Annotated in this window: 58 protein-coding genes (1 of these 58 running past the window's edge); 46 read left to right on the top strand and 12 right to left on the bottom strand. The window is 62.1% G+C overall.

Annotated features, from left to right (window positions below; genetic code table 11):
- The 19 genes from CKW24_RS20510 to flhB all read left to right on the top strand — a co-directional run.
- A protein-coding gene (locus CKW24_RS20510; RefSeq protein ID WP_095169988.1) for a sigma-54 dependent transcriptional regulator crosses the window boundary here: on the top strand, positions 1-1257 show its 3' portion. It extends 144 nt beyond the left edge of the window; 1257 of the gene's 1401 nt are visible here — the last part of the coding sequence; the start codon falls outside the window, past its left edge; the stop codon is at positions 1255-1257.
- Between the two features lie 133 nt (positions 1258-1390).
- Complete coding sequence (gene fliE / locus CKW24_RS20505; protein WP_095169987.1) at positions 1391-1717, top strand: flagellar hook-basal body complex protein FliE; 327 nt, start codon at positions 1391-1393, stop codon at positions 1715-1717.
- Between the two features lie 14 nt (positions 1718-1731).
- Positions 1732-3519, top strand: coding sequence for a flagellar basal-body MS-ring/collar protein FliF (gene fliF, locus CKW24_RS20500; protein WP_095169986.1), 1788 nt, complete (start codon positions 1732-1734; stop codon positions 3517-3519).
- Positions 3512-4531, top strand: coding sequence for a flagellar motor switch protein FliG (gene fliG / locus CKW24_RS20495; protein WP_095169985.1), 1020 nt, complete (start codon positions 3512-3514; stop codon positions 4529-4531). The genes fliF and fliG overlap by 8 nt, the downstream gene beginning before the upstream one ends.
- A 4-nt stretch (positions 4532-4535) precedes the next feature.
- Positions 4536-5318, top strand: a complete 783-nt coding sequence (gene fliH / locus CKW24_RS20490) for a flagellar assembly protein FliH (RefSeq protein ID WP_095169984.1) — start codon at positions 4536-4538, stop codon at positions 5316-5318.
- Complete coding sequence (gene fliI, locus CKW24_RS20485; protein ID WP_095169983.1) at positions 5308-6666, top strand: flagellar protein export ATPase FliI; 1359 nt, start codon at positions 5308-5310, stop codon at positions 6664-6666. The genes fliH and fliI overlap by 11 nt, the downstream gene beginning before the upstream one ends.
- A gap of 6 nt (positions 6667-6672) precedes the next feature.
- Positions 6673-7125, top strand: a complete 453-nt coding sequence (gene fliJ, locus CKW24_RS20480) for a flagellar export protein FliJ (RefSeq protein WP_095169982.1) — start codon at positions 6673-6675, stop codon at positions 7123-7125.
- Positions 7126-7779: 654 nt separating this feature from the next.
- On the top strand, positions 7780-8088 hold the full coding sequence (locus CKW24_RS20475; protein ID WP_095169981.1) for an STAS domain-containing protein: 309 nt from the start codon (positions 7780-7782) through the stop codon (positions 8086-8088).
- An 8-nt stretch (positions 8089-8096) separates the two neighbouring features.
- A complete protein-coding gene (locus tag CKW24_RS20470; protein WP_095170026.1) occupies positions 8097-9800 on the top strand; it encodes a fused response regulator/phosphatase in 1704 nt (567 codons plus the stop codon).
- Positions 9801-9831: 31 nt separating this feature from the next.
- Positions 9832-10200: an Hpt domain-containing protein gene (locus CKW24_RS20465; RefSeq protein WP_095169980.1), complete on the top strand. Its 369-nt coding sequence runs from the start codon at positions 9832-9834 to the stop codon at positions 10198-10200.
- 80 nt (positions 10201-10280) lie between these two features.
- Positions 10281-11546 carry a flagellar hook-length control protein FliK gene (locus CKW24_RS20460; protein WP_095169979.1) on the top strand — a complete coding sequence of 422 codons (1266 nt, stop codon included), beginning with the start codon at positions 10281-10283 and terminating at the stop codon, positions 11544-11546.
- A gap of 243 nt (positions 11547-11789) precedes the next feature.
- The gene (fliL, locus tag CKW24_RS20455; RefSeq protein ID WP_095169978.1) at positions 11790-12290 is read left to right on the top strand and encodes a flagellar basal body-associated protein FliL; all 501 of its coding nucleotides are present in this window, start codon (positions 11790-11792) and stop codon (positions 12288-12290) included.
- Positions 12291-12299: 9 nt separating this feature from the next.
- The gene (gene fliM, locus CKW24_RS20450) at positions 12300-13268 is read left to right on the top strand and encodes a flagellar motor switch protein FliM (RefSeq protein WP_095169977.1); all 969 of its coding nucleotides are present in this window, start codon (positions 12300-12302) and stop codon (positions 13266-13268) included.
- A gap of 54 nt (positions 13269-13322) precedes the next feature.
- Positions 13323-13781 (top strand): flagellar motor switch protein FliN, encoded by a 459-nt coding sequence (gene fliN, locus CKW24_RS20445; protein WP_095169976.1) that lies wholly within the window; start codon positions 13323-13325, stop codon positions 13779-13781.
- Positions 13782-13826: 45 nt separating this feature from the next.
- The gene (fliO, locus tag CKW24_RS20440) at positions 13827-14213 is read left to right on the top strand and encodes a flagellar biosynthetic protein FliO (protein ID WP_095170025.1); all 387 of its coding nucleotides are present in this window, start codon (positions 13827-13829) and stop codon (positions 14211-14213) included.
- Entirely contained in the window at positions 14213-14962 is a 750-nt protein-coding gene (gene fliP, locus CKW24_RS20435) for a flagellar type III secretion system pore protein FliP (protein WP_095169975.1), read from the top strand. Before fliO ends, fliP begins: the two co-directional genes overlap by 1 nt.
- A 24-nt stretch (positions 14963-14986) precedes the next feature.
- The gene (fliQ, locus tag CKW24_RS20430) at positions 14987-15256 is read left to right on the top strand and encodes a flagellar biosynthesis protein FliQ (protein ID WP_027621022.1); all 270 of its coding nucleotides are present in this window, start codon (positions 14987-14989) and stop codon (positions 15254-15256) included.
- Positions 15257-15259: 3 nt separating this feature from the next.
- Positions 15260-16042 (top strand): flagellar biosynthetic protein FliR, encoded by a 783-nt coding sequence (gene fliR, locus CKW24_RS20425; RefSeq protein WP_095169974.1) that lies wholly within the window; start codon positions 15260-15262, stop codon positions 16040-16042.
- A gap of 3 nt (positions 16043-16045) precedes the next feature.
- On the top strand, positions 16046-17185 hold the full coding sequence (flhB, locus tag CKW24_RS20420) for a flagellar biosynthesis protein FlhB (RefSeq protein ID WP_095169973.1): 1140 nt from the start codon (positions 16046-16048) through the stop codon (positions 17183-17185).
- A gap of 84 nt (positions 17186-17269) precedes the next feature.
- Here the strand turns inward: flhB and CKW24_RS20415 are convergent, their stop codons facing one another.
- Both CKW24_RS20415 and CKW24_RS20410 read right to left on the bottom strand, forming a co-directional pair.
- A complete protein-coding gene (locus CKW24_RS20415; RefSeq protein ID WP_256585515.1) occupies positions 17270-17848 on the bottom strand; it encodes a cytochrome b in 579 nt (192 codons plus the stop codon).
- A 288-nt stretch (positions 17849-18136) separates the two neighbouring features.
- Positions 18137-19186 (bottom strand): RHS repeat-associated core domain-containing protein, encoded by a 1050-nt coding sequence (locus tag CKW24_RS20410; protein WP_095169971.1) that lies wholly within the window; start codon positions 19184-19186, stop codon positions 18137-18139.
- Positions 19187-19546: 360 nt separating this feature from the next.
- Between CKW24_RS20410 and flhA the strand changes: the two genes are divergently transcribed.
- The 14 genes from flhA (at position 19547) to CKW24_RS20340 (ending at position 33730) form a co-directional block, all read left to right on the top strand.
- Positions 19547-21676 (top strand): flagellar biosynthesis protein FlhA, encoded by a 2130-nt coding sequence (gene flhA / locus CKW24_RS20405; protein WP_095169970.1) that lies wholly within the window; start codon positions 19547-19549, stop codon positions 21674-21676.
- A gap of 11 nt (positions 21677-21687) precedes the next feature.
- Positions 21688-23013 (top strand): flagellar biosynthesis protein FlhF, encoded by a 1326-nt coding sequence (gene flhF / locus CKW24_RS20400; protein ID WP_095169969.1) that lies wholly within the window; start codon positions 21688-21690, stop codon positions 23011-23013.
- Between the two features lie 114 nt (positions 23014-23127).
- Positions 23128-23958: a flagellar synthesis regulator FleN gene (gene fleN, locus CKW24_RS20395; RefSeq protein WP_027621027.1), complete on the top strand. Its 831-nt coding sequence runs from the start codon at positions 23128-23130 to the stop codon at positions 23956-23958.
- A complete protein-coding gene (fliA, locus tag CKW24_RS20390) occupies positions 23955-24695 on the top strand; it encodes an RNA polymerase sigma factor FliA (protein ID WP_018925059.1) in 741 nt (246 codons plus the stop codon). The genes fleN and fliA overlap by 4 nt, the downstream gene beginning before the upstream one ends.
- A gap of 165 nt (positions 24696-24860) precedes the next feature.
- Entirely contained in the window at positions 24861-25232 is a 372-nt protein-coding gene (locus tag CKW24_RS20385) for a chemotaxis response regulator CheY (RefSeq protein WP_162530195.1), read from the top strand.
- Positions 25233-25254: 22 nt separating this feature from the next.
- Positions 25255-26043, top strand: coding sequence for a protein phosphatase CheZ (locus tag CKW24_RS20380; protein ID WP_095169968.1), 789 nt, complete (start codon positions 25255-25257; stop codon positions 26041-26043).
- A 14-nt stretch (positions 26044-26057) separates the two neighbouring features.
- Positions 26058-28268, top strand: a complete 2211-nt coding sequence (locus tag CKW24_RS20375; protein ID WP_095169967.1) for a chemotaxis protein CheA — start codon at positions 26058-26060, stop codon at positions 28266-28268.
- A 51-nt stretch (positions 28269-28319) separates the two neighbouring features.
- Positions 28320-29450 carry a chemotaxis response regulator protein-glutamate methylesterase gene (locus CKW24_RS20370; RefSeq protein ID WP_095169966.1) on the top strand — a complete coding sequence of 377 codons (1131 nt, stop codon included), beginning with the start codon at positions 28320-28322 and terminating at the stop codon, positions 29448-29450.
- The gene (locus CKW24_RS20365) at positions 29450-30190 is read left to right on the top strand and encodes a flagellar motor protein (protein ID WP_095169965.1); all 741 of its coding nucleotides are present in this window, start codon (positions 29450-29452) and stop codon (positions 30188-30190) included. The genes CKW24_RS20370 and CKW24_RS20365 overlap by 1 nt, the downstream gene beginning before the upstream one ends.
- Before the next feature lie 15 nt (positions 30191-30205).
- On the top strand, positions 30206-31099 hold the full coding sequence (motD, locus tag CKW24_RS20360; protein WP_095169964.1) for a flagellar motor protein MotD: 894 nt from the start codon (positions 30206-30208) through the stop codon (positions 31097-31099).
- Between the two features lie 43 nt (positions 31100-31142).
- On the top strand, positions 31143-31931 hold the full coding sequence (locus CKW24_RS20355; RefSeq protein WP_095169963.1) for a ParA family protein: 789 nt from the start codon (positions 31143-31145) through the stop codon (positions 31929-31931).
- Position 31932: 1 nt separating this feature from the next.
- A complete protein-coding gene (locus CKW24_RS20350; RefSeq protein ID WP_095169962.1) occupies positions 31933-32775 on the top strand; it encodes a CheW domain-containing protein in 843 nt (280 codons plus the stop codon).
- 76 nt (positions 32776-32851) lie between these two features.
- On the top strand, positions 32852-33337 hold the full coding sequence (locus CKW24_RS20345) for a chemotaxis protein CheW (RefSeq protein WP_095169961.1): 486 nt from the start codon (positions 32852-32854) through the stop codon (positions 33335-33337).
- The gene (locus CKW24_RS20340; RefSeq protein ID WP_095169960.1) at positions 33338-33730 is read left to right on the top strand and encodes a DUF2802 domain-containing protein; all 393 of its coding nucleotides are present in this window, start codon (positions 33338-33340) and stop codon (positions 33728-33730) included.
- 337 nt (positions 33731-34067) lie between these two features.
- Here the strand turns inward: CKW24_RS20340 and CKW24_RS20330 are convergent, their stop codons facing one another.
- Both CKW24_RS20330 and CKW24_RS20325 read right to left on the bottom strand, forming a co-directional pair.
- Positions 34068-34397, bottom strand: coding sequence for an EscU/YscU/HrcU family type III secretion system export apparatus switch protein (locus tag CKW24_RS20330; protein WP_095169958.1), 330 nt, complete (start codon positions 34395-34397; stop codon positions 34068-34070).
- Complete coding sequence (locus CKW24_RS20325) at positions 34394-35959, bottom strand: flagellar hook-length control protein FliK (protein ID WP_095169957.1); 1566 nt, start codon at positions 35957-35959, stop codon at positions 34394-34396. The genes CKW24_RS20330 and CKW24_RS20325 overlap by 4 nt, the downstream gene beginning before the upstream one ends.
- A gap of 261 nt (positions 35960-36220) precedes the next feature.
- Between CKW24_RS20325 and ccmA the strand changes: the two genes are divergently transcribed.
- From ccmA to CKW24_RS20270, 11 genes are all read left to right on the top strand, one after another.
- On the top strand, positions 36221-36802 hold the full coding sequence (gene ccmA / locus CKW24_RS20320) for a cytochrome c biogenesis heme-transporting ATPase CcmA (RefSeq protein ID WP_237234965.1): 582 nt from the start codon (positions 36221-36223) through the stop codon (positions 36800-36802).
- Complete coding sequence (ccmB, locus tag CKW24_RS20315) at positions 36799-37467, top strand: heme exporter protein CcmB (protein ID WP_095169955.1); 669 nt, start codon at positions 36799-36801, stop codon at positions 37465-37467. The genes ccmA and ccmB overlap by 4 nt, the downstream gene beginning before the upstream one ends.
- Positions 37468-37544: 77 nt before the next feature.
- Complete coding sequence (locus CKW24_RS20310; protein WP_095169954.1) at positions 37545-38300, top strand: heme ABC transporter permease; 756 nt, start codon at positions 37545-37547, stop codon at positions 38298-38300.
- Positions 38297-38473 (top strand): heme exporter protein CcmD, encoded by a 177-nt coding sequence (ccmD, locus tag CKW24_RS20305; protein WP_095169953.1) that lies wholly within the window; start codon positions 38297-38299, stop codon positions 38471-38473. Before CKW24_RS20310 ends, ccmD begins: the two co-directional genes overlap by 4 nt.
- Positions 38470-38925, top strand: a complete 456-nt coding sequence (gene ccmE, locus CKW24_RS20300; RefSeq protein ID WP_095169952.1) for a cytochrome c maturation protein CcmE — start codon at positions 38470-38472, stop codon at positions 38923-38925. Before ccmD ends, ccmE begins: the two co-directional genes overlap by 4 nt.
- Positions 38926-38928: 3 nt before the next feature.
- Positions 38929-40917 (top strand): heme lyase CcmF/NrfE family subunit, encoded by a 1989-nt coding sequence (locus CKW24_RS20295; protein ID WP_095169951.1) that lies wholly within the window; start codon positions 38929-38931, stop codon positions 40915-40917.
- A complete protein-coding gene (locus tag CKW24_RS20290) occupies positions 40914-41450 on the top strand; it encodes a DsbE family thiol:disulfide interchange protein (protein ID WP_095169950.1) in 537 nt (178 codons plus the stop codon). The genes CKW24_RS20295 and CKW24_RS20290 overlap by 4 nt, the downstream gene beginning before the upstream one ends.
- Positions 41447-41920: a cytochrome c-type biogenesis protein gene (locus tag CKW24_RS20285; RefSeq protein WP_095169949.1), complete on the top strand. Its 474-nt coding sequence runs from the start codon at positions 41447-41449 to the stop codon at positions 41918-41920. The genes CKW24_RS20290 and CKW24_RS20285 overlap by 4 nt, the downstream gene beginning before the upstream one ends.
- A complete protein-coding gene (ccmI, locus tag CKW24_RS20280) occupies positions 41913-43121 on the top strand; it encodes a c-type cytochrome biogenesis protein CcmI (protein ID WP_095169948.1) in 1209 nt (402 codons plus the stop codon). Before CKW24_RS20285 ends, ccmI begins: the two co-directional genes overlap by 8 nt.
- A 15-nt stretch (positions 43122-43136) precedes the next feature.
- Positions 43137-43547 carry a hypothetical protein gene (locus CKW24_RS20275; protein WP_095169947.1) on the top strand — a complete coding sequence of 137 codons (411 nt, stop codon included), beginning with the start codon at positions 43137-43139 and terminating at the stop codon, positions 43545-43547.
- A gap of 108 nt (positions 43548-43655) precedes the next feature.
- Entirely contained in the window at positions 43656-44054 is a 399-nt protein-coding gene (locus CKW24_RS20270; protein ID WP_095169946.1) for a RidA family protein, read from the top strand.
- A gap of 59 nt (positions 44055-44113) precedes the next feature.
- Here the strand turns inward: CKW24_RS20270 and CKW24_RS20265 are convergent, their stop codons facing one another.
- From CKW24_RS20265 to gcl, 8 genes are all read right to left on the bottom strand, one after another.
- Entirely contained in the window at positions 44114-45112 is a 999-nt protein-coding gene (locus tag CKW24_RS20265) for a sulfate ABC transporter substrate-binding protein (RefSeq protein WP_095169945.1), read from the bottom strand.
- A gap of 92 nt (positions 45113-45204) precedes the next feature.
- Positions 45205-46029, bottom strand: a complete 825-nt coding sequence (locus tag CKW24_RS20260) for an ion transporter (RefSeq protein WP_095169944.1) — start codon at positions 46027-46029, stop codon at positions 45205-45207.
- 21 nt (positions 46030-46050) lie between these two features.
- Positions 46051-46965: an urea transporter gene (locus CKW24_RS20255; RefSeq protein ID WP_095169943.1), complete on the bottom strand. Its 915-nt coding sequence runs from the start codon at positions 46963-46965 to the stop codon at positions 46051-46053.
- A 124-nt stretch (positions 46966-47089) separates the two neighbouring features.
- Positions 47090-48505, bottom strand: coding sequence for a pyruvate kinase (gene pyk, locus CKW24_RS20250; protein ID WP_095169942.1), 1416 nt, complete (start codon positions 48503-48505; stop codon positions 47090-47092).
- A complete protein-coding gene (locus CKW24_RS20245; RefSeq protein ID WP_095169941.1) occupies positions 48495-49775 on the bottom strand; it encodes a glycerate kinase in 1281 nt (426 codons plus the stop codon). Before CKW24_RS20245 ends, pyk begins: the two co-directional genes overlap by 11 nt.
- A gap of 173 nt (positions 49776-49948) precedes the next feature.
- Positions 49949-50839: a 2-hydroxy-3-oxopropionate reductase gene (locus CKW24_RS20240; protein ID WP_095169940.1), complete on the bottom strand. Its 891-nt coding sequence runs from the start codon at positions 50837-50839 to the stop codon at positions 49949-49951.
- Between the two features lie 165 nt (positions 50840-51004).
- The gene (hyi, locus tag CKW24_RS20235; protein ID WP_095169939.1) at positions 51005-51787 is read right to left on the bottom strand and encodes a hydroxypyruvate isomerase; all 783 of its coding nucleotides are present in this window, start codon (positions 51785-51787) and stop codon (positions 51005-51007) included.
- A 154-nt stretch (positions 51788-51941) separates the two neighbouring features.
- Positions 51942-53717 carry a glyoxylate carboligase gene (gcl, locus tag CKW24_RS20230; protein ID WP_095169938.1) on the bottom strand — a complete coding sequence of 592 codons (1776 nt, stop codon included), beginning with the start codon at positions 53715-53717 and terminating at the stop codon, positions 51942-51944.
- Between the two features lie 268 nt (positions 53718-53985).
- Here gcl and CKW24_RS20225 point away from each other — a divergent pair, with 268 nt between their 5' ends.
- Positions 53986-54426: a heme-binding protein gene (locus CKW24_RS20225; RefSeq protein ID WP_095169937.1), complete on the top strand. Its 441-nt coding sequence runs from the start codon at positions 53986-53988 to the stop codon at positions 54424-54426.
- Between the two features lie 211 nt (positions 54427-54637).
- Positions 54638-55096 (top strand): transposase, encoded by a 459-nt coding sequence (locus tag CKW24_RS20220; RefSeq protein ID WP_095169936.1) that lies wholly within the window; start codon positions 54638-54640, stop codon positions 55094-55096.
- The last annotated feature ends 235 nt before the right edge of the window (positions 55097-55331 follow it).

Genomic DNA, 55331 nt, shown 5'->3' with positions numbered 1-55331 from the left:
CTGGTGGTCAGCGACGTCAACATGCCCGGCATGGACGGTCATCAGTTGTTGAGTCTGTTGCGGGTGCGCCATCCCCAGTTACCGGTGTTGCTGATGACGGCCCACGGGGCGGTGGAGCGCGCAGTGGATGCGATGCGCCAGGGAGCGGCGGACTATCTGGTCAAGCCATTCGAGCCCAAGGCGCTGCTGGATCTGGTGGCACGCCATGCCCAGGGGTGCCTGGGCGGTGGCGAAGGTGAAGGACCGGTGGCGTTCGAACCGGCCAGTGCCCAGTTGCTGGAACTGGCGGCACGGGTGGCGCGCAGTGATTCGACGGTATTGATTTCCGGTGAGTCGGGCACCGGCAAGGAAGTGCTGGCGCGCTACATCCATCAGCACTCGCGGCGTGCCAGCCAGCCGTTCATTGCGATCAACTGCGCGGCGATCCCGGACAACATGCTCGAGGCCACGCTGTTCGGTCATGAGAAGGGCGCCTTCACTGGAGCGATCGCCGCCCAGGCGGGCAAGTTCGAGCAAGCGGATGGCGGCACCATCCTGCTCGACGAGATTTCCGAAATGCCCCTGGGGCTGCAGGCCAAGCTGCTGCGGGTGCTGCAGGAACGTGAAGTCGAGCGGGTCGGCGCACGCAAGCCGATCGTGCTGGATATCCGCGTGGTAGCCACCACCAACCGCGACCTGGCCGCAGAAGTGGCGGCGGGGCGGTTTCGCGAAGACTTGTACTATCGGCTGTCGGTATTCCCCCTGGCCTGGCGTCCGCTGCGCGAACGCACTGCCGATATTCTGCCGCTGGCCGAGCGCCTGCTGGCCAAGCACGTCAATAAAATGCACCACGCGGCTGCGCGGTTATCGCCACAGGCCCAGGCCTGTCTGGTGGGGTATCCGTGGCCGGGCAACGTGCGCGAACTGGACAACGCGATCCAGCGTGCACTGATCCTGCAGCATGGTGGGGTCATCGAGCCGCAGGACTTCTGCTTGTCGGGACCAGTGGCCTGCGCACCGCTGCCGAGCCTGGCGCCAAAGGCCCCGACGCCACGCACGGTGGAGGTCGAGGCTGCGCCCGGCGAGTCGGCCGGCGCCCTGGGTGACGACCTGCGTCGCCGGGAGTTCCAGATGATCATCGACACCCTGCGCGCCGAGCGCGGTCGCCGCAAGGAAGCCGCTGAACGCCTGGGCATCAGCCCCCGCACCCTGCGTTACAAACTGGCGCAAATGCGCGATGCCGGGATGGACGTGGAAGGGCAGCTGTTCGCCACCTGAGCAATGCTTGCTCGGCAATTGTTGCGGGGGGCTTTTATCAGTGGGCCCGGGCGGAGCTGGCACCCTTGTTGCTAACACCAGTCTATCCGCCGAGTGAGCGTCAAAAAATTGCGGGTCGTCAGAGAGAGCAGTCATGAGCCAAGGAATTGAATTTAACCGGTTGATGCTGGACATGCGCGCCATGCAAATGGACGCCATGGCCGCACCCAAGGCCGTTGCCGCGCCGCAGGAAGCCGGCAGCAGCTTTGCCGACATGCTGGGCCAGGCCGTGAACAAGGTCAACGACACCCAGCAGGCGTCGACCCAGCTGTCCACCGCGTTCGAAATCGGCAAAAGTGGAGTCGACCTGACCGACGTGATGATCGCCAAGGAAAAAGCCGGCGTCTCCTTCCAGGCACTGACCCAGGTGCGCAACAAGCTGGTTCAGGCTTACCAAGACATCATGCAGATGCCGGTTTAAGGACACATTGAGTCATGGCAGAAGCAGTCGCCAATAACGTTCCGGCCAAGGCCGCCGCTGCAGATGGCAAACCGCCGCTGTTCGGCCTGTCCTTCCTGGAAAACCTCTCCGAGATGACCATGCTGCGGCAGGTGGGCCTGCTGGTTGGCCTGGCTGCGAGTGTGGCGATTGGTTTTGCCGTGGTCCTCTGGTCGCAGCAACCGGACTACCGGCCGTTGTACGGCAGCCTGGCCGGGATGGACGCCAAGCAGGTGATGGAGACCCTGGCCACCGCCGACATTCCCTACACCGTCGAACCCAATTCCGGCGCCTTGTTGGTCAAGGCCGATGACCTGTCGCGTGCGCGGCTCAAGCTGGCCGCCGCCGGGGTAACCCCGACCGACGGCAACATCGGTTTTGAGATTCTCGACAAGGACCAGGGCCTGGGCACCAGTCAGTTCATGGAAGCGACTCGTTACCGTCGCGGCCTCGAAGGCGAGCTGGCGCGAACCATTGCCAGCCTGAACAACGTCAAGGGTGCCCGCGTGCACCTGGCCATTCCGAAAAGCTCGGTGTTCGTGCGTGACGAACGCAAGCCTAGCGCCTCGGTGCTGGTGGAGCTGTACTCCGGCCGTTCGCTGGAGCCGAGCCAGGTGGTGGCCATCGTCAACCTGGTGGCGACCAGCGTCCCGGAACTGAGCAAGTCGCAGATTACCGTGGTCGACCAGAAGGGCACCCTGCTGTCCGATCAGGCGGAGAACTCCGCACTGACCATGGCCGGCAAGCAGTTCGACTACAGCCGCCGCATGGAAAGCATGCTCACCCAGCGCGTGCACAACATCCTGCAGCCGGTGCTGGGCAATGACCGCTACAAGGCCGAAGTGTCCGCCGACGTCGACTTCAGTGCGGTCGAGTCGACCTCCGAGCAGTTCAACCCGGATCAACCGGCCCTGCGCAGCGAGCAGTCGACCTCCGAACAGCGTACCGCCAGCAATGGCCCGCAAGGCGTACCGGGGGCACTGAGCAACCAGCCGCCGGCACCGGCTTCGGCACCGCAGAGCACCGGCAATGCCACGGCCTCGGCCGGCATGGTGCAGCCCGGCCAACCTCTGCTGGATGCCAACGGCCAGCAGATCATGGACCCGGCCACCGGCCAGCCGATGCTCGCCCCATACCCGGCGGACAAGCGTCAGCAATCGACCAAGAACTTCGAACTCGACCGCTCCATCAGCCACACCAAGCAGCAGCAAGGCCGCTTGAACCGGTTGTCGGTGGCGGTGGTGGTCGATGACCAGGTCAAGGTCAATCCCGCCAATGGCGAAACCTCCCGCGCGCCGTGGACCGCCGATGAATTGGCACGCTTCACCCGCCTGGTGCAGGACGCTGTCGGCTTCGACGCCAGCCGTGGCGACAGCGTCAGCGTAATCAACGTGCCGTTCTCGGCTGAACGCGGCGAAGTGATTGCCGAGATCCCGTTCTATTCCCAGCCCTGGTTCTGGGATGTGGTGAAACAAGTGGTCGGCGTGCTGTTCATCCTGGTGCTGGTATTCGGCGTGCTGCGTCCGGTACTCAACAACATCACCGGTGGCGGCAAAGGCCGGCAACTGGCGGGGATCGGCAGCGATGCCGAGCTCGGCGGCATGGGTGGGCTGGATGGTGAGCTGGGCAATGACCGGGTCAGCCTCGGCGGCCCGCAAAGCATCCTGCTGCCAAGCCCGAGCGAAGGCTATGACGCCCAGTTGAACGCAATCAAGAGCCTGGTGGCCGAAGATCCGGGCCGTGTGGCTCAGGTCGTGAAAGAGTGGATTAACGCAGATGAGTGATAACCGAGCCTCGATCGCCAAACTCAGCCGGGTCGACAAAGCCGCGATCCTGCTGCTGTCCCTGGGCGAAACCGACGCCGCGCAAGTGCTGCGCCACATGGGGCCCAAAGAGGTCCAGCGCGTCGGCGTGGCCATGGCGCAGATGGGCAACGTGCATCGTGAGCAGGTCGAGCAGGTGATGAGCGAGTTCGTCGACATCGTCGGCGACCAGACCAGCCTGGGCGTGGGCTCCGATGGCTACATCCGCAAAATGCTCACCCAGGCCCTGGGTGAAGACAAGGCCAATGGCCTGATCGACCGGATCCTGTTGGGCGGCAACACCAGCGGCCTGGACAGCCTCAAGTGGATGGAGCCGCGCGCGGTGGCGGATGTGATCCGCTATGAGCACCCGCAGATCCAGGCCATTGTGGTGGCGTACCTGGACCCCGACCAGGCCGGTGAAGTGCTGGGCAACTTCGACCACAAGGTGCGCCTGGACATCATCCTGCGCGTGTCGTCGTTGAACACCGTGCAACCGGCGGCGCTCAAGGAACTCAACCAGATTCTCGAGAAACAGTTCTCCGGCAATTCCAACGCCTCGCGCACCACCCTGGGTGGGATCAAGCGTGCCGCCGACATCATGAACTTCCTCGACAGTTCGATCGAAGGCCAGCTCATGGACTCGATCCGCGAAGTCGACGAAGACCTGTCCGGCCAGATCGAAGACCTGATGTTCGTGTTCAACAACCTGGCCGATGTCGACGACCGCGGGATCCAGGCGTTGCTGCGCGAAGTCTCCTCCGACGTGCTGGTGCTGGCCCTCAAGGGCTCGGACGAAGGGGTCAAGGAGAAGATCTTCAAGAACATGTCCAAGCGCGCTGCCGAACTGCTGCGCGACGACCTCGAGGCCAAGGGCCCGGTGCGCGTCAGCGATGTCGAGACGGCACAAAAGGAAATCCTCACCATTGCCCGCCGTATGGCCGAAGCCGGAGAAATCGTTCTCGGCGGGAAGGGCGGCGAAGAAATGATCTGACCCTATGGCTGCCAAGAGTGATGAGTCGCCCAGCGACCTGATTCGTGCGCGTGATGTCAGCGGGCTCGACATCTGGGCGCTGCCCAGTTTTGACCCGTACGTCCCGGAACCTGAGCCTGAGCCCGAGCCAGAACCGCCGGAAATGGAAGAAGTGCCGCTGGAGGAAGTCCAGCCACTGACCCTGGAAGAACTCGAGAGCATTCGCCAGGAAGCCTGGAACGAAGGGTTTGCCACCGGTGAAAAAGAGGGCTTTCACAGCGCCACGCTCAAGGTTCGCCAGGAAGCCGAAGTGGCCCTCAATGGCAAGTTGGCCAGCCTGGAACGGCTGATGGTCAACCTGTTCGAGCCCATCGCCGAGCAGGACACGCAGATTGAAAAGAGCCTGGTAGCGCTGGTCCAGCACGTGACCCGGCAGGTGATCCAGCGCGAGCTGGCCATCGACTCGAGCCAACTCGAACACGTCATGCGCGAAGCCCTCAAGCTGCTGCCGCTGGGGGTTGCGAACGTGCGCCTGTACGTCAATCCGCAGGATTTTGCCCAGGTCAAAGCCCTGCGCGAACGCCACGAGGAAACCTGGCGCATCGTCGAGGACGAGGCGCTGCTGCCCGGTGGTTGCCGGGTCGAGACCGAACACAGCCGGATCGACGCGACGGTGGAAACCCGCATCGCCCAGGCCACGGCCCAGTTGCTCGACCAACTGCACGAGCAGGCGCTGCACCCGGCGCCAGCGGATTTGCAGTTGGACCTGTCAGTCGTTGCGCCGCCGGTCAGCCCTGATGCGCCTTGATCGCACCAGCTTTGCCAAGCGCCTGGGCAGCTACGCCGCTGCGGTGGAGTTGCCGGGCCAGCCGGTCCTCGAAGGGCGCCTGTTGCGCATGGTCGGCCTGACGCTCGAGGCCGAAGGCTTGCGCGCAGCCATGGGCAGCCGCTGTCGGGTGATCAACGACGACAGCTACCACCCGGTCGAAGTCGAAGCCGAGGTCATGGGGTTTTCCGGCAACAAAGTATTCCTGATGCCGGTGGGCAGCGTCGCCGGGATCGCTCCGGGCGCGCGGGTCGTGCCGCTGGCGGACAATGGCCGCCTGCCGATGGGCATGAGCATGCTCGGGCGGGTGCTCGACGGTGCCGGTCGGGCGCTGGACGGCAAGGGCGGGATGAAGGCCGAAGACTGGGTGCCAATGGACGGCCCGACCATCAACCCGCTCAATCGCGACCCCATCAGCGTGCCGCTGGACGTCGGCATTCGTTCGATCAACGGCTTGCTCACAGTCGGCCGCGGCCAGCGCCTGGGCCTGTTCGCCGGTACCGGGGTGGGTAAGAGTGTGCTGCTGGGCATGATGACCCGCTTTACCGAAGCCGACATCATCGTGGTTGGGCTGATCGGGGAGCGGGGCCGGGAGGTCAAGGAGTTCATCGAGCACATCCTCGGTGAAGAGGGCCTCAAGCGCTCGGTGGTGGTGGCGTCGCCGGCCGATGATGCGCCGCTGATGCGTATGCGCGCGGCAATGTACTGCACGCGCATCGCCGAATATTTTCGCGACAAGGGCAAGAATGTCCTGTTGCTGATGGACTCGCTGACCCGTTTTGCCCAGGCCCAGCGGGAAATCGCCCTGGCCATCGGCGAGCCGCCAGCGACCAAGGGTTATCCACCCTCGGTATTCGCCAAGTTGCCGAAACTGGTGGAGCGCGCGGGCAATGCCGAGGCGGGCGGCGGTTCGATCACGGCGTTCTATACCGTACTGTCGGAAGGCGACGACCAGCAGGACCCGATCGCCGACTCGGCGCGGGGTGTGCTCGACGGCCACATCGTGTTGTCCCGGCGCCTGGCCGAGGAGGGACACTATCCGGCCATCGACATCGAAGCGTCCATCAGCCGGGTCATGCCCTCGGTGGTTTCGCCGGAGCACATGCGCCGCGCCCAATACTTCAAGCAGCTCTGGTCGCGTTATCAACAGAGTCGCGACCTGATCAGCGTCGGCGCCTATGTGGCCGGGGGCGATCGCGAGACCGACACGGCCATTGCCCTGCAGCCGACCATGGTCAGCTACCTGCGCCAGGGTCTCAACGACAACATCAGCTTGGGCGAAAGCCACGCCCACCTGGAAACCATCTTCGCTCCGGCAGCCGGAGGCTAAGCGGCCATGGCCCAGAGCCGAGCAGCGCGCCTGGCGCCGGTGGTCGATATGGCCGAAAAAGCCGAGAAGACCGCCGCCCAGCGCCTGGGCTACTTCCAGGGCCAGGTGCGGCTCGCCGAAAACAAGCTGGCTGACCTTGACGGATTTCGCCTCGAATACCTGGAGCGCTGGGTCGAGCGCGGCCGCGAAGGGGTATCTGGGCAATGGCTGCTGGGTTACCAGGGCTTCCTCGCGCAACTGGGCACGGCCATCGACCAGCAGCGGCAAAGCCTGGCCTGGCATCAGAACAACCTCAACCAGGCGCGCGACGGCTGGCAACAGGCCTACGCCCGGGTCGAAGGCTTGCGCAAGCTGGTGCAGCGCTACATTGACGAGGCCCGGCAACTGGAAGACAAGCGTGAGCAGAAGCTGCTCGATGAGTTGTCCCAGCGCCTGCCCCGGGAGAGTCCGTATCGTTGATTGATGCGGGCCGATGGGCGAATGGGAGCGGCTGCAGGCTGTGATCTTTTGATCTTGGCTTTGTGGGCATATCCGTTGCTGCGGTAGCGGCGGCTTATGGTTTCGCCCTTACGGCGACTCCCTTTTGCAGACGCCCAAAAGGAAGCAAAACGCTTTGCCCCTGCGTTCGGCCCCTCGCTTAGGCTCGGGGTCCCTTCGCTACGGTATCCATCAGGGGGCATCGCCTACGGTTTGCTTCGCTGCACCTCCTCTCGATGCATGCGGCTTCGCCGCACGGCGCTACGCGCCTCCCCCCTGATGGACACCTTCGCTCAGCCTGCCGAAGGGGCAGGTGGATCAAGATCAAGAGCAAGAGCACGGCGACCTGACAGTCGGCCTGAGTGGTAAAAGCGGGCGAGGCGGCCTACCGGCCGGCCTGTTTTTTTGATGTTCTTCTCTCCCCTGTGGGAGCGAGCGCCCGCTTGCGGACTGCTCGCGATGAACTTGACGGTACCGCGTGTTCATCGGATTCACGCGTGATTGTTCACGTGCATCGCAAGCTCGCAAGGATTGGCGTTCTGAACCGGCTGGCAGTAGGCCGATGGGCTGCCTTGCTGATGCCCTGTACAGGTGCTAAACCTTGTACACGATTGCCAAAGACAAGGAAGCTCTAGCATGTCAGTCAATACGCAAGTCTCAGCGGATGGGCAAAAGCTGACGATCTCGATCAAGGGTCGCTTCGACTTTGCCAAGCACCAGGCATTTCGCGATTCCTTCGAGCAGATCGACAATCAGCGGCCCAACTCGGTGGTAGTCGATCTCAAGGAGGCCACCTACCTCGACAGTTCGGCGTTGGGCATGCTGCTGTTGCTGCGCGATCATGCCGGCGGCGACGAGTCCGATGTGCGGCTGGTCAACAGCAGTTCCGACGTGCGAAAAATCCTCGCCATCTCCAATTTCGACAAGCTGTTCGACATCAGTTGAGCGACCTGATCCCGTCGTTCGAGCCCCTGACGGTGCTGATCGCCGAAGACAGTGCGGCTGATCGCCTGCTGCTCTCGGGGATCGTCCGGCGCCAGGGCCACGCGGTGCTGCTGGCGGCGAACGGCGCCGAAGCGGTGGAGCTGTACCGTCAGGCATGCCCGCACCTGGTGTTGATGGACGCTCTGATGCCGGTGATGGACGGCTTTGACGCGGCGCGACAGATCAAGCAGTTGGCCGGGGAAACCCTGGTACCGATCATCTTCCTCACGTCCCTGAGCGAGGACGAAGGCCTGGCCCGCTGCCTGGAGGCGGGCGGTGATGACTTTCTGGCCAAGCCGTATAACCAGGTGGTGCTGGCGGCCAAGATCAAGGCCATGGATCGCCTGCGGCGTTTGCAGGCAACGGTGCTGGAGCAGCGCGACCAGATCGTCCGCCACCATCAGTACTTGCTTAACGAGCAGCGTGTGGCCAAGGCGGTGTTCGACAAGGTCGCCCACTCGGGCTGCCTGAGCGCGCCGAACATCCGCTACCGGCAATCGCCCTATGCGCTGTTCAACGGCGATCTGCTGCTGGCGGCGTTCACTCCGGCTGGCGACATGCATGTGCTGCTCGGTGACTTCACCGGTCACGGCTTGCCGGCGGCCGTGGGCGCCATGCCCCTGGCCGAGGTGTTCTACGGGATGACGGCCAAGGGGTTTGGCCTGGCGCAGATCCTGCGAGAGATGAATGCCAAGCTCAAGCGCATCCTGCCGGTGGACATGTTTTGCTGCGCGACCCTGCTGTCCCTGAGTTTCCAGCGCCGTTCGGCCGAGGTCTGGAACGGCGGGATGCCCGACGGCTACCTGCATGACATCGCCAGTGGCGAGCGCCGGCCGCTGAAGTCACGGCATTTGCCGCTGGGCGTGTTGACTGCCCAGGCGTTCGACGACCGCACGGAAGTGTTTCCGATGGCCCTGGGCGATCGGGTAATGCTGTTGACGGATGGGGTGATCGATACCTGCGACAGTGCCGAGCAGTTGTTTGGAGTCGAGCGTTTGTTGCAGGTGTTTGCCGATAACCTTGAGCCCGAGCAATTGTTCGAGGAGATCGAACAAGCGCTGCGCGATTTTGGCGGTCAGGCCCGGGATGACGTGAGCCTGCTGGAAATCAGTCTGGTGGAGCCGGCCCAGCTCACACCGCCAGCCCTGGTCTATTCCGACAGTGGCCAGTCGAGCCCGCTGGACTGGTCGTTGAGCTTCGAATTTCGCGCCGAGTCGCTCAAGCGCTTCGACCCGCTGCCCTATCTGCTGCAGTTGTTGCTGGAGGTGCATGGCCTGCGGGCGCAAAGCGCGGCGCTGCACAGTGTGCTGGCCGAGTTGTACTCCAATGCCCTGGAGCATGGCGTGCTGGGCCTGGATTCGAGCCTCAAGCGCGATGTCCGCGGATTTGCGCGCTACTATCAGTTGCGCAACGCCCGCCTGGAGCAATTGGAGGAGGGCTACCTGCGGGTGCACGTGCAGGTTGCGCCGCAAGGCTTGGGCGGTTGCCTGGTGATTGAAGTGGAAGACAGTGGGCATGGCTTTGATGCGCAGCGTGTGATGGATCGGCCGCTGGACATCGGGCGTTTATCGGGTCGCGGTGTCAGCCTGATCCGTCAATTGAGCCGTAATGCCAGTTGGTCCGACGATGGCCGACGGGCGCGCGTGGAGTTTTCCTGGGAGGCTCTGGCATAATCCCGTGCATTCTTGATCAAGGAGCGAACAAGTGACCGATACACATCTGGATCGCGACGTACTCAGTGCGTTGCAGGAAGTCATGGAAGGGGATTACCCGGTGTTGCTGGACACCTTCCTGGCGGATTCCGAAGAGCGTCTGCAAATCCTGCGCGAGGCGCACGATGCGGCGCAGCTGATCAGCGCGGCCCATAGTTTCAAGGGCAGCAGCAGCAACATGGGTGCGTTTCGCCTGGCCAGGCTGTGCCACGAGCTGGAACAGCGCGCCAAGGAAAAAGCCCCCAAGGGCCTGGCCAAGCTGGTGGGTGAAATCGATGGCGAATTTGCCTTGGTGCGCCCCCTGTACGAAGCCGAACGGCTGCGTTCGCTGGCGTCTGAATCTTCCAATCGCAGCTGTTAGCCTTCTCTCGGGCAATCTGGCTCGACCCTTGCAGTCTCTTGCTCAACTGTATCGACGATTCCAGTGCAGCGGAGACCGCTATGCCCCTTTCCCCCAACATCCTGCTTCAGGCTGGCGCGCAGGCCAAGACTCAGTCCGCGTCGGCCAATGCCCCGGCGGCGCCTGTGGACAAGGCGTCCGGCTTCGCCCGGGTGTTTGCTGGCCAGGGTGCAGGCAAGTCCTTGGCAGCGGCCGATATGGGGGCCAAGCCGTTGCGTGACAAAACCCCGGACCACCCGGTCCGTGCGGACAAACCTGCCGCCCAGGCTCCAGCGGTTGCCGCTAGCGGCAAAACCTTGCCCGCCGAAAAAGTGGCGCCTGAAGAGGTAACCGACACCGAGCCTGGCGCAGTGGCTGAAGACGCCACGGTAGATCCGGCGCAGGCTCAGGCAGCGACCCAGCCGGCGCCGGTTACCGTGGTCGAGACGCCAGCCAGCGTGGATCCGGCCATTGAGGCGGCGCTGCTGGCCACCACGCAGGCGATCAGCGATCCGGCGTTCGATCCTGAGGCCGATCCACTGGATGGCTTGCCGGCGGTGCGCCTGGCGATGGAGCAAAGTGGCCATCTGTCCGCCTCCAGTCAGGCTCAAGCCAAGACTCCGCCAGCGGCCGCCCAGGTCGACGGCGAACCGAACACGACGCAGACCTTCGCCGCGGGCATGGCCAGCATGCTCGGCCTGCAAGCGGAGCAGGACGGTGCCGGTGAGGGCGGCGAGAAGGCCTTCAGTGGCTTGATCGACGAAGGCCTCAAGGACCTCAAGGCTGCCAGCAGCGACACCCGCGTTGAAGGTTTTGCCGACCGCCTGGCCGCGCTGACCCAGGCTGCCACGGCAAAAACCGCCAATGCGCTGCCGGTCAATCAGCCGATCGCCATGCACCAGAGTGGCTGGACCGAAGAGGTGGTCAACCGGGTCATGTACCTGTCGAGCGCCAACCTCAAGGCGGCGGACATTCAGTTGCAGCCGGCTGAACTGGGGCGCCTGGATATCCGCGTCAACATGATTCCCGACCAGCAGACCCAGGTCACCTTCATGAGCGCCCACGTTGGTGTGCGCGAAGCGCTGGACGGGCAGATGCACCGCCTGCGCGAGATGTTCGCGCAGCAGGGTATGGGGCAGGTCGACGTCAATGTCTCCGACCAGTCCCGTGGCTCCCAGGAGCAGGCGCAGCAGGGGCAGGGCGCCCGCACCTCGGCCACTGGCAGCCGCCTGGAGCCGATGGCGGATGAGTCGCCGGCCGGGATCGCCGAAGTTGCCGCCAGCGCTACCCGCGTGATTGGTTCGAGCGTGGTCGACTATTACGCCTGATTGAACGCGGTGGCGATCTGCGCCACCTCAAGATCACGAGCTGCAGGCGAGCTAACGCTTTGCCGGTTTTTTCCTGGTGTATGAATTTCCCCTGTGGGAGCGCTGTCATCGCGAGCAAGCCGCAAGCGGGCGCTCGCTCCCACGGGATCTATGCAAACCGGGGTGCCCCGACACTTCTGGCATAACACTTGCTCTTGCCTTGCCGTGCGACTGTGAAAACCCGAATAGTGACGGATTATTGGCATGGCGAAGAGCGACGCAGCAGTAAAAGATCCCGCCGGCAAAGGCAAACTCAAGCTGATCCTGGTGATTGCCGCGGCCTTGTTGCTGGCGATCGGCTTGTCCGTGGGGGCGACTTGGTACTTCATGCACAGTGCCCAGAGCAAGCCTGAGCCTGCGGCCGATGCGGCTGGCAATGCCAAGCCTGCGGCCATCTACGAAGCCATGGCCCCGGCCTTTATCGCCAATTACAACCAGAACGGCCGCCAGCGCTACATGCAGGTGAGCATTACCCTGCAGGCCCGCAACCAGGCCGATCTGGACGCTCTGAAAGTGCACATGCCGGTGATCCGCAACAACCTGGTGATGCTGTTCTCCGGGCAGACTTTCGACAACCTGGCCACCCCGGTCGGCCAGGAAATGCTGCGCCAGAAAGCCACTGCCAGCGTGCAGGAAGTAGCGCAGAAAGAAGTCGGCAAAGTTGTAGTCGAGCAGTTGCTCTTTACTAATTTCGTACTGCAGTAGGAACACGACATGGCCGTGCAGGACCTGCTGTCCCAGGATGAGATCGATGCGCTGCTGCATGGCGTCGACGATGGTCTGGTACAGACCGACACCGCTGCCGAACCGGGCAGCGTCAAAAGCTATGACCTGACCAGTCAGGACCGGATTGTCCGGGGGCGCATGCCGACCCTGGAAATGATCAACGAGCGTTTCGCCCGCTACACCCGCATCAGCATGTTCAACATGCTTAGGCGTTCGGCCGATGTGGCCGTGGGCGGGGTGCAGGTGATGAAGTTCGGCGAGTACGTGCATTCGCTGTACGTGCCTACCAGCCTCAATCTGGTCAAGATCAAACCCCTGCGCGGCACCGCCCTGTTCATTCTCGACGCCAAGCTGGTGTTCAAGCTGGTGGATAACTTCTTCGGCGGCGACGGACGTCACGCCAAGATCGAAGGGCGTGAATTCACCCCTACCGAATTGCGCGTGGTGCGCATGGTGCTGGAGCAGGCCTTCACTGACTTGAAGGAAGCCTGGCAGGCGATCATGGAAGTCAATTTCGAGTACATCAATTCGGAAGTGAACCCGGCCATGGCCAACATCGTTGGCCCCAGTGAGGCGGTGGTGGTGTCCACTTTCCACATCGAACTCGACGGTGGCGGCGGCGATCTGCACGTGACCATGCCGTACTCGATGATCGAGCCGGTGCGGGAAATGCTCGATGCCGGTTTCCAGTCCGACCTCGACGACCAGGACGAGCGTTGGGTCAACGCCCTGCGCCAGGACGTGATGGACGTCGATGTGCCCTTGAGTGCCACCGTCGCCCGCCGCCAACTTCGCCTGCGCGACATCCTGCACATGCAGCCGGGCGACGTGATTCCGGTGGACATGCCTGAAGACATGATCATGCGCGCCAACGGCGTGCCGGCTTTCAAGGTCAAGATGGGGTCCCACAAGGGCAACCTGGCGTTGCAAGTGATCGAACCCATCGAGCGCCGCTGAGCGGCGTTGCTCTCCCCCCGTTTTTAAATGCTTGCTGCCCGCCGAGGACAAATGATGGTTAACGATATGAATGCCCAGGACGACCAGGCCCTGGCTGATGAATGGGCCGCCGCGCTGGAAGAATCCGGTGATGTCGGACAGGACGATATCGATGCCCTGCTGGCGGCCGATGCGGCCAGCTCGCCGTCCAACCGTCTGCCGATGGAAGAGTTCGGCAGCGTGCCGAAAAACAACGGCCCGGTGACACTGGACGGTCCGAACCTGGACGTGATCCTCGACATCCCGGTATCGATCTCGATGGAAGTCGGCAGTACCGACATCAACATCCGTAACCTGTTGCAGCTCAACCAGGGGTCGGTGATCGAGCTCGATCGCCTGGCGGGTGAGCCCCTCGACGTGCTGGTCAATGGCACGCTGATCGCCCATGGCGAAGTGGTGGTGGTCAACGAGAAGTTCGGCATCCGCCTGACGGACGTGATCAGCCCAAGCGAACGCATCAAGAAGCTGCGCTAAGTGAACAGGTTCCTCGGTGGGTTGCTGGCCTTGCCTGGCAGCGTGATGGCAGCCGAGCCGGTGGCAGCAGTCGCTGCGCCGGCGGTCGGTAGCGGGGTGGCCGGGCAGTTGACGCAACTGGTGCTGGGCCTGCTGCTGGTGCTGGGCCTGATCTTTTTCCTCGCCTGGCTGTTGCGCCGGGTGCAGCAGGCAGGGCCTGCGGGCAAAGGCCAGGTGATCGAGTTGATCGGCTCGCGTGCCCTCGGCCCGCGGGACCGGCTGGTCCTGGTGCAGGTCGGCAACGAGCAGATTCTGCTGGGCCTGACGCCGGGCACCATCAGCGCGCTGCATGTCCTCAAAGAGCCGGTGCAGGTGCCCGGCACCGAGCAGGCTACCCCCGAGTTTGCCCAGCGCCTGATGGAGTTGCTGGGTAAAGACAAGGATAAGAAGTAATGCCGTTGCGTTTCCTCCTGACGCTGCTCCTGCTGCTGGCGGCGCCCCTGGCGCTGGCCACCGACCCGCTGTCGATCCCGGCGATCACCTTGGGCACCAATGCCGATGGCGCCCAGGAATATTCGGTCAGCCTGCAGATCCTGCTGATCATGACCGCGCTGAGTTTCATCCCGGCGTTCGTCATGCTGATGACCAGCTTCACCCGGATCATCATTGTCTTCTCGATTCTGCGCCAGGCCCTGGGCCTGCAGCAGACACCGTCGAACCAGATCCTCACCGGCATGGCGCTGTTCCTGACCCTGTTCATCATGGCGCCGGTGTTCGACCGGGTGAACCAGGACGCCTTGCAGCCGTATCTCGCGGAAAAAATGACCGCCCAGGATGCGGTGGCCAAGGCCCAGGTGCCGATCAAGGACTTCATGCTGGCCCAGACTCGCAGCAGTGATCTGGAGCTGTTCATGCGCCTGTCCAAGCGCACTGACATCGCGTCGCCGGATCAGGCCCCTTTGACCATCCTGGTGCCGGCCTTCGTCACCTCGGAGCTCAAGACCGCGTTCCAGATTGGTTTCATGATCTTCATCCCGTTCCTGATCATCGACCTGGTGGTGGCGAGTGTGCTGATGGCGATGGGCATGATGATGCTCTCGCCGCTGATCATTTCGCTGCCGTTCAAGATCATGCTGTTTGTGCTGGTGGACGGCTGGGCGCTGATCATCGGCACCCTGGCCGGCAGTTTCGGCGGTGTTTAGCCTGGTGCGAGCGAGTGGCCCGATATGACGCCTGAAGTAGCGGTAGACCTGTTCCGGGAAGCGCTCTGGCTGACCACCGTGATGGTCGCGGTGCTGGTGGTGCCGAGCCTGTTGGTCGGCCTGTTGGTGGCGATGTTCCAGGCGGCGACCCAGATCAACGAACAGACCCTCAGCTTCCTGCCGCGCCTTTTGGTGATGCTGGTCACGCTGATCGTTGCCGGCCCGTGGCTGGTGCAGACCTTCATGGAATACATCCTGCGCCTGTACGGCAGTATTCCGCAGTTGATCGGCTAGGCCATGTCGCTGCTGGCGCTGACCGACGCGCAGATCAGTACCTGGGTGGCCAGCTTCATGCTGCCGCTGTTCCGGGTGACGGCACTGCTGATGACCATGCCGATCATCGGCACCACCCTGGTGTCCAAGCGCATTCGCCTGTACTTCGCCCTGGCGATCACCGTGGTGATCACCCCCAGCCTGCCGCCGATGCCCACGGTCAACGCGCTGGACTTGAGCGGCCTGCTGCTGATTGCCGAGCAGATCCTGATTGGCGGGTTGTTGGGTTTCTCCCTGCAGCTGTTTTTCCAGGCCTTCGTGATTGCCGGGCAGATTGTTTCGATCCAGATGGGCATGGGTTTCGCCTCCATGGTCGACCCCACCAATGGCGTGTCGGCGGCGGTGATCGGGCAGTTCCTGACCATGCTGGTAACCCTGTTGTTTCTCGGGATGAACGGCCACCTGGTGGTGTTCGAAGTGCTCACCGAGAGCTTCACCACCTTGCCGGTGGGCAGCGCCATGTTGGTCAATCACTTCTGGGATATCGCCAACAAGCTCGGCTGGGTGCTGGGTGCGGCCATGCTGCTGGTGCTGCCGGCGATCACCGCACTGCTGGTGGTCAACATTGCCTTTGGCATCATGACCCGCGCGGCGCCGCAACTGAACATTTTCTCCATCGGCTTTCCGCTGACCCTGGTGCTGGGCCTGGTGATCTTCTGGATCAGCCTGGGTGACATTCTCAATCAGTATCAACCGCTGGCCACCGAGGCTTTGCAGTTGCTGCGCGATATGGCTCAGGCGCGCTAAGCCATGGCCGAAAGCGAGAGTGGCCAGGACAAGACCGAAGAGCCCACGGACAAAAAGAAAAAGGACGCCCGCGAGAAGGGTGAAATCGCCCGCTCCAAGGAGCTCAACACCCTGGCGGTGATGCTCGCCGGGGCCGGCGGCTTGCTGGTCTATGGCGGTGGCCTGGCCCTGGATCTGCTGGACATCATGCGGCTGAATTTCAGCTTGCCCCGCGAGGTACTGCTCAGCCCCGGTGCCATGGGCCAGTACCTGTTGCACTCGGGCAAGATTGCGATCATCGCCGTGCAACCGGTGTTGATCACCTTGCTCCTGGCCGCGCTGATCGGCCCGATTTCCCTGGGTGGTTGGTTGTTTGCTGGCAGCAGCCTGGCACCCAAATTCAGCCGAATGAACCCGGCCAATGGCCTCAAGCGCATGTTCTCCTCGACCGCGGTGATCGAGCTGCTCAAGGCGCTGGCCAAGTTCTTGTTGATCCTGTTCGTCGCGTTGACGGTGTTGAAGTCAGACATCGACGACCTGCTGCGCATCGCCCATGAACCGCTGGAGCAGGCGATTATCCACAGCGTGCAGCTGGTGGGCTGGAGCACGCTGTGGATGGCTTGCGGGCTAATCCTGATTGCCGCCGTCGACGTGCCGGTGCAGCTGTACCAGAGCCACAAGAAGTTGCTGATGACCAAGCAGGAGATCCGCGACGAGCACAAGGACCAGGAAGGCCGCCCCGAGGTCAAGCAGCGCATCCGCCAGTTGCAGCACGACATGTCCCAGCGGCGGATGATGGCGGCCATTCCCGACGCCGACGTGGTCATCACCAACCCGACCCACTATGCGGTGGCGCTCAAGTACGATCCGGACAAAGGTGGCGCGCCAATGCTCGTCGCCAAGGGCAGCGACTTCCTGGCCCTGAAAATCCGCGAAATCGCCGTGAGCAACAATGTCCTGCTGCTGGAGTCACCGGCGTTGGCGCGTTCGATCTACTACTCCACCGAGATGGATCAGGAAATTCCGGGCGGGCTGTACCTGGCAGTGGCCCAGGTGCTGGCGTACGTCTATCAGATTCGCCAGTACCAGGCGGGCAAAGGCAAGCGGCCGGAGCCGTTCAAGGATGAAGTGCCGATTCCGGAGGAGTTGCGGCGCGATTCCTGATGGCGGATGTACGCCGATCCCACAGGGTGTTGCGCTTTCCTCGATACCACCAAGAAATGACTGAGAGTGAGGGGCTCTTTCCTGCTACTTCGCCCGCCGTTTAATTCTGGGCAGCATTGAGGTCAGGATGTTGTCCTTGTCGATAAAATGATGTTTTAGCGCTGCCAACAAATGCCCGCCAACCAATGCGCCGCAGAACCACGACGTCCAGGTATGAATGTACTTGGCAAGGTCGTAGAGATCGGGATCGGCATCGACCAATGGCGGCAGAAGGAACAGGCCTGCCACCAGAATGGGTTTGTCCGCAACCGAACTCCAATACCAGCCTGAAAGGGGTAAGGCAATCAGGGCAATGATGTAGAGCAAAACATGTCCGGTTATTGCTGCGCGCTTCATTCGCGCAGACATGCTTTCGGGGAGGGATGGTGGACGGTTTTTTAACCGCCAGGCAACGCGCGCTACGATGACAAACAGCAGCGTACTTGCCAGTGCCTTGTGCAAGAAGGTCAGTTCATGCTGAGGGTTTAGCTCATCTCGCCAATGCGCGGCCAGTATGCCCAGGCCCCAACTGGTTAGCCACGCCAGCGCCATGCCCCAGTGCAGCCACTTGGCGGTACTTGTGTATTCAATTGTTTCTGTTTTCTGCATTGCCGCTTTCTTCATGTTTTTCAAAGCTCGATGTGCTGAGACGTGTAGTGAATCCGTTTGGCGATTCGTTATCGAGTTGCAAACTGAAGGCGCTTTATTAAGTCAGCATTAGGTGCTCGCTGGGTTGTCCTTGCTGAGGGCAGTAATGCGCTTAAGGCTTGCCCGCAATCGGGATGGCTGTATTCAAGATCTCTTGCATTGGCGAAAGGGACTTGACGGTTGTGATTTTGCTGTAGAGCACGCTGATGGAAAAATAGATCTGTCCCCTTTTCTGCTTTTCTGAAAATGTCTCCTTTCCTGGTATCAGAGGCCTTCTCTTATTTCCTTCGCGAAATTCGGATGAACTCCCATGACGTTGCCTTTTTCAATTTCGTCGTTAAATAGCTTAAAAAGTTCAAGGCGTTTTCTATCTAGCTCAGCTATTGATAGATTCGGGAGCCTGTGCTGGTGGGTGAGTTTGGCGAAGCCAGTTAAATTGTTTAATGCATTGTTCAAAGGGTCAATTGCCTTGATGATGGGCTTTGGTAGGTTTTTTATTATGGTGCCAGGGATCTTTGAGTAACTTAGCTCTTGCAGGGTTGCATTATTTTTGTAGTATCTTGCTGGCTGCCAAGTCTCATAAACTGCTGTGTCATCAATTCCTGAATACACACTTTTTAACAGTCTGTCATTTTCATAGGTGCGCTCCTGCCAGGTGCCGTTGGCGTTGCGTGTGTTTTTAGTTGTTAGGGTGTGAAGTGTTCGGTAGGTTGTGATTTCTTTAGTGGTCTCTGGGCCGCTCTTGAATATGATTTTGCGAAATATCGTTGGAGATGTAGGTGAGTGACCGTTTTGATCTGATAGGTTTATCGGGTCTCCGAAGCAATACGAATAACAGTTCAATCCTCCTTCTCCAAACGGACTCCAGCTGTCCGGACTATTAAACCGCATCAGCACCGGATTAAACGCCCGATAGCCATTCCCCAGTAAATAATGCCCGGTCACCGGATCCGGCCGTTCGCCGTTGAAACCCAGCAAGCTGGTCAAGCCGCTTTCAGCGTGATGGTGGCCGTAGGATGAATAGGCGATGGGTTGTCGCTGGTTGCCAGCCTTGAGTGTGGACAGCACGGAGCGCTGCTGATCGGTGGACAGCAGAGTGCTTGTGATTTCCTTGTTTTGATTCTGCAATTGCGCAAGCAGCAGACCGTCTTTCTGAAGAATGGTGTTGGCGATCGTCCCTTGTATTTCAGTGGCCAGGCGACTTTTGCAATAAAAGCGTTGGCGGTTGGATGCGTCTGGTTGACGTTGGCTGATCAGACGATCCAGTGGGTCGTACCCATAGCTGCAAAGAATTACAGGTTGTTGAGTCCCCATGGCAGGCGCTCCAGCTAACTCGGATTGAGCGCTTGAGTATCTGCGCAAGCATCGCAGACAGGTACTAGCAGAACTGCTAGGTCCGGCAGCCTGTACGGCTCGGTCAGGTACGAGTCTAAGCACCGCAAACCCTGTGGGAGCGGGCTTGCCCGCGAAAGCGGTGGGTTGGCCAACATCAATGGTTGCTGTGCCGACGTCATCGCGGGCAAGCCGGCTCCCACAGGGATCTCCTCGCGCCACACAGCCAACCGCTGCACCCTCTGTTCCCAGCCTCGGCAAAAGTTGGAAGGCTTCTTGCAGTAGCCGCCCTGCGCCCGCTTCTGGCGTCAAAAGTTTGCTTCAAAGGAACGGGGAATACCGGTGGATCGCTCTCAATTTATCAACAATGCCCGCAGCAACATGGCAGACCTCAGTCGAGGCAATCTGGGCGTGCCGCTGTTGCTGCTGGTCATGTTGGCAATGATGATGTTGCCGATCCCGCCGTTCCTGCTCGACGTGTTCTTTACCTTCAACATTGCCCTGTCGATCGTGGTGCTGCTGGTCTGTGTGTACGCGTTGCGGCCGCTGGATTTTGCGGTGTTCCCGACCATTCTGCTGGTGGCGACGCTGCTGCGTCTGGCGCTCAACGTGGCGTCGACGAGGGTAGTGATGCTCCACGGCCAGGACGGGCACGCCGCCGCCGGCAAGGTGATCCAGGCCTTTGGCGAGGTGGTGATCGGCGGTAACTACGTGGTCGGTATCGTGGTGTTTGCGATCCTGATGATCATCAACTTCGTGGTGGTGACCAAGGGCGCCGGGCGGATTTCCGAGGTCAGCGCACGTTTCACCCTCGATGCGATGCCCGGTAAGCAGATGGCGATCGACGCCGACCTTAACGCCGGCCTGATCGACCAGGGCCAGGCCAAGACCCGTCGTACCGAAGTCGCCCAGGAAGCCGAGTTCTACGGCTCGATGGACGGTGCCAGCAAGTTTGTGCGCGGCGACGCCATCGCTGGCCTGTTGATCTTGTTTATCAACCTGATCGGCGGCATGGCGGTGGGGATCTTCCAGCACGGCATGACCTTTGGCGATGCCGGCCGGGTATACGCCTTGTTGACCATCGGTGACGGTTTGGTGGCGCAATTGCCATCACTGCTGTTGTCCACCGCTGCGGCGATCATGGTGACCCGTGCCTCGGGCTCCGAAGACATGGGCAAGCAGATCAATCGGCAGATGTTCGCCTCGCCCAAGGCCCTGGCCGTTTCGGCCGGCCTGATGGCGGTGATGGGTATTGTCCCGGGCATGCCACACTTCGCCTTCCTCAGCATGGCGGCCCTCGCCGCGGGCGGCGCCTACCTGTTCTGGAAGAAGCAGAACACCCTCAAGGTCAAGGCCCTGGAAGAGGTCCAGCGCCAGCAGGAGCTGCTGCCTTCGCCGGCGCGGGCCATGGAAACCAAGGAGCTGGGCTGGGACGACGTGACGCCGATCGACATGATTGGCCTGGAAGTCGGCTACCGCCTGATTCCCCTGGTGGATCGCAACCAGGGTGGGCAGTTGCTGGCGCGGATCAAGGGCGTGCGCAAGAAGTTGTCCCAGGACCTGGGCTTCCTGATGCCCACCGTGCACATTCGCGACAACCTCGACCTGGCGCCCAGCGCCTATCGCTTGACCCTGATGGGGGTGATCCTGGCCGAGGCGGAGATTTATCCGGATCGCGAGTTGGCGATCAACCCGGGGCAGGTGTTCGGTACCCTCAACGGGATTACCGCCAAAGATCCGGCCTTTGGCCTGGAGGCGGTGTGGATCGAAGTCAGCCAGCGTTCCCAGGCGCAATCGCTGGGTTACACCGTGGTCGATGCCAGTACGGTGGTGGCAACGCACCTGAACCAGATTCTGTACAAGCACTCCAGTGAGCTGATCGGTCACGAGGAAGTCCAGCAACTCATGCAATTGCTGGCCAAAAGCTCGCCAAAACTGGCTGAGGAGCTGGTGCCAGGCGTGCTGTCGCTGTCGCAATTGCTCAAGGTGCTGCAGGCGCTGCTGGCCGAACAGGTGCCGGTACGCGACATCCGCAGCATCGCCGAGGCGATCGCTAACAATGCCGCCAAGAGTCAAGATACTGCCGCTTTGGTCGCGGCCGTGCGCGTCGGCTTGTCCCGAGCTATCGTGCAAAGCATTGTAGGCACTGAGTCCGAGCTGCCTGTGATCACCTTGGAACCAAGGTTGGAACAAATATTGCTCAATAGTATTCAAAAGGCCGGGCAGGGCGCCGATGAGGGTGTCTTGCTCGAGCCAAGCATGGCCGAGAAGCTGCAGCGTTCGTTGATCGACGCGGCCCAGCGTCAGGAAATGCAAGGTCACCCGGTGATTCTGCTGGTCGCAAGTCCGGTCCGCGCGATGCTCTCGCGGTTCGGCCGCCTGGCAGTCCCGGGGTTGCATGTGTTGGCCTATCAGGAAATTCCTGACAACAAGCAAGTGACCATCGTTGCGACAGTAGGGCCCAACGGCTGAGGTAGTGGTTTATGCAAGTTAAGCGTTTTTTCGCCGCCGATATGCGTCAGGCCATGAAGCTGGTTCGTGATGAGCTGGGCGCCGATGCCGCGATCATCGGCAACCGCCGCATCGCCGGCGGTGTCGAGCTGATGGCGGCCCTGGATTACAAGCTGTCGGCCCTGGCGCCGCGGGTGCCGAACATTGAGCTCGAGGACGAGCTGCGCAAGACCCAGTCGCGCATTGTCACCGCCCAGGCCGAACTGAGCTTGCGTGGCGAAGGCGAAGCGGGCGAGCACGCCAGTCGCCAGCTGTTTGCCGGCCTGCCACTGACCGCCGCCGAACCCTTGATCGAACCGACCCTGTCCGAGCCGCCGCGTCCCGCCCCGGCACCAGCGCCAGCGGCCGCCATCGACCCGCGTGCCTACGATTCGATGCGCTCGGAACTCAATGGCTTGCGCGAGTTGCTCGAAGTGCAACTCGGCTCCCTGGCCTGGAACCAGCTGCAGGGCCGCCATCCGCAGCAGGCCAACCTCTGGCGCCGGCTGCAACGCATCGGCCTGTCCGGTCCGTTGTCCCGCGACCTGCTGGAGCTGACCACCAGTATTGAAGAACCTCGCCAGGCCTGGCGCATGCTGTTGGCCCACTTGGCGCGGATGATCGTCACCCCCGAGATCGAACCCCTGGAAGAGGGCGGAGTGATTGCCATGGTCGGCCCGGCCGGCATGGGCAAGACCACCACCCTGGCCAAGCTGGCGGCACGTTATGTGCTCAAGTACGGCGCGCAGAACATCGCCCTGGTGAGCATGGACAGCTACCGCATCGGCGCCCAGGAGCAACTCAAGACCCTGGGGCGGATCCTCAACGTGTCGGTGACGCATCTGGATCCGGGTCAGTCCCTGGCCCAGGCCCTGGACCCACTGCTGCGCAAGCGTGTGGTGTTGATCGACACCGCGGGCCTGCAGGCCAGCGACCCGGCCTTGCGCATGCAGCTGGAAAGCCTGGCGGGACGCGGGATCAAATCGAAGAATTATCTGGTCCTGGCCACCACCAGCCAGAAGCAGGTGCTGACGGCCGCCTATCACAGTTATAAACGTTGCGGGCTGGCCGGCTGCATCCTGACTAAACTGGACGAAACGGCAAGTCTGGGCGAGGTCTTGAGCCTGGCGATCAGTCACGAATTACCGGTGGCCTATCTGACCGATGGACCGCGTATCCCGGATGACCTGCATCTGCCGCGCCGCCATCAGTTGGTCAGTCGCGCCGTGAGTGTACAAATGCAGGAAGAACCCAGCGAAGAAGCCATGGCTGATATGTTCGCTGATCTCTACCACAGCCCGACCAAACGGGTCGGCTGAGGTATTAATGACTAGATTTGTATCTACATCGATGGCCTGCCGTGCATTGTTCCCCAGGGAACGCGCAGCCAGTCATGTAGCCCGCGTCTAAGCAAGACAAGGTATAGAAAGCACATGGGCAGCATGCATCCCGTACAGGTGATCGCGGTGACCGGCGGCAAGGGTGGCGTCGGTAAGACTAACGTTTCAGTGAACTTGTCCCTGGCTCTGGCAGAGCTCGGCCGGCGCGTTATGTTGCTGGACGCCGACCTGGGGCTGGCGAACGTCGATGTGTTGCTGGGGCTGACGCCCAAGCGCACGCTGGCCGACGTGATCGAGGGTCGCTGCGAATTGCGCGACGTGCTGCTGCAGGGGCCCGGCGGGATTCGTATCGTGCCGGCCGCCTCCGGTACCCAGAGCATGGTGCACCTGAGCCCGGCCCAGCACGCGGGCCTGATCCAGGCGTTCAGCGATATCGGCGACAACCTCGATGTGCTGGTGATCGACACCGCGGCCGGGATCGGCGAGTCGGTGGTCAGTTTTGTCCGCGCCGCGCAGGAAGTGCTGCTGGTGGTCTGCGACGAGCCGACTTCGATCACCGACGCCTACGCCCTGATCAAGCTGCTCAACCGTGACTACGGCATGAACCGCTTCCGCGTGCTGGCCAACATGGCGCAAAGCCCGCAGGAAGGGCGCAACCTGTTCGCCAAGTTGACCAAGGTCACGGACCGCTTCCTGGATGTCGCCCTACAATACGTCGGCGCGGTGCCCTACGACGAAAGCGTGCGCAAGGCAGTGCAGAAGCAGCGCGCGGTGTACGAAGCCTTTCCTCGTTCCAAGTGCGCCCTGGCCTTCCGCGCCATTGCGCAGAAAGTCGATACCTGGCCATTGCCCGCCAATCCGCGTGGGCATCTGGAGTTTTTTGTGGAGCGCCTGGTGCAACAGACTGCGGGTCCGGTGCTATGACAGCCAGCGGTTACAACCTGTACAAGCAATCGGCGCGTGACGCGCAGTACGAGCTGATCGAGCGTTACGCGCCACTGGTAAAACGCATTGCCTATCACTTGCTGGCGCGTCTGCCGGCCAGTGTCCAGGTCGAAGACCTGATCCAGGCCGGGATGATCGGCCTGCTGGAAGTCTCGACCAAGTACGACGCCAGCAAAGGCGCGAGTTTCGAAACCTACGCCGGGATCCGCATCCGCGGGGCAATGCTCGACGAGGTCCGTAAAGGTGACTGGGCGCCACGCTCGGTGCACCGCAATACCCGCATGGTCAGCGACGCGATTCGCTCAATTGAAGCTAAAACCGGACGTGACGCTAAAGATCACGAGGTTGCGGCCGAACTCCAATTGAGTCTCGACGATTATTACGGGATTTTGAATGACACCTTGGGCAGTCGCCTGTTCAGTTTCGACGACCTGTTGCAGGACGGCGAGCATGAAGGGCTGCATGAGGATGGCGCGAGTGCTCATCTCGAGCCGTCGCGTGACCTGGAGGATGAACGCTTCCAGGCTGCGCTGGCGGACGCGATTGCCAATTTGCCGGAGCGTGAGCGACTGGTCTTGGCGCTGTACTACGACGAGGAGCTGAACCTCAAGGAAATCGGTGAGGTCCTGGGGGTCAGCGAATCGCGGGTCAGCCAGTTACACAGCCAGTGCGCAGCCCGTTTGCGGGGGCGTTTGGGAGAGTGGCGAGCGCGCTGACAGCAGTGTGGGGACACTGCGAACGACACCGCTACAGCCTCGCGCTGGCGCGGTCATCATCCGTTGTGCTCCAAACCGTCGTTGAGTGCTCTGCCTGTTGATTGAATGGCGTGCCCAGGTGCTGGGCGCGTTTAAGACTGCTTGGAGGTCGAATTGGACAAGAACATGAAAATCCTCATCGTTGATGACTTCTCAACGATGCGGCGGATCATCAAAAACCTGTTGCGTGACCTCGGGTTCACCAACACGGTCGAGGCAGACGACGGCACTACAGCCATCCCAATGCTCAACAGTGGCAGCATCGATTTTCTGGTCACGGACTGGAACATGCCGGGCATGACCGGTATCGATCTGCTGCGCCACGTGCGCGCCAACGAAAAGCTCAAGCACTTGCCAGTGTTGATGGTGACCGCTGAAGCCAAGCGCGAGCAGATCATCGAAGCGGCCCAGGCCGGCGTCAACGGCTATGTGGTCAAGCCGTTCACCGCCCAGGCGTTGAAAGAAAAGATCGAGAAGATCTTCGAACGCATCGGTTGATGTCTGGCGCCACGGGGGAGCTATGGAACAACGAGAGATTTCACAGGGCGATTTTGAATCGACCCTGAAAAAACACGCGGTCGAATTGGTCGACAGCCTGGAAAAGGGCAAGTTCGGCGAGGCCGTGCAACTGATCCATGAGCTCAACCAGACCCGTGACCGTGGCCTGTACCAGGAAGTGGGCAAGCTCACCCGTGAGCTGCATAGCGCGATCGTCAATTTCCAGATTGACCCGAACATGCCGCAAGCCGAGGAAGTCTCGCAGATCACCGACGCCACCGAGCGCCTGGGGTATGTGGTCAAGCTGACCGAGGCGGCGGCCAATCGCACCATGGACCTGGTGGAGAACAGCACGCCGCTGGTCAATGCCCTGGGGACCGATGCCCAGGCGTTGAGCGCAGACTGGGGGCGTTTCATGCGCCGTGAAGTCGGGGCTGAAGAGTTCCGTGAGCTGGCCCGGCGCGTCGATGGTTTCCTGAGCCGCAGCGCCAGCCACAGCCAGGTCGTGGCGGGCAACCTCAACGACATTCTGCTGGCCCAGGATTACCAGGATCTGACCGGCCAGGTGATCAAGCGCGTGACGCAACTGGTCACGGAAGTGGAAAGCAATCTGCTGAAACTGGTGCTGATGGCTAGCCAGGTCGACCGCTTTGCCGGCATCGAACATGACCGTGCAGCGATCCTCGCGGAAAAAAATCCGCAAAAACATCTGGCGCAGGGTGAAGGTCCGCAGATTCATGCCGATAAACGTGATGACGTGATGTCCGGTCAGGACGATGTCGACGATTTGCTTTCCAGCCTTGGATTCTAGGAGCACCCCTACACATGAGCTTCGGCGCCGATGAAGAGATCCTTCAGGATTTTCTGGTTGAGGCCGGCGAGATTCTGGAGCAACTGTCCGAACAACTGGTCGAGCTGGAAAGCCGACCGGATGATGCGGACCTGCTCAATGCAATTTTTCGCGGTTTTCACACTGTAAAAGGGGGCGCCGGCTTCCTCCAGCTCAACGAACTGGTGGAGTGCTGCCACATCGCCGAGAACGTCTTCGACATCCTGCGCAAGGGTGAGCGGCGCGTCGACTCGGAGCTGATGGACGTGGTGCTCGAAGCGTTGGATGCGGTCAACGGCATGTTCAGCGAAGTGCGCGAGCGCGCACCGGTCACTGCTGCCACGGCCGAGCTGCTGGCGGCCCTGGCGCGCCTGGCGGAACCGCAATCGGCCGACGAGGTGGCAGCGCTCGCGCCAGCACCCGCGGCGCCGGTTGTCGCCAGCGACAGCGGCGATATCACCGATAACGAATTTGAACTGCTGCTCGACTCGCTGAATGCGGTCAAGGCGCAAGCCGAGGCACCTGTGATCCAGGCGCCAGCGGCGGCGAACGGCAGTGATGAAATCAGCGATGCCGAGTTCGAGTCGTTGCTCGATCAGTTGCACGGCAAAGGCCAGTTCGCCGTGGACAACCTGGCGACCCCGGTCGAGCCGGTCGCCCCGGTGGTCGCGGCTGAAAGCAGCGACATAACCGACGACGAATTCGAAGCCTTGCTCGACCAGTTGCACGGCAAGGGCAACTTTGCCGTTGAAGCGCTCGAGTCGGCGATTGCCTCGGTGCCGGCCGCCATCGTTGCCGAAGCGGCGGCGGTTGGCGGCGACCTGATCTCCGATCACGAGTTCGAATCGCTGCTCGACGAGCTGCACGGCAAGGGCAAGTTCAGCCACGTCGCCGGCAATGCCGAGACCGCTGCGGTCAGCGCCGCGCCAGTCGCGGCCAAAGCCGTGGCCCCGGTCGCCAAGCCGGCTGTCGCCAAACCGGTCCCGGCCCCGGCCCGTGCCCAGTCGGCGCCACCAGCGGAAAAACCGGCCAGCGAAGCCGAGACCACCGTACGGGTAGATACCGCGCGCCTGGACGAAATCATGAACATGGTGGGCGAGCTGGTACTGGTGCGTAACCGCCTGGTACGCCTGGGGCTCAACAGCGGCGACGAGGCCATGTCCAAGGCCGTGTCGAACCTCGACGTGGTCACCGCGGACTTGCAGACCGCGGTCATGAAGACCCGCATGCAGCCGATCAAGAAGGTCTTCGGGCGCTTCCCGCGCCTGGTTCGCGACCTGGCCCGCCAGCTCAAGAAAGAGATCAACCTGGAGCTGGTCGGCGAAGAAACCGATCTGGACAAGAACCTCGTCGAGGCCCTGGCCGACCCGCTGGTGCACTTGGTGCGCAACGCGGTCGACCACGGCATCGAATCGCCGCAGGAGCGTGAAGACGCGGGCAAGTCCCGGGGCGGCAAAGTGGTGCTGGCGGCCGAACAGGAGGGTGATCACATCCTGCTGTCGATCTCCGATGACGGCAAAGGCATGGACCCCAACGTCCTGCGCGCCATCGCGGTGAAACGCGGGGTGATGGACAAGGATGCAGCCGAGCGCCTGAGCGACACCGAATGCTACAACCTGATCTTCGCTCCGGGTTTCTCGACCAAGACCGAGATCTCCGATGTGTCCGGGCGTGGCGTGGGCATGGACGTGGTGAAAACCAAGATTTCCCAGCTCAATGGCTCGATCAACATCTACTCGACCAAGGGCCAGGGTTCGAAGATCGTGATCAAGGTGCCGTTGACCCTGGCGATCATGCCGACCCTGATGGTGATGCTGGGCAACCAGGCCTTTGCGTTCCCACTGGTCAACGTCAACGAGATCTTCCACCTCGACCTGTCGCGCACCAACGTGGTCGACGGCCAGGAAGTGGTGATCGTGCGGGACAAGGCCTTGCCGCTGTTTTATCTCAAGCGCTGGCTGGTCGCCTCCGCCGCTCATGAAGAGCAGCGCGAGGGCCATGTGGTGATCCTTTCGGTGGGCACCCAGCGGATCGGCTTTGTCGTCGATCAACTGGTTGGCCAGGAAGAAGTGGTCATCAAGCCATTGGGCAAAATGCTCCAGGGAACGCCGGGCATGTCGGGCGCCACCATTACCGGTGACGGTCGCATCGCGTTGATTCTCGATGTCCCGAGCATGCTCAAGCGTTACGCCACGCGGCGTATTTGATTCTGGTGGAGCGGGGCGCCTGGCGCCCTGTTGCGCCTATATGGAGTGTTTATGGCAGTCAAAGTCCTGGTGGTGGATGATTCCGGTTTTTTCCGCCGCCGCGTCTCGGAAATCCTTTCGGCGGACCCGAATATCCAGGTGGTCGGGACCGCGACCAATGGCAAGGAGGCGATTGATCAGGCGCTGGCCCTCAAGCCCGACGTGATCACCATGGACTACGAGATGCCGATGATGGATGGCATCACGGCGGTGCGGCATATCATGCAGCGCTGCCCAACCCCGGTGTTGATGTTCTCCTCGCTGACTCATGAAGGCGCGCGGGTCACCCTCGACGCGCTGGACGCCGGTGCGGTGGACTTCCTGCCGAAGAATTTCGAAGACATCTCGCGCAACCCGGAGAAGGTCAAGCAACTGCTGTGCGAGAAGGTCCACAGCATTTCGCGCAGTAACCGGCGCTTCAGTGCCTATCGGGCACCGGCACCAGCAGCGGCGCCGACCCCGACCCCGACCCCAGCCCCTGCACCGGTCAGCAATTTTGCCGGCAGCAGCCCGACACCACGTCCGGCGGTGGCACCTGTGCCAACCCGTGCTGCGCCGTCCTCGCCGGCACCCAAGCGCAAGGCCTACAAGCTGGTCGCCATCGGTACCTCCACGGGTGGCCCGGTCGCCCTGCAGCGCGTGCTGACCCAATTGCCGGCCAACTTCCCGGCGCCCATCGTGCTGGTCCAGCACATGCCGGCGGCCTTTACCAAGGCATTCGCCGAGCGCCTGGACAAGCTGTGCCGGATCAGAGTCAAGGAAGCCGAGGACGGCGACATCCTGCGTCCGGGCCTGGCCTTGCTGGCGCCGGGTGGCAAACAAATGATGATCGACGGCCGTGGCGCGGTGAAAATCCTCCCGGGCGACGAACGTTTGAACTACAAGCCGTGCGTGGATATCACTTTCGGTTCGGCGGCCAAGTCCTACGGCGACAAAGTTCTGGCGGTGGTACTCACCGGCATGGGCGCCGATGGTCGGGAAGGTGCGCGCCTGCTCAAGCAGAGCGGCAGTGCCATCTGGGCCCAGGATGAAGCCAGCTGCGTGATCTACGGCATGCCGATGGCCATCGTCAAAGCCAACCTGGCCGATGCCATCTACGACCTCGACGAGATCGGCAAACACCTGGCCGAGGCGTGCCTCTGATGGATGTGCTGAGTCTTATCGGGATCATCATGGCGTTTGTCGCCATTATCGGTGGCAACTACCTGGAAGGCGGCCACCTGGGCGCCCTGGCCAACGGCCCGGCCGCCCTGATCGTGCTCGGCGGAACCATCGGTGCGGCGCTGCTGCAGTCGCCGATGAGCGCCTTCAAGCGTGCCATGCAGATTCTGGTATGGATTCTGTTTCCGCCACGGGTCGACCTGGCTGGCGGGATTGATCGGGTGGTCAACTGGAGCCTGACCGCGCGCAAGGAAGGCCTGCTGGGCCTCGAAGGCGTGGCGGATGCGGAGCCCGACAACTATTCGCGCAAGGGCCTGCAATTGCTGGTCGATGGCGCCGAGCCGGAAGCGATCCGCAGCATCCTCGAAGTGGATTTCTACACTCAGGAAAGCCGCGACATCGAAGCCGCCAAAGTCTTTGAAAGCATGGGCGGCTACGCCCCGACCATCGGCATCATCGGCGCGGTGATGGGCCTGATTCACGTCATGGGCAACCTGGCCGATCCGTCGCAACTGGGCAGCGGCATTGCCGTGGCCTTCGTCGCGACGATCTACGGGGTGGCCAGTGCCAACCTGGTGCTGCTGCCCATCGCCAGCAAACTCAAGGCGATTGCCTTGCGTCAGTCGCGGTACCGGGAAATGTTGCTCGAAGGCATCCTGTCGATCGCCGAAGGTGAAAACCCTCGTTCCATCGAACTCAAGCTTCAGGGCTTCATGGACTGATGGGGGGCATGGAGCATGGCACGTCGGCGCTACACTGAAGAACCCGTCAACCATGAACGCTGGCTGGTGTCCTACGCCGACTTCATTACCTTGCTGTTCGCCTTTTTTGTGGTGATGTATTCGATTTCCTCGATCAACGAAGGCAAGTACAAGGTGATCTCCGAGGCGCTGATCGGCGTGTTCACCGACTCCGATCGGGCGCTCAAGCCGATTCCCATCGGCGATGAACGGCCACAGACCGTGACCCCGGCCCAGCCGCTGGTCAAGGACCGCGAGCAGCTCGACGCGGGCATTGCCCAGGCCGCTGACGACCCGCTCAAGCGTATCGCCGATGACATCAGCGCGGCATTCGGCGACCTGCTCAGTGCCAACCAGATGACGATCCGCGGCAACGAGTTGTGGGTCGAGATCGAACTCAACTCCAGCCTGTTGTTCGGCAGCGGCGATGCCATGCCCAGCGATATCGCGTTCAACATCATCGATAAGGTCGCGGCCATCCTCAAGCCGTTCGATAACCCGATTCACGTCGAAGGTTTTACCGACGACCTGCCGATCCGCACCGCGCAGTACCCGACCAACTGGGAGCTGTCCTCGGCCCGCTCGGCGAGTATCGTGCGCATGCTCGCGATGCAGGGCGTCAATCCGCAGCGCCTGGCGTCGGTGGGGTATGGCGAGTTCCAGCCGGTGGCCAATAACGCCACCGCCGAGGGGCGGGCGCGCAACCGGCGGGTGGTGCTGGTGATCTCGCGTAACCTCGATGTGCGACGCAGCCTGACCGGTACGGGTACCGCCCATGCACAACCGGATGCGGCATTGAAGCGGGCTGGCACACAAACTGCACCGACCCAGGTCAAGTCGCCGGGACCGCAGAGTGCCGTCAATTCTCCGTCACCCGGCTTGCCACGTTGAGCTATTTCTCGGTTGCCCCATACGACCGGGAGGAACGAACTGAATGAGAGTCTGGGCAGTTGCCAATCAAAAGGGTGGTGTTGGTAAAACCACTTCCTCCATCGCTTTAGCCGGATTGCTGGCTGAGGCGGGCAAGCGCGTGGTCGTGGTCGATCTCGACCCCCACGGCTCCATGACCAGTTACTTCGGTTACGACCCGGACAGCCTGGAACACAGCTGTTACGACCTGTTTTTGCATGGCGGCAGCGTGCCGCAAGGCCTGCCCGGGCAGTTGTTATTGCCCACCAGCGACGAACGTATTTCCCTGTTGCCGTCGAGCACCGCGCTGGCCACCCTGGAGCGCCAGTCGCCGGGCAAGAGCGGCCTGGGCCTGGTGATTGCCAAGAGCCTGGCGCAGTTGTGGCAGGATTTCGATTACGCCCTGATCGACAGCCCGCCGTTGCTCGGCGTGCTGATGGTCAATGCCTTGGCGGCAAGCCAGCAACTGGTGATCCCGGTGCAGACCGAGCACCTGGCGGTCAAAGGCCTGGAGCGCATGGTCAACACCCTGGCGATGATCAATCGCTCGCGCAAGCAGGCGTTGCCGTTCAGCATCGTGCCGACCCTGTTCGACCGTCGCACCCAGGCCTCCCTGAGCACCTTACGGGTGCTGCGCGATATGTACCCGGATGACATCTGGCAGGGCTATATCCCGGTCGACACAAGGCTGCGCGATGCCAGCCGCGCCGGCCTCACGCCTTCGCAGTTCGACGGCAAGAGCCGTGGCGTGCTGGCCTATCGTTCGTTGCTCAAGCACCTGCTGGCGCAACAACTTGTCGCGCAGGTGGCTTGAGATGAACCGGCCGCTGAAAACCACCTCACGCCCGCAACTGGCGCTGCAATCCTACCTCGACGCCTTGCTGCAGGACGCCACCGAAGAGCAGCCGGTGGAGGTGAGCGAGGTCATCGAAGTGCTCGAGGTGATCGAAACCCAAGGGGCGCTGGACGAGTTCCAGGCGGCGGTGCTGCAAGAGCAGGCGCGCGATGCCCAGCCTCCTGTGGTCGAGTTGCCGCAAGTGAGCTTGGTCGAGGCGGTGGTCCCGGCACCGGCTGCCCCGGTGTTGCCGTTGCTGCACACGCTGGTCGAGCCGGTGGCCGACGTGCACCTGCCGCCGAGCGCCACACCACCGCCCGTGGACAGCGATGGTCGGCCGAGCTGGGCCGCCGAGCCGTTCGAATGCCTGTTGTTCGATGTCGCAGGTTTGACCCTGGCGGTGCCGCTGGTGTGCCTGGGTTCGATCTATCCCCTGGCCGGGCATGAGCTGACGCCTTTGTTCGGCCAGCCGGAGTGGTTCCTGGGGATCCTGCCGAGCCAGGCCGGCAACCTCAAGGTGCTGGATACCGCACGCTGGGTGATGCCCGATCGCTACCGCGACGACTTTCGCCAGGGCCTGCAATACGTGATCTCGGTGCAGGGCTACGAGTGGGGGCTGGCGGTGCATCAGGTCAGCCGCTCGTTGCGCCTGAACCCCAACGAAATCAAATGGCGCAGTCATCGCGGGCAACGGCCATGGTTGGCCGGCACCGTGATCGAACACATGTGCGCCTTGCTCGATGTCGCGCAACTGGCCGAGTTGATCGCCAGCGGCGGGGCCAAACACATGGGCACGCGCAAGCCGCTGCACTCACTGACATAACAAGCCACTGGCCGCCCGTCGTGGCGGCCAGGCAGAACACACACCGCCATCGGCGGTTTTTTTAAGGGGTCAGGGTATGAATGATAAGGCGTCGTCAGCAAAGGGTTCCGAAGATCCGATCCTGCAATGGGTAACCTTCAAGCTGGACAATGAAACCTACGGGATCAACGTGATGCGCGTCCAGGAAGTCCTGCGCTACACCGAGATCGCGCCGGTGCCGGGTGCACCCAGCTACGTGCTGGGCATCATCAACCTGCGCGGCAACGTAGTCACCGTGATCGACACCCGCCAGCGCTTCGGCCTGATGAATGCCGAGATCAGCGACAACACCCGGATCGTGATCATCGAGGCCGACAAGCAAGTGGTCGGGATCATGGTCGACAGCGTGGCGGAAGTGGTTTACCTGCGTCAGTCGGAAATCGAGACCGCGCCCAACGTCGGCAACGACGAGTCGGCCAAGTTCATCCAGGGCGTGTGCAACAAGAACAACGAACTGCTGATCCTGGTCGAGCTGGACAAGATGATGAGCGAGGAAGAGTGGTCGGACCTGGAGAGTATCTGATTGATTCTCGAAGCGGCTGTTACTGTCCTGGGGCTGCTGTGGATCGGCAGCCTGGCGATTTTTCTCGCCTATACCCGCAAGCAGCGAGCACTGGCCGTGGTCGCGGCACAAGCCGATGCGCAGCGTGACCAACGGATCAAGGAACTGGCCCGGCGCGTCGATCATTACCAGGACGGTACGGTGCGCATGGGTGAAGAACTGCAAGAGTTGCGCGTGCTGGTCGAGCCGTTGCCGGACAAACTGACCCGGATCGAACAGCGCGACCCGACCAGCCTGTCATTCGCCCAGGCCGCGCGCCTGGTGGGCATGGGCGCCAGCGTCGACGAACTGACCCACTCCTGCGGCTTGACCCAGGCCGAGGCGGAGTTGATGAGCAAGATGCACAAGGGCTGATTGCCAGGCGCTATGCATGTTGCCGGCCCCGGCCCCATCGCGGGCAAGCCCGCTCCCACAGTAATTTCCGGTGCGTGCAGATCTCGCATACACCGACTGAACCTGTGGGAGCGGGCTTGCCCGCGAAAGGCCTGAGGGCGCTGCTGGGTGTCAGGCTGTATGCGTCATCGTTGACGACCATCGCGGGCAAGCCCGCTCCCACAGTAATTTGCGGTGCGTGCAGATCTCGCATACACCAACTGAACCTGTGGGAGCGGGCTTGCCCGCGATAGCGGCATGCCAGGCGCCACCATTGTCGGCTTTGCCAGCCCCCATCCAATCTGTGGGCGCTGACACTTCAATAATCATCCCCGCGATGGGTGATGTCTTTCTCCAGCTGCGTCGTGTCCAGGTCCTGTGTCTGGGCAAACTTGCCCTTCAGGTTCCAGGCAAACGCAATGATCTCGGCAATGGTCCGATACAGCTCTTCGGGGATGCTATCGCCCAATTCCATCCGCGCCAGCAGCCGCACCAGCTCGGCGTTTTCGTAGATCGGTACCTCATGCTCACGGGCGATTTTCAGGATGGCTTCGGCCAGGGCATCGTCGCCTTTGCCGGTGAGCGTGGGGGCGTGCTGGCCGTCGTATTTGAGGGCGATGGCCTGGCGGGGCAGGTTGTGGTGGTTCATGCGGTGTCGTCCACCCAGCGTTGTTCGAGACGGGTTTGTGGGCCTTGGGGGGGAATGCCGAGGTGACAGTCGAGGTCGCCGACGTTCAGGCCGCAGGCATGCAGTTGCGCGCGCAAATGGTCCAGGTGCTGTTCAATCAGGCTGGCGGTGTAGGGGCGTTCGGCCCAAAGCTGGCTGGACAGGCTGCCGCGTACCAGTTGTGCCTGTACCTGCAGTGGCCCCAGGGGCTCAAGGTCGAATGCCAGGTCGACCCGCCACAAGTGTTGGCGGGCTTCGCGTTCGGTGGGTTTTTCCTTGGGATCCCTGGGCGGAGGGTCTTCGCGCTGCACCTTGACCTGCAGTGGCACGATGTCTTGCAGGTTGCGCATGGGGATTTCCAGCTGCCAGGTGGTTTGCAGGCGGCCGTCCTCGGTCATGCCGGTCTGTTCCAGGCTCGACAATTGGTGGCTTTGCAGGCGCGAGATCGCGGCGGCGGCCAGGCGCAGCAGGTGTTCCAGGTCGCCTTCCTCGGTCAGCTTCTGCAGCAGCCGCGAGGGCAGGGGAAAGCCACCCGGGGCCGGTTTGGCGCTGACCTGGCCAAGGGTGCCGAGGGCATTGCGCACAAAGCTCGGCAGGGCCTGGGCCAGGGTGTTGGCGGCCAACGCGGCATTGAAGCTGGGATTGGCCGGCAGGCCGGGGGCCAGTTGGGCGATCAGACGCAACAGGTTGCCCTTGAGGTCGTCTGCCGGCGCCGGATTCTGTCCGGCGAGCAATCGGCTTTCGAGAAACAGCCCGCTGTTGGCCAGCGCTTGCGCCAGCCCCTTGGCGCTGCTCAGGTGCTGGACCTCGGGCAGGCTGGCAAGCAGTTTGTCGACGCTGGCGCGAACCTCAGGGGATTGCCCATCGGCCGGCAGGTTCTGCAAGGCCTTGAACACCGCGTCCAGGGAACCCTGGCGACTCTGCTGGGTGTGCAATTGTTGGCTGATCGCCAATTGTTCCTGGCGAGTGCTCAGGGGCACGAAGCTGAGGGTGTGTGCATCCTGGACCTGGGCACTGAGCAGGGTGCCGATGCGCAGTGGCCGCGGGCTGTCGATGTTCAGAGCGGTGCCGCTGAGCGCGCTGTTGAGCAGGCTGACCATCGAGCGGTACACCGCCGGTTGCCCCGGTGCCTGCGGCTGTAACTGGGTGGTCAGCACCTTGCCCTGCAACAGCGTGCCGACCGGCAGTTGTGTGGTGTCAATGCGCGACAGGGCTGCGGCGTTGCCAGCCAGGCTGGATTGCGGACTGATCGCCAGGCTGCCGGCCGAGGGCTGGGTAATGGCCAGGCTGGCACCCAGGGCCAATGGCAGGCTGCTGGTGGCCGATACGGTGGTCTGGCGCCCACCCGCCAGGGTGATCTTGAGCAGCAGCTGGAACATCTGCTGGTCCTGCTTGAGTGACAGGACTTCGGCCTTGGCGCTCTGCCCGGCACCGATCAGGCCGTCCACCGGGGTCAGCAGCTTGAGCAACTCGCCACTGGCCTGCACGCGCGGCGTGGCAGGTGCCGCGGGGGGCAGGGGAGGAAGGTTGATCTCAGCGGTCATCGGTCACACCCTGTCGAAATTGCCCTCTTGAGAGTAGGACATGACATGTATAATGCCGCCCGTCTCCAAGGACGCGCGGCGCCATCGCGCAGCAAAACCAGCATAAATATTGACCCAGCTCTCTGGAACAGGCCGTCAATGCATCTATGCTGCACCACTTTAACGGCCGATCCACTGCCGACTTGAACCGTAAAGGCCCGCGATCTCTTGACCATCCCTCTACTAGAAGCCGTAGCGCTCGCCTGTGAGCGAGACTGGCGGATGCTCTTCGAAAACCTCGCATTGCGTCTGGATCGCGGCGACATGCTGCAGATCAGCGGCCCCAACGGCAGCGGCAAGACCAGCCTGCTGCGCCTGCTGGCCGGCCTGATGCAGCCGACCAGCGGCCAGGTGTTGCTCAATGGCGAGCCGCTGCACAGCCAGCGGATAGAGTTGGCCCATAACTTGTTGTGGATCGGCCATGCCGCCGGCATCAAGGACCTGCTGAGCGCCGAAGAGAACCTCAGTTGGCTCTGCGCCCTGCACCAGCCGGCCAACCGCGAGGCTATCTGGCAGGCGCTGGCGGCCGTCGGGTTGCGCGGTTTTGAAGATGTGCCGTGCCATACCCTGTCCGCCGGCCAGCAACGCCGGGTCGCTCTGGCGCGGTTGTACCTCGAGAGTCCAGCGCTGTGGATCCTCGACGAGCCGTTCACCGCCCTGGACAAGCAAGGTGTCGCCCAGTTGGAAGAGCACCTGGCCGCCCATTGTGAACAGGGCGGCATGGTGATCCTGACCACCCACCACACCATGACCCGGATGCCGGCCGGTTACCGTGATATCGACCTGGGGCAGTGGGCCGTATGAGTGTTTTTGCGCTGTTGGTGGCCCGCGAGGCCCGGTTGTTGTGTCGCCGTCCGGCGGAGCTGGCCAACCCCTTGGTATTTTTCGCAATTGTTGTCGCATTGTTTCCATTGGCAGTGGGACCTGAGACTCAATTGTTGCAAACCTTGTCTCCGGGCCTGGTCTGGGTAGCTGCCCTTTTATCGGTTTTGCTCTCGCTGGACGGGCTTTTCCGCAGTGATTTCGAGGACGGATCCCTTGAGCAGTGGGTCCTTTCGTCGCACCCCCTGGCTCTTCTGGTTTTGGCCAAGGTACTGGCACACTGGGCGTTTTCCGGCCTGGCATTGGTATTGCTTGCGCCGTTGCTGGCCTTGATGCTCGGTTTGCCTGCCGCCTGTCTGCCGGTTTTGCTCTTGTCGCTGTTGCTGGGTACACCGGTGCTGAGCCTGCTCGGTGCGGTCGGCGCGGCGCTGACGGTGGGTTTGAAGCGTGGCGGCTTGCTGCTGGCGCTGTTGATTCTGCCGTTGTATATCCCGGTGTTGATCCTGGGCAGTGGCGCCTTGCAGGCGGCACTTCAGGGCATGCCGGCGACCGGGTATCTGCTGTGGCTTGGGAGCCTGACCGCCCTGGCAGTTACCCTGACACCCTTTGCAATAGCTGCTGGCCTGAAGATCAGCGTCGGCGAATAATGAGGTCTGGTCAAAAAACGACCAGTAAAGACCCTGGCTTTTCGTGTTGACGAAAAGCAACCGTGATGGAAACAGCAATGAACTGGACCTGGTTTCACAAGCTCGGCTCGCCCAAGTGGTTTTACGGCATCAGCGGCAAAATGTTGCCCTGGCTGAGTATCGCCGCCGTGTTGCTGATCGGCATTGGAGTGGTCTGGGGCCTGGCGTTCGCACCGCCGGACTACCAGCAAGGCAACAGCTTCAGGATCATCTACATCCACGTGCCGGCGGCCATGCTGGCGCAGTCGGTGTATGTGATGCTGGCGGTCTGCGGCATCGTCGGGCTGGTGTGGAAGATGAAGCTGGCCGACGTCGCCCTGCAATGCGCGGCTCCAATTGGTGCCTGGATGACCGCCGTGGCGCTGGTCACCGGGGCGATCTGGGGCAAGCCGACCTGGGGTTCGTGGTGGGTCTGGGATGCGCGACTAACGTCGATGCTGATCCTGCTGTTCCTGTACTTCGGTCTCATTGCGCTGGGCAACGCCATCAGCAATCGTGACAGCGCCGCCAAGGCGTGCGCGGTGCTGGCGATTGTCGGGGTGATCAACATCCCGATCATCAAGTATTCGGTGGAGTGGTGGAACACCCTGCACCAGGGCGCGACCTTCACCCTCACCGAAAAACCGGCGATGCCGGTGGAGATGTGGCTGCCATTGCTGCTGACGGTGTTGGGTTTCTACTGTTTCTTCGGCGCGGTGCTGTTGCTGCGCATGCGCCTTGAAGTGCTCAAGCGCGAAGCCCGGGCCAGTTGGGTCAAAGCCGAAGTGCAAAACAGCCTGGAGGCCGCCTCATGAGTTTTGCTTCATTGGGCGACTTCCTCGCCATGGGCCATCACGGTCTATATGTCTGGTCGGCCTATGGCATCTGCCTGGCGGTACTGGCCCTCAACGTGGTCGCGCCGATCCTGGCCCGCAAGCGTTATCTGCAACAAGAGGCGCGTCGTCTGCGCCGGGAGAACAGCAAGTGAATCCGCTGCGTAAAAAACGTCTGCTCATCATTCTCGCGATCCTGGTGGGGGTTGGCGCTGCTGTCGGCCTGGCCTTGAGTGCCTTGCAGCAAAACATCAACCTGTTCTACACCCCGACCCAGATCGCCAATGGCGAAGCCCCGCAAGATACGCGCATCCGCGCCGGTGGCATGGTCGAGGCCGGTTCCCTGAAACGTTCCGGCGATTCGCTGGACGTGAAATTCGTCGTCACCGACTTCAACAAATCCGTGACCATCACCTACCGTGGCATCCTTCCGGACCTGTTCCGCGAAGGGCAGGGCATCGTCGCCCTGGGCAAGTTGAATGCCGAGGGCGTGGTGGTGGCTGACGAAGTGCTGGCCAAGCACGACGAGAAGTACATGCCGCCGGAAGTGACCAAGGCGCTCAAAGACAGTGGTCAATCCGCCCCGACACCCGTGAAGGAGGGTTGATCCATGACGTCCGGCATCTTTATTCCCGAGTTGGGCCACCTGGCGATGATCCTCGCCCTGTGTTTTGCCATCGTCCAGGCGATCGTGCCGTTGTTCGGTGCCTGGCGCGGTGACCGCATGTGGATGAGCTTGGCCCAGCCTGCCGCCTGGGGGCAGTTCGCCTTCCTGGCATTCTCCTTCGGCTGCCTGACCTACGCCTTCATGGTCGACGACTTCTCCGTCGCCTATGTGGCCAACAACTCCAACAGCGCCTTGCCGTGGTACTACAAGTTCAGCGCCGTGTGGGGCGCCCACGAAGGTTCGCTGCTGTTGTGGGCGATGATTCTGGGTGGCTGGACCTTCGCCGTGTCGGTGTTCTCGCGGCAATTGCCGCAGGTCATGCTGGCGCGGGTGCTGTCGGTGATGGGGATGATCAGCATCGGCTTCCTGCTGTTCCTGATCCTCACCTCGAACCCGTTCGAGCGCATCCTGCCGCAGATGCCTACCGATGGCGCCGACCTCAACCCGTTGCTGCAGGACATCGGCCTGATCGTTCACCCGCCGATGCTGTACATGGGCTACGTCGGCTTCTCGGTGGCCTTCGCCTTCGCCATCGCCGCCTTGATGGGCGGTCGCCTGGATGCCGCATGGGCCCGTTGGTCACGTCCGTGGACCATCGTCGCCTGGGCGTTCCTGGGCATCGGCATCACCCTCGGTTCGTGGTGGGCCTACTACGAACTCGGCTGGGGCGGCTGGTGGTTCTGGGACCCGGTAGAAAATGCCTCGTTCATGCCTTGGCTGGTCGGCACGGCGCTGATTCACTCGCTGGCAGTCACCGAAAAACGTGGCGTGTTCAAAAGCTGGACCGTACTGCTGGCGATCGCTGCCTTCTCGCTGAGCCTGCTGGGGACCTTCCTCGTGCGTTCCGGGGTCCTGACTTCGGTCCACGCCTTTGCCTCGGACCCTGAGCGTGGCGTGTTCATCCTGATCTTCCTGCTGTTTGTGGTGGGTGGCTCGCTGACCCTGTTCGCCCTGCGCGCGCCGGTGGTCAAGAGCCATGTGGGCTTCAACCTGTGGTCGCGGGAAACCCTGCTGCTGGGCAACAACCTGGTGCTGGTGGTGGCGGCCTCGATGATCCTGCTCGGTACCCTGTACCCGCTGATCCTCGACGCCATGACCGGGGCCAAGCTGTCGGTCGGCCCGCCGTACTTCAACGCCCTGTTCATTCCGTTGATGGCGTTGTTGATGGTGGTGATGGCCGTCGGCGTGCTGGTGCGCTGGAAGGACACCCCGGTGAAGTGGCTGGTGGGCATGCTCACGCCGGTCTTGCTGGGCAGTGCTGCGCTGGCAGTGGTGGCCGGGATCGCCTATGGCGACTTCAACTGGGCCGTGCTGGCGACCTTCATGCTCGCCGCCTGGGTGCTGTTGGCCGGGGTCCGCGACATCCTCGACAAGACCCGCCACAAAGGCCTGATCAAGGGCCTGCCGACTCTGACCCGCAGTTACTGGGGCATGCAGGTCGCGCACCTGGGGATTGCCGTGTGCGCCCTGGGCGTGGTCCTTTCCAGCCAGAACAGCGCTGAGCGCGACCTGCGTCTGGAGCCGGGCGAGTCGATGGAACTGGCCGGCTATCACTTTGTGTTCGAGGGGGCCAAGCATTACGAAGGGCCGAACTTCACCTCCGACAAGGGCACCGTGCGGGTGATCAAGGGCGGCAAGGAAGTCAGCGTGCTGCACCCGGAAAAACGCCTGTACACCGTGCAGAACTCGGTGATGACCGAGGCCGGGATCGACGCTGGTTTCACCCGTGATATCTACGTCGCCCTTGGCGAGCCATTGGGCGAAGGTGCCTGGGCCGTGCGGGTGCACGTCAAGCCGTTCGTACGCTGGATCTGGTTCGGCGGCCTGCTGACCGGCTTTGGCGGGTTGCTGGCAGCGATGGATCGGCGCTATCGGGTCAAGGTGAAAAGCCGGGTGCGTGAAGCGCTGGGCATGTCGGGAGCGGCTGCATGAGACGTTGGTTGATGGTGTTGCCACTGGCGCTGTTTCTGCTGGTGGCGGTGTTTCTGTACCGCGGGTTGTACCTCAATCCGTCCGAGTTGCCTTCGGCAATGATCGGCAAGCCGTTCCCGGAGTTCAGTCTGGTCAACGTGCAGGGTGACAAGACCCTGACCCGCGCTGATCTGCTGGGCAAGCCGGCGCTGGTCAACGTCTGGGGCACCTGGTGCATTTCCTGCCGGGTCGAGCACCCGGTGTTGAACAAGCTGGCCGAGCAGGGCGTGGTGATCTACGGGGTGAACTACAAGGACGTGAATGCCGATGCCTTGAAGTGGCTGGCCGAGTTCCACAATCCGTACCTGCTGGACATCCGTGACGAGGAGGGCTCCCTGGGCCTGAACCTGGGCGTCTACGGGGCGCCGGAAACCTTCTTCATCGACGCCAAGGGGATCATCCGCGACAAGTACGTGGGGGTGATCGACGAGGTGGTCTGGCGTGAACAACTGGCGGCCAAGTATCAGGCGCTGGTGGATGAGGCCAAACCATGAAGCGCTGGTTTGCCGCTGTGGTCCTGGGCTTGAGCCTGGCCGGCGTGGCGCATGCCGCCATCGACACCTACGAGTTCGCCAAGGACGGGGATCGCGAGCGTTTTCGCGAACTGACCAAGGAACTGCGTTGCCCCAAGTGCCAGAATCAGGACATTGCCGATTCCAATGCACCGATTGCCGCTGACCTGCGCAAAGAGATTTTCCGCATGCTCGGCGAGGGCAAGGACAACCAGCAGATCATCGACTTCATGGTCGACCGTTATGGCGACTTCGTCCGCTACAAGCCCGCCCTGACCGGCAAGACCGCCCTGTTGTGGTTTGGTCCGGCCGGGCTGTTGCTGGGTGGCGTGGTGGTGATTGCCCTGATCGTCCGTCGTCGGCGCGTTGAACGCGCGGCTGGCAAGGACACGCTTTCTGCCGAGGAGCGCGAGCGCCTCGACCAACTGCTGGACAAAAACACTGATGATTGATTTCTGGCTTGCCGCAGGTCTGCTGCTCCTGGTTGCCCTGAGTTTTCTGTTGATCCCGGTTCTGCGTGGCCGTCGTGCCCAGCGTGAAGAGGATCGTACCGCGCTGAACGTGGCGCTTTATCAAGAGCGCGTGGCCGAGTTGCAGACGCAGCAGGCTGAAGGCGTGCTCGATGCTACACAAATGACCGCAGGGCGCGACGAAGCCGCTCGTGAGCTGCTGGCCGACACCGAAGGCGCCGACGCCGGCCGGGTATCCCGCCTGGGCAAGCCGTTGCCGCTGCTGGCGGCAATCCTGGTGCCGGTGCTGGGCCTGGGCCTGTACCTGCACTTTGGTGCCAGCGACAAGGTTGAGCTGACCCGCGAGTTCGCCCAGGCGCCGCAGTCGATGGAAGAAATGACCTTGCGCCTGGAGCGTGCCGTAGCGGCACAACCGGATTCCGCCGAGGGCCTGTACTTCCTTGGCCGTACCTACATGGCTCAGGACCGTCCAGCCGACGCGGCGAAGATCTTCGAGCGCACCGTGGCCCTGGCGGGTCGCCAGCCCGAGCTGCTGGGTCAATGGGCCCAGGCCCAGTACTTTGCCGACAACAAGAAATGGTCGGACAAGGTCCAGGCGCTGACCGACGAAGCACTCAAGGCCGATCCAAAGGAAGTCACCAGCCTGGGCCTGCTGGGTATCGCCGCCTTCGAAAGCGAGCGCTACCAGGACGCTATCGACTACTGGAACCGCCTGTTGGCCCAACTGCCGACCGAGGACGCTTCCCGTGCTGCGCTGCAAGGCGGTATTCAGCGGGCCACGGAAAAACTCCAGGAAAGCGGCGTGACTGTCGCCAAGGCCCCAGCCGTCGCGGTCAAGCCGGTGGCCTTGCTCAAGGTCTCGGTCGACCTGTCGGCCGAGGTCAAGGCCAAGGTCCTGCCAGGTGACAGCGTGTTCATCTTCGCTCGCGCCGTTTCCGGCCCGCCGGCCCCGCTGGCAGCCAAGCGCTTGACGGTTGCCGACCTGCCGGTGACCGTGGAACTGGGCGACGCGGATGCAATGATGCCGCAGTTGAAACTGTCGAACTTCCCTGAAGTCCAACTGGTTGCACGGGTATCCCGCGCCGGCCAACCGACTGCCGGCGAGTGGGTCGGGCGCAGCCAGCCAATGGCCAGCAGCACCACCGCGCCGCAATCGTTGACCATCGACAGCCCGGACCAATAATCAGGAAATGCCGCTATGACCGTACTCGCTCGAATTACCCTGCTCAGCCTGGTTCTAGGGTTAAGTGCCTGTACGGTCCAGCAGCCCACTCCAGACACCAGCCCGTTGCCACCGATCCCGCCGTCGGGCCCGACCACCAAGCCCAAGCCCACGACGGCTCCCGGCAAGCCGGTGACGCCGAACAAGCCGGCCAAACCCTTGCCACGCACCTCCGCCAGTTTCGCTCCGCCACCAGGTGGCAACAGTCATTGGGATGCGAAACTGGGGGTCTACGTCCTCGACGACCAGAGCAATGTTTTCTACCGCCAGCGCACCTATTACCGCTGGGATAACGGCTGGAGCCGCAGCATCAGCCCCCAAGGGCCGTGGGAAGACACCGATATCCACGGCGTGCCTTCGGGGTTGGGCAGGCAGTTCGGGCAGTAGATAAGACCCTTTCGGCTTGATTGGTGAGTTTCCGGATGTTGCGGTCACTGGAACCCTGCTGCCGGTTGATTTAGATTTCCCGGTCATTCCAGGGAGTCAGGAGTCTTCATGCACAAGTCGGTGTTAAATCCCTCCAGTGTTTTCAACTCGCTGCAGTACGGATTCAGCCAGGCGGTTGAGGTCAGTGGCGGACGTCGGTTGTTGTTGTCCGGTCAGGTCGGTGTCGACGAGCATGAGCGTACGGTAGCGCCTGGCTTGCGCGAGCAGACTGACAAGGCGTTCGATAACATCGAGGCGATATTGCGCGAGGCGGGCGGGGACCTGTCCCATGTGGTGGTGATGCGGATTTACATCGCCGAGACCGCGCGCGATGAACAAGAGCAGATCACCCAGGTGTTGCTGGAGCGCTTCCCAACCAATCCGCCAGCGTCTTCCTGGGTGATTGTCAGTGGGCTTTCGTTGCCGCAGTGGCTGATCGAAGTGGAAGTGGAAGCGATGTTGCCCTAGGACGGGCAGCGACAAAAAGAAGGCGACCCGCAGGTCGCCTTTTTTCGTTTCAGTGCAGCTTATTGGCCGCTGTAGATCTTGTCGAAAATCCCACCGTCGTTGAAGTGGGTCTTCTGCACGGTGCGCCAGTCACCAAAGGTTTTTTCTACCGACAGGAAGTCGACTTTCGGGAAACGGTCGGTGTACTTGGCCAGCACCGCCGGGTCACGTGGGCGCAGGTAGTTGGCCGCCGCAATTTCCTGACCTTCTGGGGACCACAGGTACTTCAGGTATTCCTCGGCAGCGGCACGGCTGCCTTTCCTGTCGACGACTTTGTCGACCACGCTGACCGGTGGCTCGGCTTCGGCGGAGACGCTTGGGTAGATCACTTCGAACTGGTCGCGACCGAACTCGCGGGCAATCATTTCCGCTTCGTTCTCGAAGGTCACCAGCACGTCACCGATCTGGTTGGTCATGAAAGTGGTGGTGGCCGCACGGCCGCCGGTGTCGAGGACTGGGGCTTGTTTGAACAGTTTGCCGACGAAGTCCTTGGCCTTGTTCTCATCGCCGCCGTTTTTCAGCACGTAGCCCCAGGCAGACAGGTAGGTGTAGCGGCCGTTACCCGAGGTTTTCGGGTTGGGCACAATCACCTGCACGCCGTCCTTGAGCAGGTCGGGCCAGTCTTTCAGGGCCTTGGGGTTGCCCTTGCGGACGATGAATACGGTGGCCGAGGTGAACGGTGCGCTGTTGTTCGGCAGGCGGGTAACCCAGTTTTCCGGGACCAGTTTGCCGTTGTCGGCCAGGGCATTGATATCGGTGGCCATGTTCATGGTAATGACGTCAGCCGGCAGGCCGTCGATCACCGAACGTGCCTGTTTGCTGGAGCCGCCGAAAGACATCTGCAGGGTGATGGTTTCGTTGTGCTCGGCTTGCCAGTGTTTCTGGAAGGCAGTGTTGTAGTCCTTGTAGAAATCGCGCATCACGTCGTAGGAAACGTTAAGCAGGGTTGGTGCTGCTTGAGCCACGCTAGCGAGGGTCAGGCCTGCGGCCAGGAGTGAGGCGCCAAAGATCTTTTTCACTGCACATTCCTTTTGTTCGAGAGAGTGAAGGCATTTTGCCGTCGACTATAGCCGGGGCTCTATAGCTCTTTAAAGATTAAAAAGTACTTTGCTTATTCGATTTTCTTAAATAGCGCATTACCGCAACGTGAGCAGAACGCTGCGCCGTGCTCATGGCTGTTTTTCTTGCACACCGGGCAGTCGTGTTGCAGTTGCTCGCCGCGCATGGCGTTGGCCAGTTCTGCGGTAAAGATGCCCGTCGGCACGGCAATGATCGAGTAACCAGTGATCATTACCAGCGATGAGATCACCTGGCCCAGGGGTGTCTTGGGCACGATATCGCCGAAGCCCACGGTGGTCAGGGTGACGATCGCCCAGTAGATGCCCTTGGGGATGCTGGTGAAGCCGTTCTGCGGGCCTTCGATCACGTACATGAGGGTGCCGAACACCGTCACCAGGGTGCACACGCTGACCAGGAACACCACGATCTTCTGCTTGCTGCCGCGCAGCGCCGCCATCAGGTAGTTGGCTTGCTTGAGGTAGGGGCTGAGCTTGAGTACGCGGAAGATCCGCAGCATACGGATGATGCGGATAATCAGCAGGTACTGGGCGTCGCTGTAGTACAGGGCGAGTATCCCCGGCACGATCGCCAGCAGGTCGACCAGTCCATAGAAGCTGAACGCATAGCGCAACGGCTTGGGCGAGCAGTACAGGCGCAAGCCGTACTCGATGGCGAAGATCAAGGTGAAGCCCCACTCGATGTAGGCCAGCACGTTGGCATAGTCGCGGTGGATGCTGTCGATGCTGTCGAGCATCACGATCACCAGGCTGGCGAGGATGATCAACAGCAGGATGCCGTCGAAGCGCCTTCCGGCCTGGGTGTCGCTCTGGAACACGATGACGTGAAGTTCTTCGCGCCAGTTTTTGCTGCTGTCCATGGAAAACGCCTGAATCGATGATCAGCGCAGCCTAGGTTGATTCTCCTCCAGAGTGCAAGGCGTATGGGCGACAGCGGTCTTCGCGGACATTTGCACGGCGCTGCGCAGCAGCCAGCAGGCAACAATGAACGGCGCGGTCAACGTGGGCAGGCCGATGGCGGCAAACAGCGGTGTCAGCAACAAGGCCAAGGTTATGCCGAGCAGCGGCAGCCACGGTTGCTGGCGTTGCGAGCTGAGGGCGAGGGCGGCGAGCACGGCGTTGTAGCCACCGAGGCCGAGCAATGCGCTGTAAAAGTCGTGATGCAGCATGCTCCAGCCCATGCCCGCGACAGAGGCCAGCAACGCCCAGCAGAAGGCGCGGCGGTCGGCGATCAGCAATCCGCCGGCAATCAGCGCACCGGCCAGCGGATGCCCGAGGAACATCACCTGGCCGATTCCTTTGAAGGGGGCTGCGAGCATGTTCAGCGAGTTGACTTCGATCAAGTGCGCGGTTGTCGGGGGCGTGGCGAAACACAGCAGCAGCCAGCTCAGCACGACGAAGGGTGTGGTGTAGGCCGGCAGGTATTGGCTGACCCGCACGCGTTTGAGCCACTGTTGCGTGATCATTGCGCTTAGGCCGCCGGCGGCCAGGATTAGCGGGGGCAGCAGCGCCGACCAGGGGAAGTACAGGCTCAGCAGCAAGCCGAGCAAGACCCCGTTGTAGCTGAAAAGCCCGGCCTGGCGATCGGCCTTGGCATAGTTGCGGCGTTGCGCGGTGAGCAGTCCCGCGACCCCGCCCAGTAGCGCGCCGCCCAGCAAGGCCGGTGCGGTAAACAGGATGGCGCAGAGGCACAGCAGGCCGCACAGCGGATTGCGCTGGAGGAAGATCTGGCTGAAGCCGTTGAGCAGCGCAGTCGCCCAGTCGGGGCAGTGGCTGTTGAAGTGGTTGGCAGGCATGGCAGTTCTGCAAGGTCAAAGGGAGCGAATTGGTCGAGCGTGACCCCGGCTGATCGCCAGCAGGCTGGCTCCCACACTGAATCGTGGGAGCCAGCCTGCTGGCGATGGGGCCGGTATGGGCGCTCTAGATCAACGTCTCGATACGCAACGAGTTAGTCGATCCCGGCTGGCCGAAAGGCACACCGGCGGTGATCAACAAGGTGTCGCCGCGCTGAGCCATGCCTTGGGCCTGGGCGATTTCCAGGGCGGTGGAGCAGACCTCGTCGACTTGGCGCAAGCGGTCGTTGACCACCGAGTGCACGCCCCAGGCCACGCTCAGGCGCCGTGCAGTCGACAGGTTCGGGGTCAGGTTGAGGATCGGCACCGCCGGCCGCTCCCGGGCCGCGCGCAAGCTCGAGCTGCCCGACTCGCTGTAGTTCACCAGCACCGCCACCGGCAGGATGTTGCTGATGCGGCGGATGGCGCAGCTGATGGCGTCCGAGGTGGTGGCTTCGGCTTTCGGTCGGCTGACGTCGAGTTGCGCCTGATAGTCCGGGCCGGCTTCGACCTGACGGATGATCTTGCTCATCATCTGCACGGCTTCGAGCGGGTATTCACCGGAGGCGGTTTCCGCCGACAGCATCACCGCGTCGGTGCCTTCGGCCACGGCGGTGGCGACATCGGTGACTTCGGCGCGGGTCGGTGCCGGGGAGAAGCGCATGGACTCGAGCATCTGGGTCGCCACCACCACCGGCTTGCCCAACTGGCGGCAGGTGCTGATGATGTCTTTCTGGATCTGCGGCACGCTTTCGGCCGGCACTTCCACTCCCAGGTCGCCGCGGGCGACCATGATCGCGTCACTCAGCTCGGCGATTTCGCGCAGTTGCTCGACTGCCGAAGGCTTCTCGATTTTCGCCATCAGGAACGCCTTGTCGCCGATCAGGGCGCGGGCCTCGCGGATGTCCTCGGGACGCTGGACAAAGGAAAGGGCCACCCAGTCCACCCCCAGTTCCAGGCCGAAGCTCAGGTCACGACGGTCCTTGGCGGTCAGCGGGCTGAGGTCGAGCACCGCTTGCGGCACGTTGACGCCTTTGCGATCCGACAGCTCGCCGCCGTTGAGCACCGTGGTGTCGATGGCGTCGGCGTATTTACTGACCACCCGCAGGCGCAGTTTGCCGTCGTCCAGCAGCAGGTCCATGCCCGGCTCCAGCGCCGCGATGATTTCCGGGTGGGGCAGGTTGACCCGGCGTGCATCGCCCGGCGTCGGATCGAGATCCAGGCGCAGGGCCTGGCCTCGCACCAGTTGCACCTTGCCTTCGGCGAACTTGCCGACCCGCAGTTTCGGACCTTGCAGGTCCATCAGGATCCCCAGTGGGTAATTGAGCTGGCGCTCGACTTCGCGGATCCACTGGTAGCGCTGGGCGTGGTCGGCATGATCGCCATGGCTGAAGTTCAGGCGAAAGATGTTGACCCCAGCCAGTACCAGTTCGCGGATGTCTTCGATGCCGTCGGTGGCAGGCCCCAGGGTGGCGAGGATTTTGACCTTTTTGTCAGGCGTCATGTTTTGGGTTCTCGAGGATCAGGATGGCGCGGAAGTCATTGACGTTGGTGCGCGTCGGCTCGGTGACGATCAGGGCGTCGAGCGCGGCGAAGTAACCGTAGCCATTGTTGTTGTCCAGCTCGGCGCTGGCGCTCAGGCCGAGGGCGGCGGCGCGGGCGTAGCTGTCCGGGGTCATCAGGGCGCCGGCGTTGTCTTCGGAGCCGTCGATGCCGTCGGTATCACCGGCCAGTGCGTAGACGCCTGGCAGGCCCTTGAGGCTGTCGGTCAGGCTCAGCAGGAATTCGGCGTTGCGCCCGCCACGGCCATTGCCGCGCACGGTCACGGTGGTTTCGCCACCGGACAGGATCACGCACGGCGCGGCCAGCGGCTGGCCGTGCAGCACCACTTGGCGGGCGATGCCGGCGTGGACCTTTGCCACCTCGCGCGACTCGCCTTCCAGGTCTCCGAGGATCAGTGGGCTGAAACCGGCCTGGCGGGCTTTCACTGCCGCGGCTTCAAGGGATTGCTGGGGGCGGGCGATCAGTTGGAAATGGCTGCGGGCCAGGCTCGGATCACCGGGTTTTACCGTTTCCGATTCGGGGCTTTGCAACCAGCTGCGCACCGAAGCCGGAACCTCGATGGCGTAACGCTTGAGAATGTCCAGGGCCTGGCCGGAGGTGCTCGGGTCGGCCACGGTCGGGCCGGAGGCGATCACGGTGGCGAGGTCGCCCGGGACATCGGAAATGGCATAGGTGTACACCGTGGCCGGCCAGCAGGCTTTGCCCAGGCGGCCACCCTTGATGGCGGAGAGGTGCTTGCGCACGCAGTTCATCTCGCCAATGGTCGCGCCGCACTTGAGCAGGGCCTTGTTGATGGCCTGCTTGTCGGCGAGGGTGATGCCGGCTGCGGGCAATGCCAGCAATGCCGAGCCGCCGCCGGAGAGCAGGAAGATCACCCGGTCGTCTTCATTCAGGTTGCTGACCAGTTCGAGTACACGCTTGGCCACGGCCAGGCCGGCGGCATCGGGCACCGGGTGGGCGGCTTCGACCACTTCGATTTTTTCGCAGGGCGCGCCGTGACCGTAGCGGGTGACGACCAGCCCGGACACTTCACCCTGCCAGCAGCGCTCGACCACCTGGGCCATGGCGGCCGCGGCTTTGCCGGCACCGATGACGATGACTCGACCGCTGCGGTCTTTGGGTAGATGAGCTTCGAGGACCTGTTGCGGATGGGCCGCGTCGATGGCGGTGGCGAACAGGTCGCGCAGGAATTGTTGCGGATCGACCGACATGGCGGGCTCCCGGAATTCTTGTTATTGGGATAGAGCGAACATGTGTGGGCAACTCGGGCCCTGGTGGGAGCTGGCTTGCCTGCGATTCAGGCGACGCGGTTTATCAGGTACACCGCGGCGATTCGATCGCGGGCAAGCCCGCTCCCACAGGGAGAGCGGGTGGCACCAAAGGCTTATTTATCGCGAATCGAGAAATTCGCCATGTGCTCTAGGCCCTTGATCAGCGCCGAGTGGTCCCAGTTGCTGCCACCGATGGCCGCGCAGGTGCTGAACACTTGCTGGGTATTGGCGGTGTTGGGCAGGTTGATGTTCAGTTCCTTGGCGCCTTGCAGGGCCAGGTTCAGGTCCTTCTGGTGCAGGCTGATGCGGAAGCCTGGATCGAAGGTGCCCTTGATCATGCGATCGCCGTGGACCTCAAGGATCTTCGAGGAGGCAAAGCCACCCATCAGTGCTTCGCGAACCTTGGCTGGGTCGGCGCCGTTCTTCGAGGCGAACAGCAGGGCCTCGGCCACTGCCTGGATGTTCAGCGCCACGATGATCTGGTTCGCTACCTTGGCGGTTTGACCGTCGCCATTGCCGCCGACCAGGGTGATGTTCTTGCCCATGGCCTGGAACAGCGCGAGGGCGCGTTCAAAGGCATCGGCATCGCCACCGACCATGATGCTCAGGGTCGCAGCCTTGGCACCCACTTCACCACCGGACACCGGGGCGTCGAGGTACTGCGCGCCTTTTTCATTGATCCGTGCAGCGAAGGCTTTGGTCGCGCTTGGCGAGATCGAGCTCATGTCGATCACTACTTTGCCTTTGCCAACACCGGCTGCGACGCCATCGGCGCGGAACAGCACGTCCTCGACCTGAGGGGTATCGGGGACCATGACGATGATGAATTCAGCTTCCTGGGCGACTTCTTTCGGGTTCGCCAGGGCGACGGCGCCAGCAGCGATCAGATCGGCAGGGGCGGCGTCGTGGTGTTGCGAAAGGAACAGGCTGTGCCCGGCTTTCTGCAGGTTTGCCGCCATTGGGTGGCCCATGATGCCGGTGCCGATAAATCCGATTTTAGCCATGAGAAAATCCTCTTGTTTTGTCTTGCTCAAGCAAATATGGGGCGTAACTTTTTGTAGGAGCGAGTGCCCGCTTGCGGCTTGCTCGCGATAGCGGTATGTCAGGCAACATCAATGTCGAATGTGCTGGCCTCATCGCGAGCAGGCTCACTCCTACAGGGTTCAGTGTCAGATCGCGTTGTGGGTTTTCAGCCAACCCAGGCCTGCTTCAGTGGTGGTCAGCGGCTTGTATTCACAGCCAACCCAACCCTGGTAGCCGATGCGGTCCAGGTGTTCGAGCAGGAAGCGGTAGTTGATCTCACCGGTGCCCGGCTCGTTGCGGCCCGGGTTGTCGGCCAGCTGGATGTGGTTGATCTCGCCCAGGTGCGCCGCCATGGTGCGGGCCAGGTCGCCCTCCATGATTTGCATGTGATAGATGTCGTATTGCAGGAACAGGTTGGCACTGCCCACTTGTTCGCGAATCGACAACGCCTGCGCGGTGTTGTTCAGGTAGAAACCCGGGATGTCACGGGTGTTGATGGCTTCCATCACCAGCTTTAGGCCGGCTGCTTGCAGCTTGTCGGCGGCGAACTTGAGGTTGGCGACGAAGGTTGCTTGCACCGTGGCATCGTCGACGCCCTGTGGGCGAATGCCGGCCAGGCAGTTGACCTGGGTGTTGCCCAGCACTTTGGCGTAGGCGATGGCCAGGTCGACACCGGCGCGGAACTCTTCCACGCGATCGGGGTGGCAGGCGATCCCGCGTTCACCCTTGGCCCAGTCACCGGCGGGCAGGTTGAACAGCACTTGGGTCAGGCCGTGGGCCTCCAGCTGGGCCTTGATTTCGGCGGAGCTGAAGTCGTACGGGAACAGGTATTCGACGCCACTGAAACCGGCCTTGGCGGCCGCTTCGAAGCGGGCAAGAAAATCCTGTTCAGTGAACAGCATGGACAGGTTGGCTGCAAAACGCGGCATGGTGGACTCCTGTAAATCTCTGGTGAGCGTTCCCGGATCCCTGTGGGAGCGAGCTTGCTCGCGATAGCGGTGTGTCAGTCGACATGGATACTGAATGGCAGTACGCAATCGCGAGCGAGCTCGCTCCCACAGGATGCGAGAACGATCCTACAAATTAATCGAGCATCGAAATCGCGGTCGGCGCGTCGTTGCCGACCAGCGCCAGGTCTTCGAATTCGTTGACGGCGTTGATCTCGGTGCCCATGGAAATATTGGTCACGCGTTCCAGGATAATCTCGACGATCACCGGCACCTTGAACTCCTCGATCAGCGCTTGCGCCTTGCGCAGGGCAGGGGCGATTTCGGCGGGTTCGAAGACCCGCAGGGCCTTGCAACCCAGGCCTTCGGCAACCGCGACGTGGTCTACGCCGTAGCCGTTGAGCTCCGGTGCGTTGAGGTTATCGAAGGACAGCTGCACGCAGTAGTCCATGTCGAAACCGCGCTGCGCCTGACGGATCAGGCCCAGGTACGAGTTGTTCACCACGACGTGGATGTACGGCAGTTTGAACTGCGCGCCCACCGCCAGTTCTTCGATCATGAACTGGAAGTCGTAGTCGCCCGAGAGTGCCACAACCTTGCGGCTCGGGTCAGCCTTGACCACCCCCAGCGCTGCCGGAATGGTCCAGCCCAGTGGGCCGGCCTGGCCGCAGTTGATCCAGTGGCGCGGCTTGTAGACGTGCAGGAACTGCGCGCCGGCAATCTGCGACAGGCCAATGGTGCTGACGTAGCAGGTGTCTTTGCCGAACACCTGGTTCATCTCTTCGTAGACGCGCTGTGGCTTGACCGGCACGTTGTCGAAGTGAGTCTTGCGGTGCAGGCTGGCCTTGCGCTGCTGGCAGTCCTGCAGCCAGGCGCTGCGGTTTTTCAGTTTGCCGGCTGCGTGCCACTCACGAGCAACCTCGATGAACACGGTCAGCGCGGCGGCGGCGTCGGAGACGATGCCCAGGTCCGGGGTGAACACACGGCCGATCTGGGTCGGTTCGATGTCGACGTGAATGAACTTGCGACCTTCGGTGTACACGTCGACCGAACCGGTGTGGCGGTTGGCCCAACGGTTACCGACGCCCAGCACCACGTCGGACTTGAGCAGGGTGGCGTTGCCGTAGCGGTGCGACGTCTGCAGGCCAACCATGCCGACCATCAACGGGTGATCATCGGGGATCGTGCCCCAGCCCATCAGGGTCGGAATGACTGGAATACCGGTCAGTTCGGCGAACTCTACCAGCAGCTCGCTGGCGTCGGCATTGATGATGCCACCACCGGCCACCAACAATGGACGCTCGGCTTGATCGAGCATGGCCAGGGCTTTTTCCACCTGCACGCGGGTCGCGCTCGGCTTGGCCAATGGCAGCGGTTGGTAGGCATCGATGTCGAATTCGATCTCGGCCATCTGCACGTCGAACGGCAGGTCGATCAGCACTGGGCCTGGACGGCCGGAGCGCATTTCATAAAAGGCCTTCTGGAACGCGTAAGGCACCTGGCCCGGTTCCATGACGGTGGTCGACCATTTGGTCACCGGCTTGACGATGGTGGTGATGTCGACAGCCTGGAAGTCTTCCTTGTGCATGCGGGCGCGGGGTGCTTGCCCGGTGATGCACAGAATCGGGATCGAGTCGGCCGAGGCGCTGTAGAGCCCGGTGACCATGTCGGTACCGGCAGGGCCGGAGGTGCCGATGCACACGCCGATGTTGCCGGCCTTGGTGCGGGTGTAGCCCTCGGCCATGTGCGAGGCGCCTTCAACGTGGCGAGCGAGGACGTGATCGATGCCGCCGACCTTTTGCAAGGCGGAGTACAGCGGGTTGATTGCGGCTCCCGGGATGCCAAAAGCGGTATCAACCCCTTCACGGCGCATCACCAGAACGGCGGCTTCGATTGCTCTCATTTTGCTCATGGTTTTGTGCCTCTTTACGTTTTGTAATTGTATACAAGTGGCTTTGCGCAGAGTGTATTCACGGCGGATGGCGCAGGTCAATCCATTTTCTCAAGCGCTTGTTTCATTCGGTAAAAGCCCATAAACACTGTGGCGTTTCGTCGCATGAGACGCTTTTCGAAAATTATTGTATACAAAAAAATACTTCATTGTGTTCTATTTGTTGCATCGGACTGCGGCACCCACCCGCGTCCCACGGCTTCGTGAAAAACAATATGAGGACGGCACCATGAGCGCTCTAACCTTGAAAGTCGCAGTTAACCTGGCCAGTCAGGCCATTGCCGCGGGACGTGCCATTACGGCAGCACCCTTGACCATCGCAGTACTGGATGCCGGTGGGCATCTGATCACCCTGCAGCGTGAGGACGGCGCCAGCCTGCTGCGCCCGCAGATCGCCATCGGCAAGGCCTGGGGCGCGATCGCGCTGGGCAAGGGCTCGCGCCTGTTGGCACTGGACGCCCAGCAACGCCCGGCTTTCATCGCCGCGCTTAATAGCCTGGGGCAGGGCAGTGTGGTGCCGGCGCCGGGCGGGGTGCTGATTCGTGATCAGCAGGGCAATGTGCTGGGAGCCGTGGGCATCAGCGGGGATCTGTCGGATATCGACGAGCAGTGCGCGATCAATGCGATCGAGGCGCTGGGGTTGCGGGCGGATGCGGGGGTAGCGGCTTGACCTGCGGCGGCTGATCGATCGCTATCGCGGGCAAGCCCGCTCCCACAATGATCGAAGGTGCCCACATATTTTATGTACACCATCAGACCCTGTGGGAGCGGGCTTGCCCGCGATGGCTATCGACGGGACACATCCAGCTAAAGGTCCGCATGATCATCCAGCGCTTCCGGGGCTAGCCTTCTCATGACTTCATCATGAGAGTGGCAAAGGAATGCCTGATTCACCTGCTTCACATCGTCTACGCACGGGTCGCTATGCCGAACCCAATCGAATCTATTTACTGACCACCAATACGCTTGGCCGAGAACCGGTTTTCGCCGATTACGCTTTGGGCAGATTGGTAGTGCATCAATTTCGGAAGGCGCAAAGCCTGGGATTGGCAAACTCATTGGCTTGGGTTGTCATGCCTGACCATTTCCACTGGTTGGTGGAATTGGAGAAATGCTCACTCAGTAGTCTGATGCGGCAAACCAAATCACTGACTACGCGGGAGGTGAACCTTTCCACGGCCAGGCTCGGGCCACTCTGGCAGCAGGGCTATCACGATCGCGCACTGAGGCGAGATGAGGATCTGGTGAAGATGGCGCGGTATGTTGTTGCCAACCCGTTGCGCGCTGGGCTTGTAAAGCGTCTTGGCGACTATCCTTTGTGGGATGCGATTTGGGTCTGATCCACTCCCAGTTGCCGCCATCGCGGGCAAGCCCGCTCCCACATCTATGGTTACCCCCTTTTCTGCAATACTGTTTTTGATGTCGTGTTTGGCTTGCTTTCATCTATCCGGCGTCTGAGTGGGGCTGCTACCCCGCGCCTCGATGAGAATCGATGCCCAACGATCCTGATTAGTGAAACGGCCTTTCAGCCGTGTGGGAGCCCAGGGTTGTCGTCAGGCCGGTTGGCCGTTCACG

The organism is Pseudomonas sp. Irchel 3H3 (assembly GCF_900187635.1).
Taxonomy (GTDB): Bacteria; Pseudomonadota; Gammaproteobacteria; order Pseudomonadales; family Pseudomonadaceae; genus Aquipseudomonas.
Note: the sequence above shows the minus strand (reverse complement) of the source record. Positions and strands in the feature narration are given on the sequence as shown.

What these genes read in the sequence shown, in the direction of transcription:
- fliE (WP_095169987.1), top strand. Translation starts at nt 1,391, where the DNA reads ATGAGCCAAGGAATTGAATTTAACCGGTTGATGCTGGACATGCGCGCC.
- fliF (WP_095169986.1), top strand. Translation starts at nt 1,732, where the DNA reads ATGGCAGAAGCAGTCGCCAATAACGTTCCGGCCAAGGCCGCCGCTGCA.
- fliG (WP_095169985.1), top strand. Translation starts at nt 3,512, where the DNA reads ATGAGTGATAACCGAGCCTCGATCGCCAAACTCAGCCGGGTCGACAAA.
- fliH (WP_095169984.1), top strand. Translation starts at nt 4,536, where the DNA reads ATGGCTGCCAAGAGTGATGAGTCGCCCAGCGACCTGATTCGTGCGCGT.
- fliI (WP_095169983.1), top strand. Translation starts at nt 5,308, where the DNA reads ATGCGCCTTGATCGCACCAGCTTTGCCAAGCGCCTGGGCAGCTACGCC.
- fliJ (WP_095169982.1), top strand. Translation starts at nt 6,673, where the DNA reads ATGGCCCAGAGCCGAGCAGCGCGCCTGGCGCCGGTGGTCGATATGGCC.
- CKW24_RS20475 (WP_095169981.1), top strand. Translation starts at nt 7,780, where the DNA reads ATGTCAGTCAATACGCAAGTCTCAGCGGATGGGCAAAAGCTGACGATC.
- CKW24_RS20460 (WP_095169979.1), top strand. Translation starts at nt 10,281, where the DNA reads ATGCCCCTTTCCCCCAACATCCTGCTTCAGGCTGGCGCGCAGGCCAAG.
- fliL (WP_095169978.1), top strand. Translation starts at nt 11,790, where the DNA reads ATGGCGAAGAGCGACGCAGCAGTAAAAGATCCCGCCGGCAAAGGCAAA.
- fliM (WP_095169977.1), top strand. Translation starts at nt 12,300, where the DNA reads ATGGCCGTGCAGGACCTGCTGTCCCAGGATGAGATCGATGCGCTGCTG.
- fliN (WP_095169976.1), top strand. Translation starts at nt 13,323, where the DNA reads ATGGTTAACGATATGAATGCCCAGGACGACCAGGCCCTGGCTGATGAA.
- fliO (WP_095170025.1), top strand. Translation starts at nt 13,827, where the DNA reads ATGGCAGCCGAGCCGGTGGCAGCAGTCGCTGCGCCGGCGGTCGGTAGC.
- fliP (WP_095169975.1), top strand. Translation starts at nt 14,213, where the DNA reads ATGCCGTTGCGTTTCCTCCTGACGCTGCTCCTGCTGCTGGCGGCGCCC.
- fliQ (WP_027621022.1), top strand. Translation starts at nt 14,987, where the DNA reads ATGACGCCTGAAGTAGCGGTAGACCTGTTCCGGGAAGCGCTCTGGCTG.
- fliR (WP_095169974.1), top strand. Translation starts at nt 15,260, where the DNA reads ATGTCGCTGCTGGCGCTGACCGACGCGCAGATCAGTACCTGGGTGGCC.
- flhB (WP_095169973.1), top strand. Translation starts at nt 16,046, where the DNA reads ATGGCCGAAAGCGAGAGTGGCCAGGACAAGACCGAAGAGCCCACGGAC.
- CKW24_RS20415 (WP_256585515.1), bottom strand. Translation starts at nt 17,848, where the DNA reads ATGAAGAAAGCGGCAATGCAGAAAACAGAAACAATTGAATACACAAGT.
- CKW24_RS20410 (WP_095169971.1), bottom strand. Translation starts at nt 19,186, where the DNA reads ATGGGGACTCAACAACCTGTAATTCTTTGCAGCTATGGGTACGACCCA.
- flhF (WP_095169969.1), top strand. Translation starts at nt 21,688, where the DNA reads ATGCAAGTTAAGCGTTTTTTCGCCGCCGATATGCGTCAGGCCATGAAG.
- fleN (WP_027621027.1), top strand. Translation starts at nt 23,128, where the DNA reads ATGGGCAGCATGCATCCCGTACAGGTGATCGCGGTGACCGGCGGCAAG.
- fliA (WP_018925059.1), top strand. Translation starts at nt 23,955, where the DNA reads ATGACAGCCAGCGGTTACAACCTGTACAAGCAATCGGCGCGTGACGCG.
- CKW24_RS20385 (WP_162530195.1), top strand. Translation starts at nt 24,861, where the DNA reads ATGAAAATCCTCATCGTTGATGACTTCTCAACGATGCGGCGGATCATC.
- CKW24_RS20380 (WP_095169968.1), top strand. Translation starts at nt 25,255, where the DNA reads ATGGAACAACGAGAGATTTCACAGGGCGATTTTGAATCGACCCTGAAA.
- CKW24_RS20375 (WP_095169967.1), top strand. Translation starts at nt 26,058, where the DNA reads ATGAGCTTCGGCGCCGATGAAGAGATCCTTCAGGATTTTCTGGTTGAG.
- CKW24_RS20370 (WP_095169966.1), top strand. Translation starts at nt 28,320, where the DNA reads ATGGCAGTCAAAGTCCTGGTGGTGGATGATTCCGGTTTTTTCCGCCGC.
- CKW24_RS20365 (WP_095169965.1), top strand. Translation starts at nt 29,450, where the DNA reads ATGGATGTGCTGAGTCTTATCGGGATCATCATGGCGTTTGTCGCCATT.
- motD (WP_095169964.1), top strand. Translation starts at nt 30,206, where the DNA reads ATGGCACGTCGGCGCTACACTGAAGAACCCGTCAACCATGAACGCTGG.
- CKW24_RS20355 (WP_095169963.1), top strand. Translation starts at nt 31,143, where the DNA reads ATGAGAGTCTGGGCAGTTGCCAATCAAAAGGGTGGTGTTGGTAAAACC.
- CKW24_RS20350 (WP_095169962.1), top strand. Translation starts at nt 31,933, where the DNA reads ATGAACCGGCCGCTGAAAACCACCTCACGCCCGCAACTGGCGCTGCAA.
- CKW24_RS20345 (WP_095169961.1), top strand. Translation starts at nt 32,852, where the DNA reads ATGAATGATAAGGCGTCGTCAGCAAAGGGTTCCGAAGATCCGATCCTG.
- CKW24_RS20330 (WP_095169958.1), bottom strand. Translation starts at nt 34,397, where the DNA reads ATGAACCACCACAACCTGCCCCGCCAGGCCATCGCCCTCAAATACGAC.
- CKW24_RS20325 (WP_095169957.1), bottom strand. Translation starts at nt 35,959, where the DNA reads ATGACCGCTGAGATCAACCTTCCTCCCCTGCCCCCCGCGGCACCTGCC.
- ccmA (WP_237234965.1), top strand. Translation starts at nt 36,221, where the DNA reads ATGCTCTTCGAAAACCTCGCATTGCGTCTGGATCGCGGCGACATGCTG.
- ccmB (WP_095169955.1), top strand. Translation starts at nt 36,799, where the DNA reads ATGAGTGTTTTTGCGCTGTTGGTGGCCCGCGAGGCCCGGTTGTTGTGT.
- CKW24_RS20310 (WP_095169954.1), top strand. Translation starts at nt 37,545, where the DNA reads ATGAACTGGACCTGGTTTCACAAGCTCGGCTCGCCCAAGTGGTTTTAC.
- ccmD (WP_095169953.1), top strand. Translation starts at nt 38,297, where the DNA reads ATGAGTTTTGCTTCATTGGGCGACTTCCTCGCCATGGGCCATCACGGT.
- CKW24_RS20295 (WP_095169951.1), top strand. Translation starts at nt 38,929, where the DNA reads ATGACGTCCGGCATCTTTATTCCCGAGTTGGGCCACCTGGCGATGATC.
- CKW24_RS20290 (WP_095169950.1), top strand. Translation starts at nt 40,914, where the DNA reads ATGAGACGTTGGTTGATGGTGTTGCCACTGGCGCTGTTTCTGCTGGTG.
- CKW24_RS20285 (WP_095169949.1), top strand. Translation starts at nt 41,447, where the DNA reads ATGAAGCGCTGGTTTGCCGCTGTGGTCCTGGGCTTGAGCCTGGCCGGC.
- ccmI (WP_095169948.1), top strand. Translation starts at nt 41,913, where the DNA reads ATGATTGATTTCTGGCTTGCCGCAGGTCTGCTGCTCCTGGTTGCCCTG.
- CKW24_RS20275 (WP_095169947.1), top strand. Translation starts at nt 43,137, where the DNA reads ATGACCGTACTCGCTCGAATTACCCTGCTCAGCCTGGTTCTAGGGTTA.
- CKW24_RS20270 (WP_095169946.1), top strand. Translation starts at nt 43,656, where the DNA reads ATGCACAAGTCGGTGTTAAATCCCTCCAGTGTTTTCAACTCGCTGCAG.
- CKW24_RS20260 (WP_095169944.1), bottom strand. Translation starts at nt 46,029, where the DNA reads ATGGACAGCAGCAAAAACTGGCGCGAAGAACTTCACGTCATCGTGTTC.
- CKW24_RS20255 (WP_095169943.1), bottom strand. Translation starts at nt 46,965, where the DNA reads ATGCCTGCCAACCACTTCAACAGCCACTGCCCCGACTGGGCGACTGCG.
- pyk (WP_095169942.1), bottom strand. Translation starts at nt 48,505, where the DNA reads ATGACGCCTGACAAAAAGGTCAAAATCCTCGCCACCCTGGGGCCTGCC.
- CKW24_RS20245 (WP_095169941.1), bottom strand. Translation starts at nt 49,775, where the DNA reads ATGTCGGTCGATCCGCAACAATTCCTGCGCGACCTGTTCGCCACCGCC.
- CKW24_RS20240 (WP_095169940.1), bottom strand. Translation starts at nt 50,839, where the DNA reads ATGGCTAAAATCGGATTTATCGGCACCGGCATCATGGGCCACCCAATG.
- hyi (WP_095169939.1), bottom strand. Translation starts at nt 51,787, where the DNA reads ATGCCGCGTTTTGCAGCCAACCTGTCCATGCTGTTCACTGAACAGGAT.
- gcl (WP_095169938.1), bottom strand. Translation starts at nt 53,717, where the DNA reads ATGAGCAAAATGAGAGCAATCGAAGCCGCCGTTCTGGTGATGCGCCGT.
- CKW24_RS20225 (WP_095169937.1), top strand. Translation starts at nt 53,986, where the DNA reads ATGAGCGCTCTAACCTTGAAAGTCGCAGTTAACCTGGCCAGTCAGGCC.
- CKW24_RS20220 (WP_095169936.1), top strand. Translation starts at nt 54,638, where the DNA reads ATGCCTGATTCACCTGCTTCACATCGTCTACGCACGGGTCGCTATGCC.